At 70.5% G+C, this 46,448-nt stretch carries 42 protein-coding genes; 15 read left to right on the forward strand and 27 right to left on the reverse strand.

Features of this window, described 5'->3' with window-relative positions:
- A partial coding sequence (locus tag ACWKZU_RS17980) for an S-layer homology domain-containing protein (RefSeq protein ID WP_449283711.1) occupies positions 1–272 on the reverse strand: 272 nt, incomplete at its 3' end.
- Between the two features lie 262 nt (positions 273–534).
- Positions 535–2,286 (reverse strand): amidase, encoded by a 1,752-nt coding sequence (locus tag ACWKZU_RS17985; RefSeq protein ID WP_449283712.1) that lies wholly within the window; start codon positions 2,284–2,286, stop codon positions 535–537.
- A gap of 154 nt (positions 2,287–2,440) precedes the next feature.
- Here ACWKZU_RS17985 and ACWKZU_RS17990 point away from each other — a divergent pair, with 154 nt between their 5' ends.
- Positions 2,441–3,070, forward strand: coding sequence for a TetR/AcrR family transcriptional regulator (locus tag ACWKZU_RS17990; protein WP_449283713.1), 630 nt, complete (start codon positions 2,441–2,443; stop codon positions 3,068–3,070).
- Here the strand turns inward: ACWKZU_RS17990 and ACWKZU_RS17995 are convergent.
- Entirely contained in the window at positions 2,997–4,001 is a 1,005-nt protein-coding gene (locus ACWKZU_RS17995; protein WP_449283714.1) for a LysR family transcriptional regulator, read from the reverse strand. The genes ACWKZU_RS17990 and ACWKZU_RS17995 overlap by 74 nt on opposite strands.
- Positions 4,002–4,074: 73 nt before the next feature.
- Here ACWKZU_RS17995 and ACWKZU_RS18000 point away from each other — a divergent pair, with 73 nt between their 5' ends.
- Positions 4,075–5,553 carry an aminotransferase class I/II-fold pyridoxal phosphate-dependent enzyme gene (locus ACWKZU_RS18000; protein WP_449283715.1) on the forward strand — a complete coding sequence of 493 codons (1,479 nt, stop codon included), beginning with the start codon at positions 4,075–4,077 and terminating at the stop codon, positions 5,551–5,553.
- Between the two features lie 64 nt (positions 5,554–5,617).
- Here ACWKZU_RS18000 and ACWKZU_RS18005 read toward each other — a convergent pair whose 3' ends face one another.
- Entirely contained in the window at positions 5,618–7,177 is a 1,560-nt protein-coding gene (locus tag ACWKZU_RS18005) for a PucR family transcriptional regulator (RefSeq protein ID WP_449283716.1), read from the reverse strand.
- A gap of 141 nt (positions 7,178–7,318) precedes the next feature.
- On the opposite strand from ACWKZU_RS18005, the gene ACWKZU_RS18010 reads away from it, so the two are divergent.
- From ACWKZU_RS18010 to ACWKZU_RS18040, 7 genes are all read left to right on the forward strand, one after another.
- Positions 7,319–8,569 carry an ABC transporter substrate-binding protein gene (locus tag ACWKZU_RS18010; RefSeq protein WP_449283717.1) on the forward strand — a complete coding sequence of 417 codons (1,251 nt, stop codon included), beginning with the start codon at positions 7,319–7,321 and terminating at the stop codon, positions 8,567–8,569.
- Positions 8,566–9,588 (forward strand): branched-chain amino acid ABC transporter permease, encoded by a 1,023-nt coding sequence (locus ACWKZU_RS18015; protein ID WP_449283718.1) that lies wholly within the window; start codon positions 8,566–8,568, stop codon positions 9,586–9,588. The genes ACWKZU_RS18010 and ACWKZU_RS18015 overlap by 4 nt, the downstream gene beginning before the upstream one ends.
- 49 nt (positions 9,589–9,637) lie before the next feature.
- Entirely contained in the window at positions 9,638–10,636 is a 999-nt protein-coding gene (locus ACWKZU_RS18020; RefSeq protein WP_449283719.1) for a branched-chain amino acid ABC transporter permease, read from the forward strand.
- Complete coding sequence (locus tag ACWKZU_RS18025) at positions 10,633–12,219, forward strand: ATP-binding cassette domain-containing protein (RefSeq protein WP_449283720.1); 1,587 nt, start codon at positions 10,633–10,635, stop codon at positions 12,217–12,219. The genes ACWKZU_RS18020 and ACWKZU_RS18025 overlap by 4 nt, the downstream gene beginning before the upstream one ends.
- Positions 12,220–13,119 carry an arginase family protein gene (locus ACWKZU_RS18030; RefSeq protein WP_449283721.1) on the forward strand — a complete coding sequence of 300 codons (900 nt, stop codon included), beginning with the start codon at positions 12,220–12,222 and terminating at the stop codon, positions 13,117–13,119.
- Entirely contained in the window at positions 13,116–13,841 is a 726-nt protein-coding gene (locus ACWKZU_RS18035) for a hypothetical protein (protein ID WP_449283722.1), read from the forward strand. Before ACWKZU_RS18030 ends, ACWKZU_RS18035 begins: the two co-directional genes overlap by 4 nt.
- 71 nt (positions 13,842–13,912) lie before the next feature.
- The gene (locus ACWKZU_RS18040; RefSeq protein ID WP_449283723.1) at positions 13,913–14,941 is read left to right on the forward strand and encodes an NAD(P)-dependent oxidoreductase; all 1,029 of its coding nucleotides are present in this window, start codon (positions 13,913–13,915) and stop codon (positions 14,939–14,941) included.
- 18 nt (positions 14,942–14,959) lie between these two features.
- On the opposite strand, the gene ACWKZU_RS18045 is transcribed toward ACWKZU_RS18040, so the two are convergent.
- On the reverse strand, positions 14,960–16,186 hold the full coding sequence (locus tag ACWKZU_RS18045) for an acyl-CoA dehydrogenase family protein (RefSeq protein ID WP_449283724.1): 1,227 nt from the start codon (positions 16,184–16,186) through the stop codon (positions 14,960–14,962).
- Between the two features lie 173 nt (positions 16,187–16,359).
- Here ACWKZU_RS18045 and ACWKZU_RS18050 point away from each other — a divergent pair, with 173 nt between their 5' ends.
- Positions 16,360–17,046: a TetR/AcrR family transcriptional regulator gene (locus ACWKZU_RS18050; RefSeq protein ID WP_449283725.1), complete on the forward strand. Its 687-nt coding sequence runs from the start codon at positions 16,360–16,362 to the stop codon at positions 17,044–17,046.
- Between the two features lie 37 nt (positions 17,047–17,083).
- Here the strand turns inward: ACWKZU_RS18050 and ACWKZU_RS18055 are convergent, their stop codons facing one another.
- Positions 17,084–17,725, reverse strand: a complete 642-nt coding sequence (locus ACWKZU_RS18055; protein ID WP_449283751.1) for an MBL fold metallo-hydrolase — start codon at positions 17,723–17,725, stop codon at positions 17,084–17,086.
- A gap of 14 nt (positions 17,726–17,739) precedes the next feature.
- Entirely contained in the window at positions 17,740–18,825 is a 1,086-nt protein-coding gene (locus ACWKZU_RS18060; RefSeq protein WP_449283726.1) for an S-(hydroxymethyl)mycothiol dehydrogenase, read from the reverse strand.
- Between the two features lie 294 nt (positions 18,826–19,119).
- On the opposite strand from ACWKZU_RS18060, the gene ACWKZU_RS18065 reads away from it, so the two are divergent.
- The gene (locus ACWKZU_RS18065) at positions 19,120–20,547 is read left to right on the forward strand and encodes a pyridoxal phosphate-dependent decarboxylase family protein (RefSeq protein WP_449283727.1); all 1,428 of its coding nucleotides are present in this window, start codon (positions 19,120–19,122) and stop codon (positions 20,545–20,547) included.
- Positions 20,548–20,620: 73 nt separating this feature from the next.
- On the opposite strand, the gene ACWKZU_RS18070 is transcribed toward ACWKZU_RS18065, so the two are convergent.
- From ACWKZU_RS18070 to ACWKZU_RS18110, 9 genes are all read right to left on the reverse strand, one after another.
- A complete protein-coding gene (locus ACWKZU_RS18070; RefSeq protein ID WP_449283728.1) occupies positions 20,621–21,931 on the reverse strand; it encodes an amidohydrolase in 1,311 nt (436 codons plus the stop codon).
- A 10-nt stretch (positions 21,932–21,941) separates the two neighbouring features.
- Positions 21,942–22,586, reverse strand: a complete 645-nt coding sequence (locus ACWKZU_RS18075) for a VOC family protein (RefSeq protein ID WP_449283729.1) — start codon at positions 22,584–22,586, stop codon at positions 21,942–21,944.
- Between the two features lie 229 nt (positions 22,587–22,815).
- A complete protein-coding gene (locus ACWKZU_RS18080) occupies positions 22,816–23,574 on the reverse strand; it encodes an SDR family NAD(P)-dependent oxidoreductase (protein ID WP_449283730.1) in 759 nt (252 codons plus the stop codon).
- A gap of 51 nt (positions 23,575–23,625) precedes the next feature.
- Positions 23,626–24,909 (reverse strand): MFS transporter, encoded by a 1,284-nt coding sequence (locus ACWKZU_RS18085; RefSeq protein ID WP_449283731.1) that lies wholly within the window; start codon positions 24,907–24,909, stop codon positions 23,626–23,628.
- Positions 24,906–26,495 (reverse strand): ATP-binding cassette domain-containing protein, encoded by a 1,590-nt coding sequence (locus ACWKZU_RS18090; protein ID WP_449283732.1) that lies wholly within the window; start codon positions 26,493–26,495, stop codon positions 24,906–24,908. The genes ACWKZU_RS18085 and ACWKZU_RS18090 overlap by 4 nt, the downstream gene beginning before the upstream one ends.
- A complete protein-coding gene (locus ACWKZU_RS18095; RefSeq protein ID WP_449283733.1) occupies positions 26,492–27,223 on the reverse strand; it encodes an energy-coupling factor transporter transmembrane component T in 732 nt (243 codons plus the stop codon). The genes ACWKZU_RS18090 and ACWKZU_RS18095 overlap by 4 nt, the downstream gene beginning before the upstream one ends.
- 4 nt (positions 27,224–27,227) lie before the next feature.
- Positions 27,228–27,878: an MptD family putative ECF transporter S component gene (locus tag ACWKZU_RS18100; protein ID WP_449283734.1), complete on the reverse strand. Its 651-nt coding sequence runs from the start codon at positions 27,876–27,878 to the stop codon at positions 27,228–27,230.
- Between the two features lie 27 nt (positions 27,879–27,905).
- Entirely contained in the window at positions 27,906–29,639 is a 1,734-nt protein-coding gene (locus ACWKZU_RS18105) for an ABC transporter ATP-binding protein (protein WP_449283735.1), read from the reverse strand.
- Positions 29,636–31,408 (reverse strand): ABC transporter ATP-binding protein, encoded by a 1,773-nt coding sequence (locus ACWKZU_RS18110; RefSeq protein WP_449283736.1) that lies wholly within the window; start codon positions 31,406–31,408, stop codon positions 29,636–29,638. The genes ACWKZU_RS18105 and ACWKZU_RS18110 overlap by 4 nt, the downstream gene beginning before the upstream one ends.
- A 147-nt stretch (positions 31,409–31,555) precedes the next feature.
- Between ACWKZU_RS18110 and ACWKZU_RS18115 the strand changes: the two genes are divergently transcribed.
- Entirely contained in the window at positions 31,556–32,242 is a 687-nt protein-coding gene (locus tag ACWKZU_RS18115) for a TetR/AcrR family transcriptional regulator (RefSeq protein WP_449283737.1), read from the forward strand.
- A gap of 9 nt (positions 32,243–32,251) precedes the next feature.
- On the opposite strand, the gene ACWKZU_RS18120 is transcribed toward ACWKZU_RS18115, so the two are convergent.
- The 4 genes from ACWKZU_RS18120 to ACWKZU_RS18135 all read right to left on the reverse strand — a co-directional run bounded on the left by ACWKZU_RS18120 (position 32,252) and on the right by ACWKZU_RS18135 (position 36,320).
- Entirely contained in the window at positions 32,252–33,157 is a 906-nt protein-coding gene (locus ACWKZU_RS18120) for an HAD family hydrolase (protein ID WP_449283738.1), read from the reverse strand.
- Entirely contained in the window at positions 33,154–34,089 is a 936-nt protein-coding gene (locus ACWKZU_RS18125; RefSeq protein WP_449283739.1) for a formylglycine-generating enzyme family protein, read from the reverse strand. Before ACWKZU_RS18125 ends, ACWKZU_RS18120 begins: the two co-directional genes overlap by 4 nt.
- On the reverse strand, positions 34,086–35,585 hold the full coding sequence (locus tag ACWKZU_RS18130; RefSeq protein WP_449283740.1) for an arylsulfatase: 1,500 nt from the start codon (positions 35,583–35,585) through the stop codon (positions 34,086–34,088). Before ACWKZU_RS18130 ends, ACWKZU_RS18125 begins: the two co-directional genes overlap by 4 nt.
- Before the next feature lie 162 nt (positions 35,586–35,747).
- Entirely contained in the window at positions 35,748–36,320 is a 573-nt protein-coding gene (locus ACWKZU_RS18135; RefSeq protein ID WP_449283741.1) for a hypothetical protein, read from the reverse strand.
- 34 nt (positions 36,321–36,354) lie between these two features.
- Between ACWKZU_RS18135 and ACWKZU_RS18140 the strand changes: the two genes are divergently transcribed.
- Positions 36,355–37,851: a recombinase family protein gene (locus tag ACWKZU_RS18140; RefSeq protein WP_449283742.1), complete on the forward strand. Its 1,497-nt coding sequence runs from the start codon at positions 36,355–36,357 to the stop codon at positions 37,849–37,851.
- A gap of 114 nt (positions 37,852–37,965) precedes the next feature.
- Here the strand turns inward: ACWKZU_RS18140 and ACWKZU_RS18145 are convergent, their stop codons facing one another.
- From ACWKZU_RS18145 to ACWKZU_RS18160, 4 genes are all read right to left on the reverse strand, one after another.
- Positions 37,966–38,538 carry a hypothetical protein gene (locus tag ACWKZU_RS18145; protein WP_449283743.1) on the reverse strand — a complete coding sequence of 191 codons (573 nt, stop codon included), beginning with the start codon at positions 38,536–38,538 and terminating at the stop codon, positions 37,966–37,968.
- Positions 38,539–38,550: 12 nt separating this feature from the next.
- A complete protein-coding gene (locus ACWKZU_RS18150; RefSeq protein ID WP_449283744.1) occupies positions 38,551–39,012 on the reverse strand; it encodes a single-stranded DNA-binding protein in 462 nt (153 codons plus the stop codon).
- Between the two features lie 87 nt (positions 39,013–39,099).
- Positions 39,100–40,887 (reverse strand): type IV secretory system conjugative DNA transfer family protein, encoded by a 1,788-nt coding sequence (locus ACWKZU_RS18155; protein WP_449283745.1) that lies wholly within the window; start codon positions 40,885–40,887, stop codon positions 39,100–39,102.
- Positions 40,884–41,456 (reverse strand): hypothetical protein, encoded by a 573-nt coding sequence (locus ACWKZU_RS18160; protein ID WP_449283746.1) that lies wholly within the window; start codon positions 41,454–41,456, stop codon positions 40,884–40,886. The genes ACWKZU_RS18155 and ACWKZU_RS18160 overlap by 4 nt, the downstream gene beginning before the upstream one ends.
- Positions 41,457–41,566: 110 nt before the next feature.
- On the opposite strand from ACWKZU_RS18160, the gene ACWKZU_RS18165 reads away from it, so the two are divergent.
- Together ACWKZU_RS18165 and ACWKZU_RS18170 are read left to right on the forward strand one after the other, a co-directional pair.
- Positions 41,567–41,929: an ArsR/SmtB family transcription factor gene (locus tag ACWKZU_RS18165; RefSeq protein WP_197464291.1), complete on the forward strand. Its 363-nt coding sequence runs from the start codon at positions 41,567–41,569 to the stop codon at positions 41,927–41,929.
- A 45-nt stretch (positions 41,930–41,974) separates the two neighbouring features.
- Positions 41,975–43,228: an MFS transporter gene (locus tag ACWKZU_RS18170; RefSeq protein ID WP_449283747.1), complete on the forward strand. Its 1,254-nt coding sequence runs from the start codon at positions 41,975–41,977 to the stop codon at positions 43,226–43,228.
- 81 nt (positions 43,229–43,309) lie between these two features.
- Here the strand turns inward: ACWKZU_RS18170 and ACWKZU_RS18175 are convergent, their stop codons facing one another.
- The 3 genes from ACWKZU_RS18175 to ACWKZU_RS18185 all read right to left on the reverse strand — a co-directional run.
- On the reverse strand, positions 43,310–44,821 hold the full coding sequence (locus tag ACWKZU_RS18175) for an ATP-binding protein (protein ID WP_449283748.1): 1,512 nt from the start codon (positions 44,819–44,821) through the stop codon (positions 43,310–43,312).
- Positions 44,818–46,053, reverse strand: coding sequence for a hypothetical protein (locus ACWKZU_RS18180; protein ID WP_449283749.1), 1,236 nt, complete (start codon positions 46,051–46,053; stop codon positions 44,818–44,820). Before ACWKZU_RS18180 ends, ACWKZU_RS18175 begins: the two co-directional genes overlap by 4 nt.
- Before the next feature lie 119 nt (positions 46,054–46,172).
- Positions 46,173–46,448, reverse strand: a 276-nt coding sequence (locus ACWKZU_RS18185; protein WP_449283750.1) for an SCO6880 family protein, incomplete at its 5' end; no start/stop codon positions are given.

The following is a 46,448-nucleotide window of genomic DNA, read 5'->3' on the forward strand; positions in this document are numbered from 1 at the left end:
AGGAACGCCGCCATCGCCTCACGCGTCACCGCACGCTTCGGCGCGAACGACCCATCCGCATTCCCCGTCGTGATCCCCTCACCCGCAAGCCACGAGATATCCCCGTAGAACCGATGCGAACGCGGCACATCCGAGAACGAGCGGGTCGAGAGACCGTCCACGACGCCGACGCGCGCGCCCGCGGGCGCCTCGGCGGAGGCGACGACCGGGGCCGTGGCGACGACACCCGTCGCGATGAGGACCGCGCCGAGCAGCGCGCCCAGCGCCCGCATCCGTGGGCGTCTCCGGTCCGGGGCCGTTCCGCTGCTCGTACCGCGCATGACTCTCGCTCTCGCTCTCGCTCAACGGCTCCCGCCGGCTCCGGATCCGACCAGAACTTCAACATCATATCTAGATAAGGTTCCCCTTAGAAAGATCTGATGTTAAGGTGATCCCGTCGGTTCCTCATTCGCCGGCAGCAGTAGATGACTCAAAGCACGAATGGCCGCTGTCCCGAGGGACAGCGGCCATTCGTGTGCGCTCGCGAATCTGCGCTCAGGCTCCGGAGCGGTCCTCCGGCAGGGCGGGGGTGGAGGCGGGCGGGCGGCGCAGGCTGCCGGATCCGCCGGCCTCGAATGCGGCGGCGTACCCGAGCAGCTGCGGATCCGAGTAGCCGGCGCCCGCGAAGGTGAGTCCGACCGGCATGCCGATATCGCTCATGACCCCCATGGCCACCGTGACCGTCGGGATCCCCAGGTGCCGCAGCGCGTAGTTGCCATTCGAGAAGAACACGCCGTTCGACCACGCGTGGTCGGCGGCGGCGGGATCCCGCTCGGCATCCTCGCGCCCCGCATCGGCGTTCGCCGGGAACACGACGCCGTCGAAGCCCTGCTCGGCGAGCCAGTCCTCGAAGAGCCGCTCGCGCAGCTGCACGAGCGCGCGCAGGCCGTCGGCGAAGTCGGCGCGCTCGCGCGGATCGGGGATCCCCGCCTTCGCGTACGCCACCGTCGCACGGTAGCGGTTGGGGTAGTCGTCGACCTCCTCGTAGCGATCGGGCAGGGTGCCGGGGGGCTGGGGGAAGATCCGGTCCGGATCAACCTCTGCGAGCGACGAGTAGATCGGAGCGGGGATGTCCTCCGGGCTTCGCCCCGAGCGGCCGGCCGCATTGGCCTTCAGGAAGTCGTCCCAGCCGAACGCGAGGAAGTCGGTGAACTCGGTGTCCATCCACCCGTCGGGCAGCACGCCCAGCGCGCCCACGTTCTCCTGCCCCGGGCGGTCGCCCTCGTACTGCTCGATGAGCGGGAAGCCGGTCACCACGACCTCCGCGCCCAGCTCTTCCAGGCGCGTCCTCGCCTCTTCCCAGAGGGCGAGCACCGACGGCCGCACGGCGATCGGGAAGGCCGGATCCTCGCCGAGATACATGCGTGGGGCCGCAAACCGCTTGCCCCGCAGGGGCAGGGGATCCTCGGCGCCGGAACCGAGCACCTCGAGGTAGGAGGCGGGTCGATGCTCGCTCGGCTTCGGCAGTTCCACCGCCGCTTGGTTGCGCCAGAAGTCTCCGCGGGTGATCGGATCGTCCTGCACGAGCACGTCGAGCAGGCGCAGCATGTCGGGCATGGAGCGGGTGTGCGGCACGACGACGTCGCGGGCGGGGAACAGCGGCCAGTTGCCGCGGATGCTCAGGATCCCCCAGCTCGGCGTGTAGGCGCAGAGACCGTTGTTGGAAGCGGGGCTGCGGCCGGACGACACCGTCTCCTCCCCCATGCCGAACACCGCGAGGTTCGCCGCGGTCGAGACGCCGGATCCGTTGGACGATCCGGAGGCGTAGGCCGCGGCGAGGTAGTCGCGGTTGTACGGGCTCTCGGCGCGTCCGTACACGCCGCGCTGCATCCCGCCGTCGGCCATGGGCGGCATGTTGGTCTTGCCCACGAGCACCGCGCCGGCCTCGCGCAGCTTCGCGACGGAGAAGGCGTCCCACTGCGCCACGAGATCCTTGAACGCCGGCGACCCTGACGCGACGGTGAGTCCCTCGACCATGTACGAGTCCTTCACCGTGAACGGCACGCCCTCCAGCGCCCGCGGGCTGCCCTCGCGCCAGCGCCGATCAGACTCCGCCGCCTCCTCGAGCGCCGCGGGGTTCGGTACGATCACCGCGTTCAGCCCGTCCGGGCCGCGGTCGTAGGCCTCGATGCGCGCCAGATAGCGGCCGGTGAGCCAGGTGCTCGTGATCTCGCCGCGTCGGAACGCCTCGAGCACCTCCTCGATGCTCGCCTCGATCAGTTCGAACGCTCCGGTGCGATCGCCCATGGATTCCTCGTCTCTCTGCTCCGGTCGCCCGGCGATCGATCTCCGCCCATTGCCTCGATCGACGCCCACGACGTATCCTGAAAATAGTTTCAGTTGCGAACGCCCGGGTGTCAAGTGCCCGGACGGATCATCGGCTGCGAAAGGGGCTGCGGTCATGGCGAACGACACGAGGGAGCGCATCCTCGAGGCCTGCGAACGCGTCATCGCGCGCGCCGGGCTGCGGGGGTTCCGCATGGGCGACGTGGCGCGCGAGGCGGGGGTGTCGATCGGGCTGCTCGCCTATCACTTCGGCGACCGCGACGGGCTGCTGCAATCGGCGCTCGACCACGTCAACGAGAGCGCGGCCCGGCGCGCGGCCGTGCTCCCGGCTGGAGCCGCGGCGCCGGAGGCCCCGGGTGCATCCGACGCATCGGCGGGGGCCGGGGATCCCGGCGCGCCCCCGGTGGGCGAGCGCCTCGCCGCGCTGCTGTGCTCGGAGTTCGGCGACGACCCGCAGGTGCGCGCCGGGTCCACCGCGTGGAACGAGCTGCGCGCGGCCGCCGTCTTCGACGCCGACCGGGCCGCCGCGGTCGCGCGCTCGACCGCGGACTGGCAGCGCGCCGTGCGGGAGCTGCTCGGAGAGGCCGCTCCCCGCACCGAACCGGACACCGCCGCGCTGATCCTCACCGCCCTCGTCGAGGGGCTCTCCGGACGCTGGCTCACCGGCCAGCTCACCGCGCGCGAGGCGCAGGAGGCGGTGCGGGCGGCGCTGCGCGCCCAGGGCCTGCTCCCGACGGCCCGCTGAGCCGCGGCTCGATCCCGACCGCCCGCGCCCGGCGCGCCCGGTCCTCGACCACCCTCTGCAGGATCTCCCCCAGCCACTGGACCACCGGGGGGATCCTGCTGCGCTGCGTCACGAACATCACGCGCCGCTCACCGAGGTCCTGCACCGTGGGGCGCAGCACCACGTCGAAGTCCGTGTCGACGGCCGCCGCAGTCGTGAGAGCGCACCCCAGGCCCTCGGCGACCAGCCCGTGGATCATGGTGAGGTCGTCCGTGCGCATGAGCGCGCGCACGGGATGACCCATCGCGCGGCAGACCCGGCGCAGCACTCGGTCCGAGGCCTCGTCGTCGCTGCGGCTGCACAGCCACGCGACGTTCGCCAGCTGCGCGAAGTCGAGCGCCTCGCTCCGCGCCCACTCGCTCTCGCGGGCCACCATCACGCGGTACGGCTCCGACAGCAGCGTCTCGAGGGCGAGATCCGGCACCTCGAACGCCGGCTCGGCAGAGGCGTCGTAGATCAGACCGGCGTGCACCTCGCCGGCCCGCAGCAATCGCACCACCTCGGTCGGCTCGGCCTCGACCACCTCGACGCGCACCGAGGTGCGCTGCTGGAGCGCTGAGATCGCAGCGGGCAGCAGCCGCGATCCGATCGAGGCGAAGGCGCCCACCCTCAGCGTCGCGAGTCCGGCGTCGCGCTGATCCGCCACCGCCTGCTCGGCCCGGTCGAGGCGCTCGAGGATCCCCTCGACCTCCACCGCGAACTGGGCGCCGATCGGCGTCAGCCGCGTGCCCGAGCGGCCGCTCTCCACGAGCTTGGCGCAGAGATGCGTTTCGAGTCCGCGCAGGTGATGGGTCACTGTCGGCACCCCGTAGTGCAGCGCCTCGGCCGCGCGAGTCAGGCTGCCGTGCTCCCGGACCGCGAGCAGCACCCGGAACTGCTGCAGATTCATCATGGAATAGAGACTATGTCACAAATGATGAAAACCTGATATACCGCAGGGGTCCGAGGCTCCCTACGCTGAACCCATGTTCGCCCCCCGCCAATTCGAGAGCCCCTACGCCGACGCACTGCGTTCACTCGCCGAGCACGACTGGCAGCGCCTGCACGTCCCCGCCCATCAGGGCCGGGCCGACCACGCCCCGGGAGTCGCGCGGCTGGTGGGTGGAGAAGCACTGGGCATCGACTTCCCGATGCTGTTCAGCGGGGTCGATCAGGTCACCTGGCAGCTCTTCTCCCCGGGCCGCGCCACTCCGCTCATGCGAGCTCAGGAACTCGCGGCGGAGGCGTGGGGGGCGAGCCGGGTCTGGTTCCTGACCAACGGCTCATCGGGGGGCAACCACATCGCCACGACGGTCGCACGAGGCCTCGGCCCGGAACTCGTCGTGCAGCGCAGCGTGCACTCCAGCGTGATCGACGGCCTCACTCGCGTCGGGCTCTCCCCGCACTTCGTGCACGGCGCCATCGATGCCGGACTCGGCTCGTCGCACGGCGTCACCGCCGCTCAAGTGGAGGCGGCCCTCGCCGAGCACCCGGCGAGCACGGCCGTCTACATCGTCTCCCCGAGCTACTTCGGCGCCATCGCGGACATCGAGGCCATCGCCGGGGTGGCGCACGCCCACGGCGTTCCGCTCATCGTCGACGAGGCATGGGGCTCCCACCTCGGACTGCACGCGGACCTCCCGGCGAATGCCGTGCGCCTCGGCGCCGACCTCGTGGTTTCAAGCCCGCACAAGGGCACGGGATCCCTCACCCAGTCGGCCGTCCTGCAGCTCGGACACGGCGAGCACGCCGCCCGCATCGAGACGCTCGTGGATCGGGTGGTGCGCTCGTATCAGTCGACCAGCAGCAGCGCCCTGCTGCTCGCCTCGATCGACGAGGCCCGGCGCTTCATCGTGACCCGCCCCGACGTCGTGGAACGCGCGCTCCTGAGCGCGCAGGAGATCCGCGGACTGCTGGACGAGGATCACCGTTTCCGCGATGCGACCCCCGACCTCCTCGCCTCCCCCGACGTGGTGGCCGTCGACCCGTTCAAGATCGCGATCGATACCCGCGGCGCCGGCATCACGGGCGATGCGGCGCAGCACCTGCTGATTCGCGACCACCGCATCTACTGCGAGCTATCGACGCCATCGGCGCTCCTCCTGCTCGTCGGCGCGACCTCCCCGGTCGACGTCGAGAGGTTCTGGGAGGCGCTGACATCCCTGCCCCGGATCGACGGGGAACCCGGGCGGCCCACCGCCCTCCCCGCTGCGTGCTCGCGGGCCATGGGACTCGACGAGGCGTTCTTCGCGCCGGTCGAGGCGGTGCCCTACGACCGCGCGGCGGGGCGCGTATCGGCGGATTCCCTCGCCGCCTACCCACCCGGGGTGCCGAACGTGCTGCCGGGCGAGATCCTGAGCGAAGAGGTCGTATCGTTCCTCCGCGGCATCGCCGCGTCGCCCACCGGCTACGTGCGAGGAGCGATGGACGCGGCACTCCGGACATTCCGGGTCGTCGCCCGGTGAGGCGGGCCGCCGGGGCGCCGATGCGAGCCTCGGCATGCCGCACCTGCGGGGGCGGTGCGGACCGCTAACCCGAGGATCGTGCCGCGTCCCGGGCGGCCAATGCGAACCACAGACCCATCCTGATGTCCGGCGAGTCGAGGTCGGCGCCGAGGCGGCTCTCGATGCGGGCCACGCGTTTCACGAGGGTCTGCCGGTGGATGCCGAGCTGTCGCGCTGCCGGATCCCAGCGGCCGTGATGCGCGAGGAAGGCCCGGAGAGTGTCGATGAGCGCATCGTGCTGCCCGCTCGACTCGAGTTTCTCCAGAGGCGCGAGTGCGGTGGCGGTGAAGGTGGAGAGCGCCGCCGGCGGCGCGAGCCCGATGATCCGGTCGTAGTAGCGCAACTCGCGGAAGTGCACGATGTGCGTCTCGTTCCGGCGCCTGGCGTGCGAGAGGGCGAGAGCGGCCTGGTTGTAGGCGAGGTGCAGCTGCGAGAGCCGGGCCGGCTCGCCGATGCCGATCCGAATGGCGGTGCTCTCGAAGCGTTCCGACAGGCGCTCGAACTCCTGCTCGGTCTCAGCGCTGCTCACCGTGATCAGGGAGTAGACGCCCGGGAACGTCCGGTCCTGTACCGCGATGCTCGTGCCGCTGCGCGGCGAGAACACGTCGTGCAGTCTGCCGATCACGCTCTCCGGAGGCGTATTGGGGATCCAGACTCTGGCCAGCGTCAGCAGAATGCTCGGGCTCAGGCCGAGGCCGGCGGCCGCGTGCGAGAAGCGCTCCGGGGACGTATCGGGGTCGAGGAGCGTGTCTCCGAGGAGGTTGGCCGCCGCCATGCGCTGGGGGGACAGGCTGAGGCGCTGCTCGAGGACGAACGAGAGCAGCGACGCCGCGCTCGCGACGATCATCCGCTCGGAGGCGTCGGGCGGGGCGTGCTGGCCCAGGAGCAGCATGCCCCGCACTCGCCCGGGCGCGCCCAGCGGGTGGATCGAGATGTGCTTTCCGGTCCGATCCGAGACCGAGACGGCAGTGCCCGTCTCCCGCACCCGTTCCAGGTCGGGCAGCAGCGACGCATCCGTCAGCGCTGCGGCGGCCGGATAGGCCTCGAGCACCTGGCCGCTCGGGGCCACGACGCTCGCCCACCCGCCGGTGAGTTCGGCGAGGCGCGACACGAGTCCTCCGATCGCGTCCCCGGACAGCGCGATATGCGTGAGCTGCTGCTGCGCGCGGTAGGCGAGCTGGGTCACCCTGAACCGCTCCGCGGCCTGCTGAGCTGCGACGTACTCGGCGATCACGATGAAGGGGGTGTCGAACGGTATCTCGATGAGCGGCATGCCGAGCCGGTCGGCCCGCTCCCGCATCCGCTCCGGCACCGCGGAATGCATCCACGACTCCTCGCCGACGCCGAAGCCGATCCCCGCGATGCCGTGCTCGTGCAGCTTCTCGACGTACTCGACCATCGACTCGACCGAGCCGAGCCGTACCGCGGTGGTCAGCAGGAATTCGCCCCCCTGCACCCAGGGAGTCGGGTCCTGCACATCGCTCACGTGCACCCAGCGCACCTCGGAGTCCAGGCCCGCGGCTCCGGCGAGCAGAGAGAGGCCCGTATCGGGGATCTCCAGAATCGATCGGACGGTCACCTGCACGGCAACATCTTATACAGAAAAGTGTTTTCAATTCCTTCAGGTGTCGTGAATGTATATATCTCTGCATCATTGCGTCCCCTACGGTGGGGATCGAGGGCCCATCCCGGCCCGTCACGGCCACAGACCTGGAGGCAGATTTCAATGTCGAAAAACACACGCCGCTTCGCGCTGCTGGCAACAGCCGCCGCGCTCCTGCTCTCAGGTTGCGCCGTCGACGACTCGCAGAGCGGCGGTGCGAGTTCGAGCGAGGAGAGCGTCACGTTCGGCTGGCTCCTCCCTCAGACCGGTCCGATCGCCAGCCTCGGCGCACCGCAGATCGCGGCTCTCGAGCTCGCCGCTTCCGACATCAACGAGGCGGGCGGCGTCCTGGGCGCCGAGTTGAGCCTCAGCGGCGGCGACGAGGCCGGCGATCCCGCCGTCGCAGGTCAGGCCGTGGACCGCCTGCTCTCAGAGGGGGTGCCGGTGGTCATCGGCGCCGGATCCTCGTCCATCTCGCTCTCCGTCATCGACAAGATCACCGGGAGCGGCACGCTGCAGTGCTCGGGCATGAACACCACACCCGAGCTCAGCGAGTACCCCGACAACGGCCTCTACTTCCGCACCGTGCCCTCCGACGTCCTCCAGGGCGCGGTCCTGGCTCAGCGGATCGCCGACGACGGCGGCCAGAACGTCGCCATCATCTCGCGCAGCGACTCGTATGCGACGGGCATCGCCAACTCGACGGAGACGGCCATCACCGAGGCCGGCATGACCGTGGCGAAGCGCGTCGACTACGATCCGAACGCCACGAACCTCGACGCGGAGGTGCGCTCGATCGTCGCGGCGCAGCCCGATTCCATCGTCGTCTTCGCCTTCGACGAGGGCGCGAAGATCCTGCAGGGCCTCATCCAGGCCGGCGCGGGGCCGGCGGACGTCAAGCTCTACGGCACCGACGCGATGCCGATCTCCTCCCTCGCCGAGTCCGTCGACCCCTCCGACCCGGCGGTCCTCGAGGGCATGACCTTCACGCAGGCGTCCTCCGGCGAAGGCGGATCGTTCTCGGAGCGCCTGCTGCAGGAGAACCCCGATCTCGAGACCACGGCCTTCACCCCGTACTTCTACGACTGCGCCGTGCTGAGCGCCCTGGCCATGGAGCAGGCCGGGTCATCCGACCCCGCCGACTTCTCCCAGGAGCTGATCGCGCTCACCAACGACGGCGAGGAGTGCACGAACTACGCCGACTGCAAGGCCAGGATCGCCGAGGGCGCGGACGTGCAGTACGTCGGCGCGGCCGGGCCGCTGCTGTTCAGCGATGCCGGGGAGCCCACGACCGGTCTCTACGACGTGCTCGTGATGCAGGCCGATGGCGCCACCGAGACGGTCGACACCGTGCGCGAGCCGCAGAACCGATGAGCGCATCGAGTCCGACGAGGACCCTGGTACTCGGTGCGGGCCCGGAGTCGCCGAAGCGCCGCAGTCGGGCGACGGCTCGGATCCTCGCGGTCGGCGGCATCGTCCTGCTGCTCCTGGTCCTCGGCGCCATCACGCAGGGAGTCGGTCCCACACTGCAGAGCGCGATCGACGGGCTCCGTCTCGGTCTGGTGCTCTCGCTGATCGGCGTGGGCCTCTCGCTGATCTTCTCCACCACCGGCATCTTCAACTTCGCGCAGGGAGAATTCGCCACCCTCGGCGCCGGCGCGGCTCTGTTCCTCAACGCGGGACTCGGCCTGCCGCTCATCCCCGCCGCACTTGTCGCAGTGGCACTCGGAGCGGTCTTCGGCATCGCGAGCGAGAAACTGCTGTGGCGGCCGTTGAGAGCGCGAAAGGTCGGCACCATCAGCACCCTGGTCGTGGCCATCGGCCTGGGCATCGCGCTGCGCAACCTCTTCCTGGCGCTCATGGGAGGCAGCGGCCGGTCCTACACCGAATTCGCGGTGCAGAACCCCATCAGATTCGGCGGGGTGGACATCACCCCGAAGGCGCTCTGGTCCATCGTCATCTGCCTCGCCGCGCTCGGCCTCCTCGCGCTGTTCCTCAAACGCACCCGCTCTGGCCAGGCGATCCGGGCCGTCGCCGACGACCCCACCCTCGCCTCCGCGACGGGCATCGCGACCGGCAGGCAGCTGACCCTCGTCTGGGCGATCGGCTCGGCCCTCGCCGCACTCGGGGGTGTCCTGCTCGGCCTCGTCGAACAGGTGCGATGGGACATGGGCAATCAGCTGCTGCTGCTCGTCATCGCAGGTGTCACCCTCGGCGGGCTCGGCACCGTGCTCGGCGCGGTGATCGGCAGCGCACTCATCGGTATCGCGACGCAGGCCAGCACCCTCTGGATCCCAGCCGAACTGAAGTACGTCACCGCTCTCGCGCTGCTCGTGCTGATCCTGCTCATCCGTCCCCAGGGACTCTTCGGGCGGAAGGAGCGCGTCGGATGACCCTCTCATCCAGCCCGGTCATCGCGCCCATCGGAACGGAGGGCCCGTCATGGACGGCGTGAGCATCCTCATCGACGGCCTGCGGGCCGTCCTCGCCCCCACGTGCGCCGCATACGCGATCGCCGCGCTCGGGCTGAACCCGCAGTTCGGTTTCGCGGGTCTCATCAATCTCGGCTTCGCCGGCAGCATGGCAGCCGGGGCCTACGGGCTCGCGGTGACCGTGAGCCTCGGCGGCGGATTCTGGCTCGGGATCCTGATGGCGCTCTTCGCGGCAGGCGCGTTCTCACTGCTGGTGGCGCTGCCGACCGTTCGCCTGCGGGCCGACTATCTGGCGATGACCACCATCGCAGCGGCCGAGATCCTGCGTCTCGTACTCCGTTCCAGCTGGGCGCAGCCGCTCACCGGCGGCGTCTACGGCATCCAGCGCTTCGCGGATGAGTTCTACGCGCTCAGCCCCTTCCCCGCCAATCAGTATGCGCTCGGTCCCGTCATCGTCAGCGGTCGCACTCTCTGGCTGCTCGCCTTCGCGTGGGCGCTCGTCGCACTGATCGCGCTGGGGCTGTGGCTCCTGCTGCGCGGGCCCTGGGGGCGTCAGCTCGCAGGTGTGCGCGAGGACGAGTCCCTCGTGACGAGCTTCGGCAAGAACACGTTCCTGGTCAAGGTGCAGGTGATGCTGATCGGCGGGCTGCTGGGCGCCGTCGCAGGGGTCATCCTCGCCGTCGACCAGCAGAACGTCAACCCGGACAACTTCGCCGCGACCACCACCTTCCTGCTGTTCGCCATCGTGATCCTCGGCGGCAGGGCGAGGGTGTTCACCCCGATCCTGGGGGCCGCGGTGTTCTGGCTGATCATCTCGATGACCGACGGAGTGCTGCGTGGGATCGCGAATCTCTCGAGCGCGAGCGGGGGCTGGTTCGGACAGGAGCAGGCCGGTGCCATGCGCTACGTGCTCGTCGGAATCGTGCTCATCCTCGCGATCGTCTTCCGCCCGAACGGGCTGTTCGTCAGGAGCGGTGCTCCCCGGATGAAAGCGAGGGTGGCAGCGTGACGACGACGTTTCCCGACCCGATACTGACCGCGACCGCCGTGAGCCGCTCCTTCGGCGGCGTCACAGCCGTGGATGTCGCGGAGTTCGCGGTGCCGGCCGGCCGGCTCACGGGCCTCATCGGCCCGAACGGCGCCGGCAAGTCCACGCTCTTCAACATCCTCACCGGCTTCGAGCGAGCCGACTCCGGCTCCTGGAGCTTCATGGGAACGGACATTACCGGCGCGCCCGGCTACCGGATCGCCCGGTCAGGGCTGGTTCGCAGCTTCCAGCTCACGCGCCTCGTACCCGGCATGAGCGTGCTCGAGAACCTCCTGCTCGCCGCACCCGAGCAGCGCGGCGAGCGCCTCGCGCTCGCCGCGCTGTCGCCCGCGTGGCGCCCCCAGGAGCATGCCAACATCGCGCGCGCCGAGGCGCTGCTCGCTCGAGTCAGGCTGTTCGAGAAGCGCCACGAGGATGCGGCGGGCCTCTCCGGAGGTCAGCGCCGCCTCCTCGAGATCGCCCGGTCCCTGATGCTGGAGCCGAAGCTGCTGATGCTGGACGAGCCTCTGGCCGGCGTCAACCCGGCGCTGCGGGAGACCGTCATGCAGCACCTCGTGGAGCTGCGGGACGAGGGTCTCAGCATCCTGTTCATCGAGCATGACATGGATGCGATCATGAATCTCAGCGACTACGTGGTCTGCATGGGCGGCGGCGCGGTCATCGCCGACGGCACCCCGGCCGAGGTCGCCTCATCCGCCGCCGTCGTGGAGGCCTACCTGGGCAGGGGCGGCGCGGGGACGCCGCTCACCGTGCCGGGCGCTTCGATCTCGACCAGCACGGAACCGCCGAAGCTGGTCGTCGACGGCATCGTCGCCGGCTATCAGCCGGGGAACCCCATCATCAACGGCGTCTCGGCCGAGGTGCGTCCCGGCGAGATCGTCGCGATCATCGGGGCGAACGGGGCCGGCAAGTCGACGCTGCTGAAGGCCGTCGCAGGAGAGGTGCGGGTGAGCGAGGGCGAGATCGCTCTCGACGGCGAACCGATCGAGCGGCTCGCCATGCACCAGCGGGTCGATCGGGGGATCGGCTACGTCCCGCAGTCGAGCAACGTGTTCCCCAGCCTCACCGTGCTGGAGAACCTGCGCATGGGGGGCTACGCCCGGCCGAAGGAGACCGACGCCCGGATCGCGGAGGTGCTCGAGAGCTTCGAGGTGCTGGAACCCCTGCTCGGCCGTCTCGCCGGGTCGCTCTCGGGCGGTCAACGCCAGTCGGTCGCGATGGCTCGCGCGCTCATCGGCGGACCGAGGATCCTTCTGCTCGACGAGCCGTCGGCGGGTCTCTCCCCCTCTGCGCAGGAGCTCGCGTTCGAGCAGGTGCAGCGGATCGCCGAGTCCGGTGTCGGCGTCCTCATCGTCGAGCAGAACGCCCGCGAGTGCCTCGCCATCAGCGATCGCGCCTACGTGCTCGAGCAGGGACGCGTCGCACTCACCGGCACCGGCCCCGCACTGCTGCACGACGAGCGCGTCATCGAGCTCTACCTCGGGTCGTTGCGCGCCGGCAGCGGGACGGCACCGAACACGACCACCGATTCAGAAGGAGACTAGATGAACCACGCAGCAGGCAGCCCCCGATCCTTCGACCTCGTCGCCGTGCCCTACGACGGAGCGGCGACCCTCGGCTGGCCGGGGTCCCGCTACGCCCCGGGCAAGATCCGGGAGGCGCTCGGCTGGATGACGATGCGGGCCGAGAGCGGCCAGGTCTACTCGGTGGAGACGGAGGAACTCCGCCCTGCACCCGATCTCCGGATCGATCTCCCCGACGTGGATGTGGTGCCGCACGACCTGATGGCCACCCTCGACGCCGCGTCGACGGCGGTGTCCGACACGGTCAGGCACGGCCGAGTCCCGATCCTGCTCGGGGGAGACGACTGTCTGCTGTACGCCGGGGTCAAGGGACTGCACGATGCCGTCGCGGGATCGGTCGCCGTCGTGCACTTCGACGCCCACCTCGACCTCATGGATCACAATCGCAGGCAGGGCAGCTACAGCCAGTCGAGCGGCATGCGCCGCTCGCTGGAGCTCGACCGCGTCGACCACCGCCACACCATCCAGCTGGGCCTCAGGCACTTCAACTTCCCCTCCTCGCTCGAGTTCATCAGGCAGGCGGGGCCGGCCCAGATACCCGCCCTGGAGTTCTCGCGGATCGGGATCGAGGCGGCGGTGGAACGCATCCTCGATCGAGTGCGCCCGGCCGACCATCTGTTCTTCAGCTTCGACATCGACACGATCGACCCCGCCTACGCCCCGGGTGCGGGCGCGCACGAACCGGGTGGGCTCACCTCGCGCGAAGGCATCGAGCTCGTGAAGGCGCTCGCACCCTACGCCGACGGCTTCGCGGTGACCGAGGTCAATCCGATGACCGACCACAACGACCAGACCTCCAACCTCGCGGCCTACCTCTGCTACTACTTCGCGATGTTCGGCGGGGAGCGTCGGCGGGCATGAACGGCGTGTTCCGGCGACGGGAGGGCGCCCGCACCTACGGCTACGAGGTCGGGGTCGTCAGTCTCGACTTCGCCTCGCCGTTCATACCGGGGGACGTCGGGCATGCGGCGACCTTCGACGCACCGACCCTGTACCGGCACGTGCCCGGGCTCAGCGTGCCCGCGATCCTCGCCGATGCCGACCGCGGATTCGAAGGGGCCGTCGTCGCCGCGGCGGCGGCCCTCCGGGATGAGGGCACGGGGATCGTGACCAGCAACTGCGGCTTCATGATCCGCTACCAGTCGGCGGTCGCGGGGGCGCTTCCGGGAACGCAGGTGCTCCTGTCGAGTCTGCTGCAGCTGCCCATGATCGCGGCGATGCTGGGCGACACCGCGCCGATCGGCATCGTGACCGCGGATTCACGCGCCCTGACCGAGCCGTTCCTGCGCCGGGAGTTCCCGGGCGTACGGAGTCCCCTGCTGATCGCGGGCCTCGAGGAAGCGCCGAGCTTCCACTACACGATGTTCGGCCCGGGTGACGTACTCGATCGCCCCGCCATCGCCGAGGAGGTAGTGTCGGCCGCCGAGGCGCTGCGGCGGAGCGGAGCCGGCGCGATCCTGTTCGAGTGCGCCGCTCTGCCGGCCTACGCCGCCGAGACGCAGCAGCGCACCGGACTCCCCGTCTACGACTTCACGACGATGGTGGCCCTCGCGATGAGCGCCGGGCATCGCCGCCCGTTCTGAGGGGCGCTCCGCGTCCCACCGGGCATCGGCGACCGACAGGAAGACAAGAACGAGAAGCAAGGAGCAGTGCGATGACGTGGAAGGTGCTCGCGGGCTGGCACGCGGACGAGCGGGAGCTGACGAGGGTGCGCGAGGGACTCGGTCCCGGCGCGGAGGTGCGCGGCCTGTCCTTCTCCCCCGAACTCGATGTGCCCTACGGCGCGGAGCGGAGCGAATACCTGGCGAAGGCCGCCGACGCCGACGCGATCCTCACGTGGACGCTTCCCGACGAGGTGGTCGAGGCCGCCGCGCACCTGCGCTTCGTGGCGTGGATGCACTCCGGATGCGACCGTCTGCCTCTGAAGTCGATGGCGGAGCGCGGAATCCGCCTGGCAAATGTCCCGAACGCGCACCAGCCCGCCATCGCCGAGCACGCGTGGGCGCTCGTGCTCGCCTGCGTGAAGCAGACGGTGCGGAAGCACGCCGATCACGTCGCCGGCCGGTTCGTGCCCTACTGGAGGGACGGCGGTGTCGGAGGCGTGCTTCACGGCCGCACCATCACGGTCGTCGGTGCCGGGCAGATCGGGGCGCGTATCGCGGCGGTCGCCCGGGCGTTCGAGATGGAGGTGCGCGTCGTCCGCCGGAACCCTGCGACGACGACGCCGACCGCCGACCAGGTGTACGGCCAGGACGCTCTGCACGAGGCCCTGCGCGGAGCTGCCGTCGTGGTGCTGGCGGCGCCCTCGACCGACCTCACCCGGGGAATGATGGATCGCGCGGCGTTCGCGGCCATGGATCCGGGAGCCTGCCTCGTCAACATCGCGCGCGGCGACCTGGTCGTCGAGCGCGCGGTGTACGACGCTCTGACCTCCGGCGACCTCGGCGCGTTCGCCTCCGATGTCTGGTGGGACTACGAGGATGCGATGCCCCCCGGCCGGCATTTCAGCACCCCCTCTCGCCTCGGCGTGCACCGGCTGCCCGATGTGGTCGTGTCGGGCGACCAGGCCTCGAACGCCTATTTCGTCAGGGACGTCATGCTCGAGAGCGGTATCTCAGACCTGCGCGCCATGCTCGACGGCGGCCGTACCGACCATGAGGTCGACCTTCTGGCCGGATACTGACCGCCGCGCCGACCCGGCTCAGGCGAAGGCCGAGAGTCCCGTGATCTCGCGGCCGATGATGAGCGCCTGCACCGTCTCCGTGCCCTCGTAGGTGTGCAGCGCCTCGATGTCGGCGAAGTGCCGGGCGACGCGGTTCTCGAGCAGGATCCCGTTGCCTCCGAGGAGGTCGCGCGCGTTCGCGGCCATCGACCGTGCCGTGCGCGTCGCCGTGTACTTGCCGAGGGACGCGCCGGGGCCCGTCAGCTCCCCCGCCTCCTCGGCCCGGGTGAGCTGCATGAGCAGGGTCTGCAGCGAGGTCAGGCCGCTCAGCATCTCGGAGAGGCGCGCCTGCACGATCTGCGACGCCGCGAGCGGACGACCGAACTGCACGCGCTGCTTCGCGTAGTGCACCGCCGTCTCGTAGACCGCGAGGGCGTGTCCGAGGGCTGACCAGGCCACCCCGAGCCGCGTCGCCTGCAGCACCCTGGCGGTGTCCTTGAAGCTGTTGGCCCCGGGCATCCGCGCATCGGCGGGGAGTCGCACGCCGTCGAACTCGATGCTGGCCTGCCAGATGGCGCGCAGCGACACCTTGCCCTCGATCGTGGTGGCGAGGTAGCCCGGGGCGTCCTGCGGCACGAGGAATCCCTGCACCTGGCCGTCGTCGCCGCGCGCCCAGACGACGGCGATCTGCCCGACGCTGCCCGAACCGATCCACTTCTTGTGGCCGGTGAGCACGTAGCCGTCGCCGTCCGACTCGGCGCGGGTCTCGAGGCTCACCGAGTCGGAGCCGTGGGTGGGCTCGGTGAGCGCGAACGCACCGAGCTCGGTTCCGCGCGCCAGCGGCTCCAGCCAGCGCTCGCGCTGCTCGTCTGAGCCGCAGAGTGCGATCGAGCGCAGTGCGAGGCCGCCCTGCACGCCGGCGATCGTCGCGACGGAGCCGTCCCCGCGCGCCAGCTCCATCATGGTGAGGCTGGCTGCGAGCAGGCTCTGCCGCGGGAACCCGGGCACGTCGATGCCGTCGCGCAGCAGATCGAGCTCGCCGAGGCGACGGGCCAGATCGAGCGGGTAGTCGGCGCGGTCCCAGATGCCGGCGATGACGGGCCGCACCTCGTTCTGCACGAAGTCGCGGGCGCGATCTCGGTACGCGAGATCCTCCGCCGAGATCCCGCGGAACACCCCCGCGACGTCGGGGTCGAGCGGTTGCCACAGCTCGTACTCCGGCTCCTCGGTTCCCTGGCTGACGGCGGCGGGCCTGATGTGCGACATCGGAGATCCTCTCTGCGCCGTTCACGCACCGGCGCCTGTGGTTCGAGCATGCCTGAGACCCGGTCTCACGTCAAGTCCGACAATCCGGGAGCATCCGCACAGTTCGGCTTTCTAGAGCCGTTCTCGACCATGAAACCTAGTGTCAGAGCGTTCTCCTGTGCTAACTTCTGCGTATGGCCACCAAATCTCCCCGCGCCGCGGCGGCACCGGACAGCTCGACGGCCGCCATCCGCCGCCTCGCCGAGCGCGGCTACGACGCGACGACCGCGGAGGATCTCGCCGACGCCGTGGGCATGAGCCGCAGCACCTTCTTCCGCCGCTTCGGCAGCAAGGACGACGTCGTCTTCGCCGATCACGATCACGCGCTCGCGCAGCTCGAGTCCTTCCTCGCCACGACCGAGCTGCCCGCGGAGGAGGCGCTCGTGGAGGGCACCGCCGACGTGCTGCGGCTGCTGGTGCGCGACCCCGAGGCGGCTCGCCTGCGCTTCGATCTCATGCGGCACACCCCGTCCCTGCGCGACCGCGAGCTCATCATCACCCACCGGTACGAGCGCGTCTTCGCGCGCTACATCCGCGGAGCGCTGCAGCCGGGCAGCCCGGAATGGGCCTCCTCCGCGCTCGCGGCCTCGCTCGTGGCGGTGCACAACGCGGCCCTGCGCGACTGGCTGCGCGGACGGGTCGCCGATGCCCCGCGCACCGTGACGCGTGATCTGCGGCAGCTCGTCTCGCTCTACGAGCGCTGGCTCTCACCCGGTGCGGCGGAGGGACGGCCGCGCGTGCTCGTGGCCGTCTACGACGCCGCGGGATCGCCGGACGCCGTGCTCGGCGCGGTCGCGGCGCAGCTCGGCCGCGAGCAGTAGGCGACGTCCGGACCCTGCGATTCCGGCGCTGCGCGCCTCAGTGGCCGCGGTCGATCCACTCCTGCAGGTGCGGCTTCTCGGCGGCGACGGTGGTGGTGTCGCCGTGGCCGGTGTACACGACCGTCTGCTCGGGCAGCGTCAGCAGGTGCTCGCGGATCGAGTCGATGATCGTCGGGAAGTCGCTGTACGAGCGCCCCGTCGCTCCCGGCCCGCCCTGGAACAGGGTGTCGCCCGTGAACACCGCGCCGAGAGCGGGCGCGACGAAGCAGGTCGAGCCCGGCGAGTGCCCCGGCGTGTGCCGGGCCGTGAGCTGCACGCCCGCAACGGCGTAGACGTCGCCGTCGGCGATCTGGGCGTCGGGCTCCTCGTCGTGGACCGCATCCCAGAGCACGCGGTCGTGGGGGTTGAGGAACAGCGGCGCCCCCAGCAGATCGGCCGTCTCGCGCGCCGCGCGGATGTGGTCGTCGTGCCCGTGGGTGAGCAGGATCGCGTGCGTCTTGCGCGCCCCCACCGCCGCAGCGACCGCCGCAGCGTCGTGGGCGGGATCGATCACGATCACCTCGGCGTCATCCCCCACGATCCAGACGTTGTTGTCGACCTCCCACGTGCCGCCGTCGAGCGAGAAGGTGCCGCTCGTCACGAGCCGCTCGATGCGCGCCCCGGACCCGCCCTCCGCCATTGCCTCGACCCCGCTCACAGCTCCACCACCGATCGCAGCACGGTGCCGCCGGCCATCTTGCCGAACGCGGCCTCGACGTCGCCGAGCCCGATGCGCTCGCTCACGAATCCGTCGAGGTCGAGCCGGCCCAGCTTGTACTGATCGATGAGCATCGTGAAGTCGCGGCTGGGCAGGCAGTCCCCGTACCACGAGGACTTCAGCGAGCCCCCGCGGCCGAACACGTCGAGCAGCGGCAGCTGCAGCTGCATCTCGGGCGTCGGCACGCCCACGAGCACCACGCGGCCGGCGAGATCCCGCGCGTAGAACGCCTGCGCGTACGTCTCCGGGCGCCCGACGGCGTCGATGACCACGTCGGCCCCGAAACCGCCCGTCAGCGCGCGGATCGCCTCGACCGCGTCCTCCGAGCGCGAGTTGACGGTGTGCGTCGCGCCGAAGCGCTTCGCCTGCTCGAGCTTCGCGTCGTCGATGTCGACCGCGACGATGGTGGTCGCGCCCGCGAGCTGCGCACCCGCGATCGCCGCGGTGCCGACGCCGCCGCAGCCGATCACGGCCACCGACTCGCCCCGCTGCACCTCGCCCGTGTTGATCGCGGCGCCGATGCCCGCCATGATCCCGCAGCCCAGCAGGCCGACCGCGGCGGCGTCCGACTCCTCGTCGATCTTCGTGCACTGACCGGCCGCCACGAGCGTCTTCTCCGCGAACGATCCGATCCCCAGCGCCGGCGAGAGCTCCGTGCCGTCCTCGAGCGTCATCTTCTGCGTCGCGTTGTGCGTCGCGAAGCAGTACTGCGGCTGCCCCTTCCGGCACGCCCGGCACTGCCCGCACACGGCGCGCCAGTTGAGGATCACCCGATCCCCCACCGCCACCTCGGTGACGCCCTCGCCCACCACGGCCACGCGCGCCGTCGACTCGTGACCGAGCAGGAACGGGAAGTCGTCGCTGATGCCGCCCTGCTGGTAGTGGTAGTCGGTGTGGCACACCCCGCAGCTCAGCACGTCGACCACCACCTCGCCCGGCCCCGGATCCGGAACGATGATCGTCTCGATCGCCGCCGGGGCGTTCTTCTCGCGCACCACCACGCCCTGCACCCGATAGACCATGTGGGATTCCTTTCGAGAGAGTCTCCGCGTCGAGCCCGAACCTGAGAGGGCCCGCTCTCCTCCAGGGTATCGGTGGATCGCCGCGGCGGAGCCCGGGCGAACCACGGAAATCCCGAGGTTCGACCGCGGTATTTCCGAGGATCGAGCAGAGAGCGGCGGGAGCGGGCCGGAGACGGCGGGAGGGGTCCGGGTGCGGGCGGAGCGGATGCGTGGTGCCGCGCGGAGTGCCCGGCCGCCGCTCCCCCGTAGCATGGAGCGGTGGGCGGCACGCCGCCGATCGTCGAAAGGACCGTCATGACCCCCGAAGAGTTCCGCGCGCACGGGCATCAGCTCATCGACTGGATCGCCGACTACCGCGCGGGCCTCGGCGAGCTGCCGGTGCTGGCGCGGGTGCAGCCGGGCGAGGTGGCCGCGAGACTGCCGGAGTCCGCGCCCGAGACCGGCGACGGCGGGCGATCCCTCATCGAGGATCTCGACGGGATCGTGGTGCCGGGACTGTCGCTCTGGCAGCACCCCGGCTTCTTCAACTTCTTCCCCGCGAACAGCGAGCTCTCGTCGGTGCTGGGCGACATCGCCAGCGCCGGCCTCGGTGTCATCGGGCTCTCGTGGGAGTCGAGCCCGGCGCTCTCCGAGATCGAGCTGCGGGTGACCGACTGGGCGCGGCAGCTCTTCGGGCTCTCGGAGGACTGGCGCGGGGTGATCCAGGACACCGCCTCAACCTCCACGCTGCTCGCGCTGCTCGAGGCGCGCGAGCACGCGTCGCGGTTCTCGATGGCCGGCGGCGGCCTCGCGGCGCTCGACCGCCCCCTCGTCGCCTACATGTCCCGTTACGCGCACTCCTCGGTGCCGAAGGCCGCGCTGCTGGCGGGCTTCGGCACCGACCACATCCGCTGGATCGACACCGACGAGGCCTTCGCGATGCGTCCCGACGCACTCGCCGCGGCGATCGCCGAGGATCGCGCGGCCGGCCGCGTTCCGGCCGTGGTGGTGGCCACGTGCGGCACCACGACCACCACCGCGGTGGATCCGCTGGCCGAGATCGGCGGGATCGCCCGGGCGGAGAGGCTCTGGTTCCACGTCGACGCCGCGATGGCCGGCTCGGCGATGATCCTGCCGGAGTGCCGCCCGCTGTGGGAGGGCGTGGAACTCGCCGACTCGCTCGTGATCAACGCGCACAAGTGGCTCGGCGTCGCGTTCGACTGCTCGCTGTACTACGTGAAGGATCCCGCCCATCTGGAGCGCGTGATGTCGACGAACCCGTCGTACCTGCGCTCGGCCCACGACGACGACGTGACGAACCTGCGCGACTGGGGCATTCCGCTCGGCCGGCGCTTCCGGGCGCTCAAGCTCTGGTTCATGCTCAAGGCCGAGGGCGCCGAGGCGCTGCGGGTCCGCCTGCGCCGCGACCTCGCGAACGCGCGGTGGCTCGCCGAGCAGCTCGAGGCGGCGCCGGGCTGGCACGTGCTCGCGCCGGTGCACCTCCAGACCGTGTGCGTGCGACACGAGCCGGTCGGGCCCGACGGCGTCGCGCTGAGCGGCGAGGCGCTGGATCGGCACACGCGGGAGTGGGCGGAGCGGGTGAACGCGTCGGGACGCGCCTGGGTGTCGCTCTCGACGCTCGAGGATCGCTGGATGGTGCGCGTCTCGATCGGCTCGCTCGAGACCGAGCGTCAACACGTCGAGGCGCTGTGGCGCGAGATGCGGGCCGCGGTCGCGGGATAGCTCCGGGATCGGCGCGCCGTGCGCCGATACCGCCGCGAGCCGGCGCCCCGTGCCGGAACCGGCACCCGGGCGCTCAGTCCGACCAGCGATAGCGGCCCCCGCGCGCCGCGAATTCGGCGGCGACCGCCGCGCGCAGCTCGGCATCGGCGAGGTAGTCGACCGCGGCGGATGCCAGCGCGACCGCGGCGTCGGCCATCGCGTCGAACGCGTCGGGCTGCACCGTCCACTCGGCGAAGGCGGCGTTGTGCGGCTGCACGTCGCCCGGCCCGCCGAGGCCGATCAGCGGGTGCATGGCCGGGATGAACTGGGTGACGTTGCCCATGTCGGTGGATGCCCCGCCCGGTGGGGGAACCGGCGGCGACGGCGGAATCGTGCGTCCCCGTGCGGCGAGCGCGCCGGCCCAGCGCTTCGTGAGCTCGACGTTCGGTTCCAGCGGCAGATACGGCGGCACCGGATCGACCTCGATCTCGGCGCGGGTGCCGGTCGAGAGGGCCGCGCCCTCGAGCGCGGCGACGACACGATCGGTGAGCGCGCGCAGCGCGTCGATCTCGCCGGAGCGCACATAGAAGAGCGCCGAGGCCCGCTCGGGCACGACGTTGGGGGCCGCGCCGCCCTCGGTGATGATGCCGTGCACGCGGTCGATGGGCAGGATGTGCTGCCGCAGCTGGGCCACGGACTGATAGGCGGTGACGACGGCGTCGAGCGCGTTCAGGCCGAGCCACGGCGCCGCCGCGGCGTGGGCGGCCCGGCCGTGGTAGGTCACGGCGACCCGCCTCACCCCGGTGCTGCGCTGCCCGGACACCGGCGAGACGGTCGAACCGCTGCCCGGATGCACCATGCCCGCCGCGTCGACGTCGTCGAAGCCGCCCGCGCGGATGACGTGCTCCTTGCCGCCGCCGTTCTCCTCGGCGGGGGTGCCGATGAGCGACAGCCGTGCTCCGAGCCGATGGGCGATCGGGGCGGCGGCGAGGAACGCGCCGACTCCGATGCCCGCGATGATGTTGTGTCCGCACGCCTGCCCTACTCCGGGCAGCGCGTCGTACTCGGCGATGACCGCGAAGTGCGGGCCGTCCCCGGCGCCCACCGTGGCCCGCAGCGCCGTGTCGAGCCCGTAGGCCCCGATCTCGGGCTCCACGCCGTGGGCCGCCAGCAGCTCGGCCAGCTTCCGCACCGAGAGATGCTCCTCGAAGCCGATCTCGGGCTCCTCGTAGAGCGAGACCGCCAGCGCCTCGAGTTCGGGCCGCAGCGCGTCGACCGCGCGCCCGATCTCGTCGGCGGCCTCCTCCCCCGCGCCCGCGAAGCGAGACGGCGCGTCATCGGGCGGAGCCGGGGTCTCCTCGGCGCGCTGCCGGTAGGCGAGATAGACATCCCGTGGATCGCTCACGCGGGACCCCTCAGAGGCTCACGAGCTCGCCGCCGGGGCGGCGCAGCTCGAGTCGGTAACCGGGCGCGTCTCCCGCGACGACCTCCGCGGTGCCGTCGCCGAGGCCGAGGGCCTCGAGCACCTCGCGCAGCGGAGCGGGATCGGGTTCGACCCGCACGAACGAGACGAGCTCGAGCGTCGGGATGTCGCCGAGACCCGGCTGCTCGGTCGCGCCCCAGTCGATGAGGAAGGGCACGTCGAGCCGGGCGGCGCCCCCGGTGAGCCGCCACTCCAGCAGGTCGCCGGAGGGGGTGCGCCGCGACAGATCCCAGACGTCTCCCGGGTCGTAGCCGCGCTCGCGCGCGCCGGCGACGGTCGCGTCGATGTCGTCGGGGTGCACGGAGTAGGCCCGCACGCTCGGGCCCGCGAGGGCGTCGATCCCGAACGTCGACGGCGGCGCCTCGCCCGCGCGTGCGGGATCCGGCCCGATGAGCTCGATGTACTGCGGGCCCCGCTCGCCGCCGACGGTCAGCGCGACGAGCGCGTTGGCCGTGCCGGTGGGGTGCGCCCCGCCCAGAGCGGCGGTGACCCGGGTGCGCTCGGCGAACCACGCCACGAGCGCGTCGAGGTCGGGACCCGCGATGACGATGTGATCCAGGAGTCGTGGGATGCTCATGCTGAGAGTCCACCACAGACCCCCGACACGGCGCCGCCCGCCCGTCACACGCCGTAAAGCCCCGCGCGGCCACCGCCGGGGATCCCACCTCTTCTCTTCGCGCGTCAGTAGTTGCTGCCAAACCGAGGTTTTGCCGACAACTACTGACGCGCGAAGTTTTCCCCGGGGGATGCGTCTCGCGGGGCGGGGAGGGGCGGCGTCTCGCGGGGCGGGGCGTCGGCGCCCGGGCTCAGATCGCGGTGGTGAGATAGCCGCCGTCGACCGGCAGCACGGCCCCGGTGATGAACGAGGCCGCGTCCGAGGCGAGGAAGGCGATCGCGTGCGCGACCTCCTCCGCCGCTCCGAAGCGCGCCAGCGGGGTGCGCGACAGGATCCGCTCCTTCGCCTCGTCCTCGAGACCCGACGCGAGCGGCGTCTCGATCCATCCGGGCGCCACGGCGTTGACCCGGATCCCGTCGCCCGCCCAGGCCTCGGCCAGCGACTTGGTGAGCTGCACGACGCCGCCCTTCGCCGCCGAGTAGGCGACGCGGTTGCCGCCCCCGAAGTAGGCGAACATCGACGCGATCGTGATGAGCGATCCGCCGGAGGCGCGCAGCAGGGGTCGCGTCAGCTCGGCGACCCGGTAGACGGCCCCGAGCTGCACCGAGAGCACGCGGTTGAAGGGCTCCCACTCGAGCTCGCGGTCGCCCAGACTGAATCCGGCGGCGGGCACGAGCACGTCGAGGCGGTCGAGGCGATCGGTCACCGCCCGCAGCGCGGCGTCGTCGGTGACGTCCACCCCGTGCAGCTCGATCTCCGCGTCGGGTGCGACCTCGGCCTGGTCCGCCCCGAGGCCGATCGCGATCACCCGCGCGCCGAGCCGGGCGAAGACCTCGGCCGTCGCGAGGCCGATGCCCGAGGTGCCTCCGGTGATGAGCACCGTCCTGCCGGAGAAGAGGCCGGGTGCGAGAGCGGGGACGGGCTGCGCGCTGGACGCCTCTGCTGACACGAGCGGATCCTCTCTGACACTGCTGCGATCCGTGGACCGGTTACGCCAATGCTACTCGCGGGAGCCCGGGTCGGGCAGCCGTTCCGCATCGGAGGCCCGCGCCGCCCGGTCCGCGGCCCGCTCGAACCCGCGGAACCTCGGGTGCAGCAGTACGAACAGGGCCACCAGCCCCATCAGCAGCGCCCCGATGATGACCGGGAGGGGCGGCCAGAGCCCGTAGAGAGCGGCGCTCGCGGTCGGCGCGATCACGAAGGTGAGTCCGTTCGTGGCGCCGATCAGACCGGCGAGGCCGCCCTGCTCGTCGCGGTCCACGAGCATGGTCGGCCCGGCCGTGTACCCGGGCATCGCGATCCCGAGACCGAGGCCGATGACGAGCATGGAGGCGATCAGCAGCCAGGGCCCGGCGTCCACGATCAGCAGGATGAAGCCGAGCAGCGCGGTCGCGGACCCCGCCCGCAGGAGGGCGGGCGGGCGCCACCCGGACCGCGGCACGATGACGCTCTGCGCCACCACCATGCCGATACCGGCCGCGAGCAGCGTGCCTCCCGTGACGAGCCCGGTCGTCTCCGGGTAGAGGCCGAGGCGATCCTGCACGATGAATCCCGCGATGACCTGGATGAAGCCGAGCGAGGTGAACATGCCGAACCCCGCGAACAGGAACGGCCAGACGCGGGGGTCGGTCGGCCTGATCCGCACGGGATCGCGGACGAGCTCGTGACGCGGTTCCCGGCGCAGCCGCAGCGCGATGAGCACGAGCGCCGCGGCGAGCAGCAGCGGGACGACGAGGATCGGCACCAGCAGCCCGAAACCGGCGAGCGCGCCGCCGAGCACCGCTCCCCCGATCATCGCCACGCCCTGCACCGCCCCGATCCCGGCCATGCCGCGGGTGCGCGCGGCCTCGTCCCGCGTGACATCGGCGATGTAGGCCTGCGCGGTCGGCGGGATCGCCGCGAGCGCCGATCCGAACCCGATCCCGCGCAGCAGTACGAACAGCGCGAACACGGTGGTGCCGGCGAGGGCCGCCCGCATGCCCGCGGCGGCCACGATCGCGAACCCGGTCATCACCGCGGCCCCCAGGGCGAGGGCGACGACGAGCACGGGTTTGCGCCCCCACGACTGGGAGCGCCGCCCCCAGAACTGGCTGCTGACCACCACCATCACCGCCGCTGTGCTGATCGTCACTCCGATCTGCCACTCGGCGAGTCCGACCTCCCGCGCCAGCGGCGCGATGATCGGGTTGAGCGTCATCTGGCCGAGGTAGGCGAGGAAGACGGTCGCCAGCAGCAGCGGGATCTGCGGCGCGGCCGGGCTCTCGGCAGGGGTTGCACGGGTCATGTGTTCCTTCGCAATCGGGGCTGGTCGGCGGGATCGGCCGGCACGACAGGAGCGGCCGTCTCCGCGGGATCGGGCAGGTGCGCGGAAGAACCCGGCTCCGCAGGACCGGCCGGCGCGACGGAACCGGCCGGCGCGACGGAACCGGCCGGCGCGACGGGTACGAGCTCCAGCTCCCGGTCGGCGGCGAGCGCGAGCAGATCCTCGTCGTGGCTGATGAGCAGCACGACGGCGCCGTCTGCCGCCAGGCCCCGGATCTGATCCGCGATCGAGCGCAGGTGCCGCCGATCCACGCCCGAGCTGGGCTCATCGAATACCACGATGCGCCGCCCGGCGAGGCGCATCGCCGCGACGACGAGGCGCTGCTGCTGCCCGCCGGAGAGGGCGAGCGGGTGCCGCTCGGCGAGGTGGCCGAGGTCGAGCGCGTCCAGCACGGCGGGGGCTGCGGCCGCAGCACCGGCTCCCCTCCCCGAGCCGACCGCCGCGAGATCGATCTCCGCGGCGACGCTGTCGGTGAAGAGCTGACGCTGCACGTCCTGCATCACGATCGCGCCGGCCCGCAGCCGGGCGCGCCGGCTGAGCTCCCGTCCGTCGAGCCGCACCCTGCCGGCCGAGCGCTGCAGCCCGGTGACGATGCGGGCGAGCGTCGATTTTCCGGCGCCGTTGACGCCGCGGATCGCGGTGACCTCGCCGGCGCCGAATGCGACTCGCTCGAGATCGAGCACCGTGCGCCCGCCGATCGTGCAGCGGATGCCGTGGAGCTCCAGTTCCCCGGAAGGCACCCGTTCGACGGCCGCCGAGCGCGCGGCGCTGCCGCCCGCGGCGGCGAGGGCGGGCACCTCCGGCGATCGGATCTCCCCGCGGAGCCCCTCTGCCGCGAGCCTCTCGTCCGGGATGCCGCGGAACTGCTCCGCGGTCCACTCGATGTCGATCGTGCCGCCGCGCATGACGATCACCCGGTCGACGAGTTCCCGCAGGTAGCGCAGCCGGTGCTCGTCCACGACGATCGTCGTCCCGGCTGCTTTGAGCCCGGCGAGGGTGGCGGTGAGGCGGTGCACGGCGTCGGCCGAGAGGTTCGAGCTGGGCTCGTCGAGCAGCAGGATGCGCGGGTCGTGGGCGGTCGCGGCGGCGATGGCGACCTGCTGCTGCTGTCCGCCGGACAGGTGCTGGAGGCGCTCGTGCACCGGAAGCCACCGGGCGAGAGCGGCGACCTCGTCCTCGACGCGCGCGCGGATCCGCTCGCGCGGGAAGCCGAAGTTCTCCATCGCGAACGCCGTCTCCTCCCGCGCGGAATCGGTGAAGAACTGCCGTCGCGGATGCTGGAGCACCGTTCCGGTGAGGAGTCCGAGCGCGTCGAGTTCGACGCCCGCCGTGACGAGGCCGCCCACGGAGACGGCGCCGGTGAGCACACCGTCGTCGTGGAAGTGCGGGATGAGGCCGTTCAGCAGCCGGAGCGCGGTGGACTTGCCCGACCCGGATGCGCCGCACAGCACGACGAACTGGCCGGGCTCGATCCGCAGGTCGAGGTCGTGCAGCGCCGGGGCCTCGGCGTGCGGGTAGGTCCACCCGACTCCCGACAGCTCGATCATGCGATCACCGTCGTCAGGGGGTTCGGCAGGAGGAGGCCGGCCGTCGCGAGGACGATCACGGCGAGCACCAGCACGAGGTCGGGGCGGCCGAAGCGGGGCGGGTCGAGGGAGACGGGCCTGCGGCGCGATCCGAGGCCGCGCAGGATCGCCGAGGCCGACAGGTCCTCGCTGGCGCGCAGGCTCGCGGCGATCATGGGCACGGTGAACCGCTCCATGCCGAGGATCGGGTGCCGTGCCAGGCCGGTCGTGCCCGCGAGGCCGCGCAGGCGCATCGCGTCCAGCACTGCCGCCGACTCGGCCGCGACGACCGGGAAGAAGCGCAGCATCACGGCGAGGGTGACCGAGAGGGCGCGCGGCAGTCGCCAGGCGCGCAGCGCCGCGCTCAGCTGCGTCGGCGAGGTCGTCGCGATGAGGTGGGCGCCGACTCCGAACGCCGCGACGAAGCGGATGAGATAGCCGCAGCCGATCGCGACGACCGTGACCGCCGGGTTCGTCCAGACGAGCGGGAGCACCCAGCCGAGCAGGTACATGACGACCGCGGTCACCGGGAGGAGCACGGCTCTGGACCAGGCCCGCTCGGTCGCCGCGAGCCCCGTCGCCAGCAGGATCCCGGCCGGCACGAGGACCAGCCCGCCCGGGCTCATCACGGTGAGGCTGACGAGCAGCACGAGCAGGATCTTGCTGCGCGGGTCGAGCCCCCGCCGTGCGAGCGCGCCGACGGGCGCCATGCGCTCAGGCAAGGCCGGCGCGCTCGAAGTGCTTGCGCAGCACCGCGGAGCCGAGGATCCCGCCGAGGAACCCGAAGACGATTCCGGCGAGCCACACCCCGATGACGACCGGCACCGCCAGGACGGCGTCCATCTGGGAGGCGTACTCGCTGCCCATCGACTGCGCGGCCTGCTGCGCGATGTAGCCAGCGGGGTCGAGGAAGAACGGGATCCAGGGGCCGATCATCCAGGCCGAGAAGACGGTGTAGGCCCAGATCGCGGCCCACTTGGAGCGGTAGCGGCCGGCGAGCAGCACGACCTCCGCGATGAGGGAGACCCCGACGATCACCAGCGCGCTCTGCCACGGGTGCCCCCACCCCATCGAGGCGAGGCCGAAGACGACGCCGAAGAGCGCGACCATGCCGGCGTGGCGGACGCGGCTGAGGAACAGCATGTAGGGGATGCCTGCGACGAGCGGCGCGAGGGGCAGGGTGATCACCATCACGAGGGGGCTGATGATGCCGAGCATCGCGACGGCGAAGATCACCACGATGTAGATCACGGCGAAGATCGCGACGGTCAGGAAGTCCCGGGCGCGGAACTGCAGCGAGAATCGGGGACGGTCCGCCGCGGACGCGGCGGCCGCGGGTGGTGCGGCGATGGTGTCGTCGGTCATTTCGGGTCCTTTCGGGGCCGGATCGGTTCAGTCGTGGTGGGAGATCTGCCAGCCGGCGGCGCCGACCCGCTCCCGCCAGTAGCGCGCGTAGGGCCCGCCGGTCTCGAGCAGCTCGGCGTGCGTGCCCTGCTCGGCGATGCCGCCCTCGCCGTCGAGCATGATGATCCGGTCGGCCGTCATGATCGTCTGCAGCCGGTGCGCGACCACCACGAGCGTGCGCTCGGCGCGGATCGCGTCGACGGCCTCGCCGATCGCGATCTCGTTGCCGATGTCCAGCGCCGCGGTCGCCTCGTCGAGCAGCACGATCGGCGCGTCCTTCAGCAGTGCGCGGGCGATCGAGACGCGCTGGCGCTCGCCGCCCGACAGGTTGGAGCCGCCCTCGCCCACGCGGGCGTCCCAGCCGCCGGGCAGCCGCCCGGCGATCTCGTCGACCCGGGCGCTGCTCGCGGCCGCGATGACCGCCTCCCGGTCGAGCTCGGGGTTGCCGATCCAGACGTTGTTCAGGATCGTGTCGTCGAAGAGGTAGACGTCCTGGAACACGGGGGCGACCGCGGCCTCGACCGCCGCGGTGCCGAGCTCCGGGAGCGGCACTCCCCCGATCGAGACCGTGCCGTCCTCGGGGTCGTAGAAGCGCGCCATGAGCTTGGTGATCGTGGTCTTCCCGGATCCGGACGGCCCGACGATCGCCGTCATGCGCCCCGAGGGGGCCTCGAACGACAGGCGGTCGAGCACCGAGGCGCCGCCGTAGCCGAAGGTCACCGCGTCGAACGCGATGCCGTGGTCGGCGGGGACGCCCGGCTCGGCCGGCTCGGGCAGCGCCTCCATCGCCTCGAGCTCGTCGAGCTGGTCGAGCGTGGTCCTGGCGACGGCGATGCCGCCGCCGAGATCCCCCGCGCCGACGATCGGCTCGTTGAAGCGCACGCCGAGGACGAGCAGGGCGATCAGGGTCGCGGGATCGATCGAACCGCCGATGGCGAGGGAGGCCCCGACGACGAGCACCACGGTGAGCGAGAGCTGGACGATCCCGGCGAAGGCGGCGATGCCCATGCCGCCGGTGATCAGCAGGCCCCGGTAGACGCGGTGCTGATTCTGCAGGGCGTCCTCGATGAGCCGGTCGGCGATCGACCCCTCGCCCGCGGTGCGCAGCGCCGGCTGCGCCCGGGCGAACTCGATCACCCGGTTCGAGGCGTCGGCGACGGCCTCGGAGTGCACGGCCTCGCCCTCGCCGATCCTGCGGGCCAGCCAGCGGTAGCCGACGACGATGACCGGCACCATGACGGTCATCGAGAGCGCGAGCCGCCAGTCGAAGAACCACATGCCCGCGAGCACGGTGGCGGGTGTGACGAAGCCGCTGATGATGAGCCGCAGGATCGCGTAGGGCGCCGAGGAGACGAACATGGCGCCCTGAGTCGCGATGCCGGCGATCTTGCCCGATCGCTCGGCGGCGAACCAGGCGACGGGCAGCTCCACGAGGCGGTCGCCGAGCCGGGCCAGCAGCGAGTCGAGCACCGCCGTGCTCGCCCGCATGCCGATCTGGCTCGCGGCCCAGTGCGTCGCCGCGCACAGCGCGCCGACGGCGGCGAGCGCGATGAGCCACGAGCGGACCGCCTCTCCCTCCCCCGCGAACAGCGCGCGCAGCAGCGGCACGAGCAGCAGGAACACGACGCCCTGCAGCACCGCGGTCGCGACGATGCAGGCGAGTTCCGCGAGCAGCAGGCGCCTGGCCTGCGGCGTCGAGTAGTGCAGAATGCGGCGGATCATCGTCGGCCTCCCGTGGACAGCGAGCGGGTGTGGTTCGCCTCGTAGTCGGCCCACATCCGCGCGAAGCGGCCGCCGTTCGCGACGAGTTCGGCGTGGGTGCCGCGCTCGACGACGCGACCAGCGTCGAGCACGAGGATCTGGTCGGCCCCGATGATGGTGTGCAGGCGGTGCGCGACCACGAGCACCGTGCGCTCGGCGGCCAGGGCGCTCAGTGCCCGCTGGATGGCTGCCTCGGAGTCGGGGTCGGCGAAGGCGGTCGCCTCGTCGAGCACGAGGATCGGGGCGTCCGTGAGCAGCGCCCGCGCGATCGTCACGCGCTGCGCCTCGCCGCCGGAGAGGTTGGCGTCCTCGCCGACGACCGAGCCGTAACCCCGTTCGAAGCGCAGGATCCGGTCGTGGATCTGCGCGGCGCGCGCCGCGGCCTCGACCTCCTGGTCGGAGGCCGCCGGTCTCGTCAGCCGGATGTTGTCGCGCAGGCTCGCGCGCAGCAGCTGCACGTCCTGGAACACGAACCCGACCTCGCGATACAGCTCGCGCGAGGCGATGTCCCGCACGTCGGCGCCGCCGATCGAGACCCTTCCGTCCTGGACGTCGTAGAACCGCGGCACGAGCTTCGCGAGGGTGGACTTGCCGGATCCCGATGCCCCGACCAGTGCGGTGACGGTGCCGGGGGCGCAGCTCGCCGCGATCTCGTGCAGCACGCGGTGCTCGCCGTCGTAGCTGAACGACGCTCCTGCGAACGCGACATCGCTGCGCTCCGGGGAGACGGCCGTGCTCGGCTGCGGCACGAGGGGCAGCGCGAAGAACTCGCCGAGCGACTCCCTGGCCTTCACCGCGTTCCGCAGGAACTGTCCGGACGCGCCGAGTTTCATGAGCGGACTCGTGAGCCCCAGACCGAGCAGCAGCCCGGGCAGCACGTCGATCGCCTCGGCCGCTCCGGTGCTCATGAGCCAGGATCCCGCGGCCACCAGCCACACCAGCACCACCACCGGCGAGGTGATGATCTCGACGACGGTGAAGAGCAGCGCGGTCTCGCGGGTCCACTCCCCGACGAACTCCACGTACCGCTTCGTGGCGTCCCGGTAGCGGCGATGGCTGCGTCCCAGCTGCCCGAAGCGCTTCACCACGGTGATCCCCTGCACGAACTCGACGGTGGCGCCGGACAGCGCACCGGTCGACTCGTCGTACTGACGGTACTTCTCGCCGCTGCCCCGCATCAGCAGGGGGTAGAGGATCATCGTCAGCACGAGCGGCACGAGCGCCGCGAGCGCCATCTGCCACTGCACGATGAACAAGTAGATCAGGCTGGTCACCGGCACGGCGATGGCGGTGAGCACGTCCTGGATGGCGTGGGCGACGAGCTGGTGCAGTGCGACGACGTCGTTCTCGACGAGTTTGCGGACGGTGCCCGAGTTGCGCCGGTCGAACCAGCCGAGCGGCAGCCGCTGGAGGTGTCCGATGATCCTCCGCCGCAGCGAGAGCTGCAGCTCCGCGTCGGCGAAGTGCCCCACCGCGCCCGAGGCGAAGGCCGCACCGAAGCTCACGAACAGCGCCACGACGGCGACGATCACGATCGCCCAGACGCGTGCCGCATCGACCCGGCCGCCGTCGAGCGCCGGGAGCAGCGCGCGGGAGAGCTCGACGATCGCGACGAACGGCACGACGCCGCTCACCGCCCCGAGCAGCCCCAGACCGATGATCGCCGCCAGGCTTCCCCGCACCGGGGCGAAGAAGCGCTCACCGGATTCCCCCGCCGCTCTCTCGGCCATCCCGTCTCCCATCACTTAGTGAGAATGATTATCGCATACATATTAGAACACTGTTAACATCGGATGATACACAAGTAAGGTAAGGCATGCCTCACTTCTTCACCCGATCGATGTCCGCGATACTTGATCGAGAAGAGGGGGAACTCCGTGGCGCAGAAACCTACCGCTCCGTTCCATCACGGGATGACTCCCGAGCGGATCATCGACGCGGCGCTCGAACTGACCCGCGACTCCCACCTGTCGGGCTGGTCGATCCGGGACCTCGCGCGGCGCCTCGACGTCACCCCCTCCGTCATCTACCACCACGTCGGCGGCAAGGATCTCCTCGCTCGACGCGTCACGGAGCGGGTGCTCTCCGAACTGCCCCTCCCCTCGGAGCGGCTGGACTGGCAGGCCTGGTTCGGCGAGCTGCTCGAGGCCGTCTACCCGCTGCTGACCGCGTACCCCGGGGTCGCGAAGTGGCTGCTCATGCACGGCGTGCCCTTCCCGTCGCTCGCGCCGACCTTCGATGTCGGCGTGGGCAAGCTCCAGGCGGCCGGCTTCGGCGACGACGCGCTGTTCGCCTACTCCACGCTCATGAACAACGCGACGCTCACGATCTCCATGGGCGATGACCGGCTCCTGCACGAGGACGACGGCCCGCGCGACCACGCCGCCATGATGGCGGAGTATCGCGCGCTGGCCGTCGAGAGCCCCGGGTTCGCCTCCCTCGGCACCGATTTCATCGAGCCGTTCGCGAGCGGCGGGGAGGCGGCTGCGCGCATGCGGGAGCGCTACTTCCGCTACGTCGTCGAGGCGACGATCGCCGGCGTCGAGGCGATCAGCGCCCGCTGACCCCCTTTCTCAACGCGCCCCTCCTCCTCCAGACGATCGGAAGACCCGGTCCCAGTCGTCGCGCATGCTGACGACCGTCCATCCCTCGCGACGGGCCGTCTCGGCCAGGGTCTCGGCCTGGGCGAAGCTCTCGGCGCGCCCCTCGTAGGCGAACTCCCGGTCGGGGTCGTCGTGGTCGAGCACGAGCGCGAGCCCCCCGCCGGCGGCCGTCCAGGCGAGCATGTCGGTGTCTCCCCCGGAGTTGCCCGCGGCGAACCGCGGACGGCGCCCGAGCGCACCCTGCAGGTTCATGACCTTCGTGGGGCCCTCGTTGACGGCGCCCAGGATCGTCGCCGTGCGCCTGAGCTCTCCCGCGGGTGTCAGCTCGTGCTCGACCACGCTGCCGACCACCAGCTCCTGCGGCACGCCGTAGAGCCGCCGCGAGACGGCCCGCACGAACTCCACGCCGCCGCCCGAGACGATCCCGATCGTCCATCCGCGTTCGCGGAACTCCTCGAGCAGCTCCAGCATCGGCTGGTACACCAGCCCGTCGCAGCCCACGCCGAGCTCCGGGTGCACCCAGCGCTCCGCGAACTCGCGCGCCTCCCGGGTGTAGTCCCGCGGATCCTGCCCCGCGAACAGCTCCATGAGCGCCATCACGATCCGCAGCATGCCGATGCGCGCGATCGCCTCGGCGTCGCCGTCCAGCAGCGCACGGTACTCCTCGCGCGCGTGCAGGCCGGGATCGCGGGCGGCGCGCTGCGCCAGCGCGTCGATGAGGAACATCTCCTGCACGTAGTGCGGCCGCTCGCACCACAGGGTCCCGTCGTTGTCGAAGACCGCGAGCCGCTCCTCCTCCGGAATCCCCGGGGAGGCGTCGAGCAGCGCCACGAGCCGGTCGCGCGCGGCACCCGGCCGCCAGGACGGAAGCGTCATCGTGTCCCCTCCCCGTTCGCCGGCCACGCGCAGCGGAAGCCGACGTGGCTCATGCCGGTGTCGATCATCTGCGGTCTGCGCGCCGCGGGCCGATAGCGCCGGCAGTAGCTGTCCGCGCAGAGGTGGGATCCCCCCTTGATCACCTTGCGGGGCACGCGGAACTGCGGCTGCCGCGGGTCGAGGCTGCCCTCGGCGGCGCCGCCGCGCGGATCGACCGGCACGCAGCAGTCGGAGGCGGCCTCCGCGGGGTGCTCCGACCACCAGTCGGCGGTCCACTCCCAGACGTTTCCGGCCGTGTCGAAGAGACCGAAGCCGTTGGCGGGGAAGGATCCGACCGGCGCCGTGCGCGCGTACCCCGACTCGCCGCTGGAGCGCCAGGGGAAGTCGGGGCCGTCCCAGGTGTTCGCCATGATCCGCCCGCCCGGGTGCTTCTCGTCGCCCCACGCGAACTCGGCGCGGTCCAGGCCCCCTCTCGCGGCGAACTCCCACTGCGCCTCGCTCGGCAGCACCGCGTCGGCCCACGCGCAGAACGCCTCGGCGTCCTCGTGGGCGATGTGGACCACCGGGTGGTCGCCGCGGTCGTCGATCCCCGACCCCGGGCCCTCCGGGTGCCGCCACGACGCGCCAGGCGTCCAGGCCCACCACTGGCTGAGATGGCGCAGGTCGACCGGACCTGGCGTCGGGGTGAACACCATGGAGCCCGCCACGAGGTTCTCCGCCGGGGCGCCGGGGAACTCACTCGGATCCAGCGGCCGCTCGGCCACCGTCGTGTAACCGGTCGCGTCGACGAACTCGGCGAAGCGGGCGTTCGTGACCTGGTGGGCGTCGATTCCGAAGGCGCCGACCCGCACGCGATGGGCCGGCGCCTCCTCCGGATAGTGCCGGTCCGACCCCATCCAGAACTCGCCGCCCGCGAGTTCGATCCGCGTCATGCGCTCGAGACCCCCTCCTGCAGCTTCGCCAGCACCTGGTCGATGCTGAACGACGCCGACTTCTGCCTCGGCGGGAAGTCCGCCAGCGTGGAGATCATGCGTGCGACGTACGCCTGGGCGGGCACCAGCAGGAACACCCGGTCCATGAGCCAGTCGTAGTACGTGTTCGACGTGACGTCGGCGCGCTCGAACGGGTCGGTGCGCAGATTGAACAGCTTCGGCACCCGCAGCTCCGTGAACGGCTCCGCCCACAGTCGCAGCGTTCCCGGTGCGCGCTGCTCGAGGAAGACGAGCTTCCAGTTGTCGAAGCGCATCGCCGTCAGGTCTCCGTCGTCGTTCACGTAGAAGAAGTGGCGGCGGGGGCTCTCGGCGACGGCGCCGGTGATGTAGTCGAGCTGGTTGTGGCCGTCCAGGTGCACGCGGTACTCGTCGCCCGCGAGGGTGGTCCCCTCCTTGAGCTTCTCGGCGATCGCCGGCTCGCCCGCGGCGGCCAGCAGGGTCACGAACCAGTCGTTGTGGCTGACGATGCCGTTGAGCACCGTCCCGGGCTCGATGCGGCCCGGCCAGCGCACCATCGCCGGTACCCGGTAGGCCCCCTCCCAGTTCGAGTTCTTCTCGCTGCGGAACGGCGTCATCCCGGCGTCCGGCCAGCTGTTCATGTGCGGGCCGTTGTCGGTCGAGTACATGACGATCGTGTTCTCCGCGATGCCGAGCTCGTCGAGGGCGTCGAGGAGTGTGCCGACCAGCTCGTCGTGGCCGACCATCCCGTCGTGGTACTCGGACTGCCAGCGCCCCGCGCGGCCCCGGTCCTCCTCCTTCACGTGCGTGCGCAGGTGCATCCGGGTGGCGTTGAACCAGAGGAAGAAGGGCTGATCCTCCTCCGCCTTGCGCTCCATGAAGTCGATCGCCGCGTCGCGGAACTCCTCGTCGCAGGTCTCCATGCGCTTCTTCGTCAGCGGCCCGGTGTCCTCGATCCGCTGGGTGCCGTCGCCATTGGCCCAGGAGCGGATGACGCCGCGCGGCCGGAAGCGCTCCGTGAAGCCCGGGAACTCCTCGTCCGTGGGATAGTCCGGGTGCTCGGGCTCCTCCTCGGCGTTGAGGTGGTAGAGGTTGCCGAAGAACTCGTCGAAGCCGTGGGCGGTCGGCAGGAACTCGTCCCGGTCTCCGAGGTGGTTCTTGCCGAACTGGCCCGTCGCGTAACCCTGCTCCTGCAGCGCCGTGGCGATCGTGGGGTCCTCGGCTCGCAGTCCGATGTCGGCGCCCGGCATCCCCACCTTGGTGAGGCCGGTGCGGTAGGGGTTCTGGCCGGTGATGAAGGCCGCGCGGCCCGCCGTGCAGCTCTGCTCGCCGTAGTAGTCGGTGAAGCGCACGCCCTCCTCGGCGATCCGGTCGATGTTCTCGGTGCGATAGCCCATCAACCCGTCGCTGTAGCAGCTGAGGTTGGTCTGTCCGATGTCGTCGCCCCAGATGATCAGGATGTTCGGCTGCTCTGCCATGGTGTCGCCCTTCTTCGAGCCAGATACGGATCCGTGGCCGCGCCGGGAGGGGCGCTGGGCCAGGGCTTCAGTATCGGCCGCGCGGTCGGGGCGCCGCGCCGCGCTTCACCCGCATCGGGTGACGCGAGCGGATCCGGGTCGTGAGGCGGCTCGCGAAGAGGGTCAGTCGAGCTGCTCCGAGAGTTCGAGCCAGCGCTCCTCGAGCGCCGCGACCTCGTCCTCGAGCGCGGTGATCTTCGTCATCTCCGCGTTCAGCAGGGTGTAGTCGCTCTGATCGAGGGTGGCGAGCCCGTCGCGAGCCCTCGCCGCGTCGGACTGCAGGCGCTCCATCTTGCGCTCGACCGCCGCGAGCTCCTTCTCCGCGGTGCGGCGCTCGGCTCCGGTGAGGGCCGGGGCACCGGGCGTCCCGCCATCCGTCGTCCTGCGTGCAGTCGCGGGATCCGCACCGGCGCTGGATCCTGCGACCCGCTCCGCTCGCGCAGGATGACGGGAGGAGCCCGCCCCGCCAGAAGCACGATCCCGGTCCTCCGCCGCCCGCAGCTTCAGATACTCGTCCACTCCGCCCGGCAGGTGCCGCAGGCGTCTGTCGAGGATCGCGTACTGCTGATCCGTGACCCGCTCCAGGAAGTAGCGGTCGTGCGACACCACGATCAACGTGCCCGGCCACGAGTCGAGCAGGTCCTCCATCGCGGCGAGCATGTCGGTGTCGAGGTCGTTGGTGGGCTCACCAAGCACTCCGATAGCAGATACAGGAAGAGCACCTACTGCTATGGAGACCACAGCACTTATCTACACCCGAGCCTCGATGGACCGCCATTATCTGATGCGCGCCACCGATGACCAGGAGACTGACTGCCGCGCCTGGTGTGACCAGCAGGGTTGGACGGTCGGGAAGGTCATCACCGACGCGAACCGCTCTGCCTCGCAGTGGCGCACTCGTGAGCGGGAGGGCTTCGAGGAGGCACTACAGCTCATCGCGTCGAAGAAGTACGACGCGTTCGTGACGTGGGAGCCGTCCCGAGCGGGTCGTGAACTCCTTGCCTATGTCCAGCTCCGTGCGGCGTGCCAGGAGGCTGGCGTGCTGTACCTCACCCGTGGTCGGGTCTATGACTTCGAGCGCAGTGATGATGCGTTCATGATGGGGTTGGAGTTCTTGACCGCGGAGAAGGATGCCGCGGTCATCCGCGAGCGGCAGCTTCGCACGGTCCGTCTGAACGCGAAGAAGGGGAGGCCGCACGGGCGTCTGCCGTATGGGTATCGCCGGGTCTACGACGAGCGCACGGGTGCCTTGCTCCGTCAGGAGATCGACCCGGAGAAGTCCGCGATCATCGTCAACGCGGTGGACGAGATTCTCAGCGGCGTGCCCATGAACGCGATCGTTACTCGATTGAACAAGCAAGGCGTCCCGACGCCGATGAAGCCGACGAGTGATCACTCCCGCGGCTGGATGAACTCCTCTTTGCGGCAACTGCTGAAGAGCCCGACGATCGCAGGACTGCGCAAGTACCGCGGTGAGGTGATCGGCGAAGCCGATTGGCCTGCCATCATCCCGCGCGAGCGGTGGGAGGAGGTCAACCGCGTGCTGTCGGATCGCGCGGTCCGCACGCGCTATGTCGAGGAGGACAATCACAGCCATCCGAAGTGGTTGCTGTCGTTCATCGCGAAGTGCGGCTACTGCTCACGACCGTTGGTGCGCCTCAACGGTGTGATTCCGCGCAAGGATGGAAGCTCCCGGAACAACTACGTCTGCCCGATTGCGGGATGCCGCAAGGTCAGCATCGATGTCGGTCGAACCGATGCCTTCGTTGTCGGCGCGCTCCTGGGATGGCTTTCCGAGCCCGAGAGCATGGCGGTCATTGCCGCGTCGGACGAGGGCTGGAGCGAGCGTGTCGGCGAGGCCGAGGAGCGCCTGGCGGCACTGCGGCAGCGTCTGGACGAGGCTGCCGAACAGTATGCCGAGGGCGCGATCAGCTTGACAATGCTGTCGAGTATCGAGCGGCGCCTGAACCCGCAGATCGAGCAGGCGGCGCAGGCCGCGGTTCCTCCTGTGTCCGACGCGGGGCTGCTCGAGCTGGTCCGAACTCAGGACCTCGACGCGGCTTGGGAGGGTCTGGTGCTGCTGGAGAAGCGGCGACTGGTGAAGATGCTGTTCGACATCCGTATCGTGAAGGCTCGCCAGCTTGGGGGCATCTTTGATCCCGAGCGGATCAAGATCACGCCTCGGTTTGCTGTTCCTGACTCTTACCGGTGGAGCCGAGCAGGATAGTGCGAACCGCGGCGGCCTGCCGCTTGGTCAGCGGCATGAAGGACGCACCGAGTTCCCGACCAGCCTGACGGAGCCGGTCAAGTTCGGTGCGTTCCTTCGTGCTCCGCGCGGTACTCATCGCGCTTCCCCGGTGCGTTCATCAAGGGTTCGGTAGAACTCTTCCTCTTGCGCCTCGCGTTCAGCGACCTGCGCGTAGACGAACTCGACAAACTCAGCGTCGCGGTCCTCAATGAGAACGTCTTCGACCGGCGGCGCGGATGGTTCACCGGGCCAGGTCGTCTGCCTGGTGGGCCGGTCGCGATCGATGCGGGTGCCAGAGGCTGAGACCCAATCGCGTAGGCGCTGCCGGGCGTCGGCGAAGTCACGATGCCAGCCGATCGCCGCAGAAGCGTTCTGCTCGGGGTCGTATGCACCCAGCCAGTGCAAGTGCAGAGCAGACAGCTCCCAGAGGAGTTCAGCGTGGTGGTGCCAGAACGGGGGGACCACCGAGGCCGGCAGTCCGTAGGTGTGCCGCAGCCAGTCCACCCAGCGGTTCAGCGCTAACCATTCCTGTTCCAGGTCATGCGCGGAGAGCAGATTCCAGTTGACCGGATGCGGCGGCTCAGAAGTGGGCTCTTCGCCCACGAAGTCGTCGTCCAGCTCGTCGTCGAGATCGGCCGAGTCGGGCTCGGGTACGTAGTCGCTCATCACCGTGTCGCCTCACATTCCGAGGCTCGGTGCCTGGCTGGCCCGCGTTGGCTGCGCGTTGGTCTCGAAGGTGGGTGCTTCACGTGCGGGTGCCTCAGGTCTGGGAGCCTGCCGGCGGGGTGTTCGGTCGACGTCGTAGCGGGTGCGGGCCAGGTCGTGTCCGAAACGCCTGACGATGAACTCCTCAGCTTCGACGCTCTGGCCGTCCTTGTCATAGGTGTACTCGCGGACACGGCCGGTCGCGATGAACTTGTCGCCCTTGCTGAACCGGGCGACGCCTTCCTCGGCGGCCTTGCGGAAGGCTGTCATGTCGTGGAACGTCGGGTCGAGTTGTGTGAATGATCCATCCGGCTCCTGACGCGAGTGCTCGATACCGATTCGTGCGTAGAACCGTGGAACCCCGTCATCGGAGTACGTCAGCCGCGGCTCAGTCGCAATGAACCCCGAGACGGCCTGCTGGGTGTCGATCGCCATGAGAGTGCTCCTTGTCTGTGCATTACGCCACCGGGCTGGCGGCCCGTGTGACAGACAGGTGCGCTCTCTTGCTCACGTCTCGCCGACTCAAGAATCAGGGCGGCGCAGTATGGTCTCGATCTCGGCCCGGTCGGTCTTAAGCTGGTCGGCGTCGGAACGGGACGGCCAGGCACGAAGGTCGGTGATGATCGGTGGCGCGGCGCGCAGGAGGGTGACACCGGTGCCGAACGGGAGCATCCGGATGCGATCCGGCGGCAGGATCGGCACTCGGCGCACCGAACGCTGATTCGACCGCGTCCCGTGATCGCCAAGCGTCACGCTGTCGGTGTACTCGTCGCGTTCCCCAATCAGGGTGGCGAGGTCTTGGAGGTCGCGGGAGTTGGAGGCGCCACCGAGAATCACCTTGACGATGGAGGCGTCCCAGATCGCCCCGGCGGCATTGTCAGACCACTTCTCCCGCGCCTGAGCGAGCGACTGCAACACGGGCAGCGTCGTGATGCCGGTGCCACCGCCCTCGGCCATCAGCGTCGGGAGGCTCGGCAATGGGGCGAGGTTGCCGATCTCATCGAGTGCCAGCAGCAGTGGTGGGTCGAGACGGGCGCCGGGTGAGCGGGCCGCGATCCGGCGCGCGGTTTCGATGAGGTCTTCCACGAACGCCGCCACCAGAGCGGCGGATGCGCCGGCCCCCGCCCCGGTGGCGAGCAGATAGAGGGTGCCGCGGGCTTGGATGAAGGTCTCGGGGTCGAAGTCCTCACCCGGCCCCGGCGACACCGCGTCCAGCACCCGCGGGTCAGCCAGGGCACCGAGGGCCAGCGCCACGCCCTGCCAGATGGAGTCGCGGGTCTTGGGGTCCGAATCGATCATCGCCCCAAGCGAGTCCGCCCACCCCGTCGCCGCCTGGGTGCTGTTGGTGAGGATGGCGACGGCTTCGGCGGCGGCCGTGGGGTCGAGGGTCCAGCGGAACAACTCTGAGGGTGGCCGTCCGTCGAGGGCGGCGGCGTGCAGCAAGGCTTGGAGGGCGGTGCGGGTCTTGCCTTCCCAGAACCCGCCGGACTCCACTCCGCCCGCAGACAGGCCGGTGGCGGAGGCGAGGCCGGTGGCGCGGATCATCGCCGTGAGTGGGTCGTGGCAGCCGCGAATCGGTGACCAGCGCATCCCGGCAGGGATGCGTTCGGCCAGGGGCTGGGGGTCGAACACCGCCACCGGCCGTCCCTCGCGTTGGCGGGCGCGGAGGGTCGCGGTGAGGTTGTCCGGACGCGTGGAGGTGGTGACGACGGCTCCGGGTGCGTCGAGGATGGCGTTGATGACCACATGCAGGCCTTTGCCGGAGCGGGGTGGACCGATGAGCAGGATCGAGTCCTCCACCGAGGCCCACACCTGCTTCCCTCGTGAACGGCCCAGCAGGTATCCCACATCGGAGGGCGTCGGCTCATCGAGTGACGGGCGCAGTGTCGTGGCTCGGCGTAGCAATGCCTTCGAAGAGGCGGTCTGGGTGACCTCATGTGCCGTGGCCGTGCCGGCCAGGCGTCGCGGGTCGGTCTCGACCCTGCGCGAGTGGCGACGCAGCCTCACCCACACCCACCCGCCAGCCGTCACGAGGCCACCGAGCAAGATCGCGGTGACGATCCAGTAGGCGACCGGGCTCAGCCCTTCGGCATCGAGCGCGGTGGCGGGGTCGGTGGGGTTGAACAGCACCCCGAGCCCGGATGCAGGTCCGGCGGCGGGTTGGGGTGTGCCGGTCAGGAACGCCGCCGCACTGCCGGCGGCGCGTAGGACGAGTGCGACACCGAACGCGCCGATCAGGGCGATGATGGCGGCGTTGGTCAGCTCGTCGCCCAGGCTCCCGGTCTGCCGCCCCGGCGCCGGGCCGGTCATGGCAGCCGCCGCACCTGGACCGTGCCCGAGACCCGGCCCAGCAGCACGACCTCTCCGACGCCATCGTCGAGCAGCCCAGCGAGGCGACTGGCATCGAGCAGGGCGCGGGCGTGACCGGTGCCAGTGGCATCGGTGCGCGCGACAATCAGGGCGACAGCGATGTCCTCGCCGGGCACAAACCCCTCACCGGTGACCTCCACCAGCTCCGGTGCCGGCTTGGTCTTGGTGTGCTTGCCGCGCGGTTGACTCGGCTCGGCCTCTGCGGGTCGTGGCGGTGTGGGTTTGCGGGCGTGGATGAGGTCGGTGAACACGGTCCCGTCGCTCTCGCGGACCTCGATCCGCACCGCGACCGTGCGGTCTGCGGTGATCGCATCGAGGAGGGCGCCAAAGGTACCCCGCGTCCACGCCGGCCCCTCAGCCGGTGGCGGGAAGACGTCGCCGTCGACGGTGACCTCCAGGGCACCGGTCTCGGTGACCGTGATGATCACGTGCGGCAACACCACCGGCGGCCCATCGGGCGGCGTGTTGCGGCGGCTACGGCGAGAAGGAAGATCGGCGTTGGAACCCATACCGGCCAGGTGCACCAGTACGCCCGCAGAGAGGACCGGGAACGGTCTGCGGTCAGGGCGCAACACACTTCACCGGTGCTCGGCCTTCACAGGAGTGTTAGTATATGCGTATGAACGCAGATAAGCAGTTATGCGGGATGGACCCGGCATCGGAATACGTCGACCTGGCTGCGGAGGTGCTGGGCATCCTGTCCGATCCGACTCGGATCAGGATCGTGCTCGCACTGCGGCGCGCCGAAGAACTGCCGGTCAAGGCACTGGCAGAGATCGTCGACAAGAAACCTCCCGGGGTCTCCCAGCATCTCGCCCGACTGCGGATGGCGCGGATGGTCACAACGAGGCAGGAGGGCACGAGCGTGCTCTACAAGCTCACTGACGAACACGCCCTCGCTGTCGTCGTCGAGGCGATCAAGCAGGCAGAGCACGCAATCGCCAACGGGCAGACACCACCGCACCACCACACACCTCAGTAGCGCCTGCCGCCCCCCTTTTGTTCTCGATCTGATCGGCCCGACCTCATGCTCACCGTCCTTCGGAATCCGACCTACGCGAAGCTGTTCACCGCGCAGGCCATCGCACTGCTGGGTACCGGACTGCTCACGGTCGCACTCGGCCTGCTCGCCTTCGACATCGCTGGCGGAAATGCCGGGATCGTCATGGGCGTGGCGATGAGCATCAAGATGGTCGCCTACGTCGCCGTCGCTCCGGTGACCACCGCCCTACTCGCACGTCTGCCCCGCAAGCCGGTACTCATCGTCGCCGATCTGATCCGCGCTGGAGTCGCCGTCTCGCTGCCGTTTGTGACCGAGGAGTGGCAGATCTACCTTCTGATCTTCCTGCTCCAGTCCGCCTCGGCGACCTTCACCCCCACATTCCAAGCCGTCATCCCCTCGGTCTTGCCTGACGAGAACGACTACACCCGGGCATTGTCACTGTCACGGCTGGCCTACGACCTCGAATCGCTGCTGAGCCCGACGCTCGCCGCCGCCTTGCTGACCGTGATCAGCTACCACAACCTCTTTGTCGGCACTGTGATCGGATTCCTCATCTCCGCAGCGCTCGTCATCGCTTCTCGTTTTCCGCGAATCGAGACGCCGCCACCGACACCGTTCCTCAACCGCCTTACCCGCGGCGCACAGGCCTTCTGGGCCGATAGAGAGCTGCGCGGGCTGATGGGCCTGAACCTCGTCGTCGCGACCACCACCGCTATGGTCATCGTCAACTCCACCGTGCTCGTTCTCGGCGAGCTAGGGCGACCTCAATCAGACGCCGCTCTCTTACTCGCTGCCTACGGAGGCGGCTCGATGGTCGTCGCTCTCCTCATGCCGAAACTGTTGGAGACACTGCCAGACAGACCGGTCATGCTCACCGGAGGGATCGCGCTCCCCACCCTGCTCCTCGCCACGGCCGGGAGTATCGCCTGGATGGAGGGCCCATCCCAGTGGATCGCGCTGCTGGCCATCTGGGCGCTGCTGGGATCTGCGACCTCCACGATCCTCACCCCATCGGCCAGGCTTCTGCGTCGAGGCAGCACTGAGCAGACCCGACCCGCCGTCTTCGCCGCCCAGTTCTCCCTCTCCCACGCCTGTTTCCTCATCACCTACCCTCTTGCCGGTGTTCTCGGTGCCACGATCGGTCTCGACGCCATCGCGCTTGTGCTCGTCGCAATCGGTATCCTCGGTGCGCTCTTCACCGCTCTCACCTGGCGTAGAGTTCCGCGCCCGTCGACGCCGTCTAACCACAGCGGCCGTCAGCAGCCTGCGGCCCAATGATGAGGGCGCATGTTCCACGAACACGCACCCTCACAACCCTGAAAAGCGGCCCTCCATCCGCCGGTTCCCACGAATCAGGCTTCAGGATTTCTGAACCTGTGAGGCGGTGTAGCGCTGGTCGGTCCGGAAGAGTTCCAGCTCGGCCGGGTGCAACTGGTGCTGGGTCACGAAGCTCCTGGCCTTGATCCGCCACAACCCCTGACCCACGCCCAGCGACGGGAGGAGTTTCTGCTCGGTGCCGGTCAGCCCGAGCGCGGTGGCGGTGGGGCCGAGCTGGTCGGACTCCTGCCGGTACACGATCCTGGTCTCAGCGTTGGCCAGGAGGGAGTTGGCGAGGGAGCGCATGGCTGAGCCGGCGTCGCCGACGTTGTCGAGGTCGGAGAGCTTGTGGAAGATCAGCATGTTCGCGATCCCGTAATGCCTGGCCAGCCGCCAGTGCGCATCCATCCGCTTCAACAACGCCGGGTGGGACATGAGCCGCCAGGCCTCGTCGTAGATCACCCACCGCTGCCCGCCGTTCGGGTCGAGCAGGGCTGACTCCATCCACGCCGACGAGCACGTCATCAGCACCGAGATGAGCGTGGAGTTCTCGGTCACTCGGGACAGGTCGAGGCTGATCATCGGCAGTGACGGATCGAAGGCGACGGTGGAGGGTCCGTCGAAGAGTCCTTGGAGGTCCCCGGCGACCAGCCTGCGCAGGGCGTGTCCGACGAGCCGGCCGTCCTCTGCCAGCCGGCCGTCGGTGTCCGTCTCTGAGCTGCTCGGGTTGAGGATGTGGTCGACGACGGTGGGCAGGATCGGCACGTCGTTCTCCCGCACCGTGGCAGTCAACGCGAGGTCGATGGCGGTGTGTTCCAACGGCGTCAACCCTCGCGCCAGGACGGTCTCGGCCAGAGCGCCGATCAGATCACGACGCCGCGAAGCCACGGTCGTCTTCCACTGCTCATCGGTGAGCCCGCCGGGGCGGTGGCCTTCGTCGAGGGGGTTGAGGCGAGTGTTCAGTCCGTGGCCCAGGACGATCGCGCGTCCGCCGACCGCGTTCGCGACGGCGGTGTGTTCGCCTTTGGGGTCGCCGGGGACGTAGACGCGGCGCCCGAACGGCAGGGACCGGGTGTAGAGGGACTTGGCGAGGGAGGACTTTCCGGAGCCGACGATCCCGGCGAGCACCACGTTGGGTGCGGTGATGATGCCGCGGGCGTAGAGCACCCAGGGGTCGTAGACGAAGCTGCCGCCGGAGTAGAGGTCTTGGCCGACGAACACCCCGTCGGAGCCGAGTCCGCCTTCGGCGACGAACGGATACGCCCCGGCGAGGGTCGCTGAGGTGTCCTGGTGGCGCGGGAGGCGGAACCGGCCCGGTGTGCGTAGCGCGGCGGGGCCGGGTTCACCGGCGGCGGGCAGGTAGGTGGTGGCGCGGCGTTCGGCGCGCTCAGTCTCGGCCTTCGCGCGGGCGGCGGTCTTCTCGGCGGCGTGCTGTTCGGCTTGGAGCCTCGCCGCGGCCTGTCGGCGCTGCTTGCGCAGCCGGCGGCGCTCCTTGGCGGGGGCGACGAGGACCGAGGTGTGCAGCCGCTCCCGCTCGCCTCCCTCGCCGCTCACAGTGACAGCCCCCGCCCGGACTGGCCGGCGGTGCCAGCAGGGTGGGCGTACCAGTCGCGGTCCGCGCCGAGGGCAGCGCGCCGGGCAGCCGACGCCTCCCGAGCCGGTGCGGGCGCGTGGTGTGGCTGCTCGTTGACGACCGCCGAGGGCGGCTGCTCGGCCTCGTGCAGTGCGGGGTCGGGTGGGGTGTCGAACTCCCGGTACAGGCCCACATGCCCGAGCGCGTGGTTGTAGGTCAGCGCGTACCCGCCGTCCTGGACGGTTCGGTCGGTGCTGCCGGTGGGTGGCTGGTCGTCGTAGACGTACCCGTTCTCCAAGGCCGCCTGGGTGGTCTCCTCGCCATAGTCGTACCCGCTCAAGTGTCCGATGGCGGCGTCGGTGCCGTCGCGGTCGATCAGATCGAGTACCGCATCGGCCTCCTCGCCCTGGAGGAAGGCCACGTTGAGCCACCGCCGCCCCACCTGCGCGGGTCCGGCGACGCGCTCGGTGGAGTCGCGCTCGCTCAGCGCGGCCAGGGCGTCGGTGTTGGTGCGGGCGGCCTCGGCCACCCACGCCGGGAACAGGCCCTCGTGCTCCAGGCTGCTGCCGGGCTGGTCGAGCGCGTACTGGCGAGCCTCGCCCGCGGCGCTCAGGTAGGTCGCGAGGTCGCGGAGGGCGCGGTCGGGGTCGACGAGTGTGCCGGCGCCGGTGAACAGGTCCCGGCCGTCCACCGTCTGGTCGGTGGTGGTGTGGGTGATTCGGTAGGCGTAGCGCTGATGCTCACCCACCGGGGCATCGGGCCACACCGCCAACGCGAGCGAACCGGCCCGCACGGTCCTACTGGCGGGGTCGCCGTCGAGCCGTGCGGCCAGGCGTTCCCGCTGGGCGTCTCGGTCGACGACCGGTTCGGAGTGCCAGGCGATCCGCCCGGAGTGCGAGAACGCGGCGTCGAGCCGGTCGTAGGCCTGATCCAGCAGCGTGCCGGCCTGGTGCAGCTCATCGGCGGCTGCCAGCGCGGACGCCGCACCCGCGGCGGCGCTGCCGTCATCGTCGAACGCGCGATCCCGCGCGTCCAGGTGGGTGGTGGCGAGCTGGTCGAGGACTTGGCGCAGCGACCGAACCCCCGCGACGAGGTCACCGAACACTCGGTAGGTATCGGCCGGGTCATCGAACACGCGGGAGGCGTGGGCCAGGCCGCGCAGTGCCTCGGAGGCTTCGGCCGCATCGGCGAGCGGGTCGTGGAACGTGGGCATCACAGCCTCCAAGACGGTGGGCGAACAGAGAGGGGCGAGCCCGTGGTTCGGGCTCACCCCTCAGGTGCACGCACCACGCCACCGCCATCACTGGGCCGGGGGCCGGCGACTGTGCGCGATCAGACGCGGCGGCACAGTGGCAGCGCGGCGGCGGTGAACGCCGCAGCCTGCTGGCCCACCAGGAGCCGGGTCTCGCAGGAGGCTTGGATGGCAGCCTGTTCGATTGCCGCCACCCCCGCGTCCAACTCTTCCACTGTCGGGGCGGAGACGCTGATGAGGCCGGTGTAGCGCAGGATTCCGTGGCCTGCGGTGAGGTCGGCTTCCTGCTGGAGCACGTCCTGGTATTCGGCGGTCTGGGAGGCGTCTTCGATCTGCCCGATCTTCGCCCGCTGAGC

The sequence above is a fragment of the Leucobacter sp. genome, assembly GCF_053528595.1.

Coding starts and splice junctions, on each gene's coding strand:
- ACWKZU_RS18165 (WP_197464291.1), top strand. CDS start 41,567: ATGAACGCAGATAAGCAGTTATGCGGGATGGACCCGGCATCGGAATAC.
- ACWKZU_RS18100 (WP_449283734.1), bottom strand. CDS start 27,878: ATGACCGACGACACCATCGCCGCACCACCCGCGGCCGCCGCGTCCGCG.
- ACWKZU_RS17985 (WP_449283712.1), bottom strand. CDS start 2,286: ATGGGCGATCGCACCGGAGCGTTCGAACTGATCGAGGCGAGCATCGAG.
- ACWKZU_RS18045 (WP_449283724.1), bottom strand. CDS start 16,186: ATGTCGCACATCAGGCCCGCCGCCGTCAGCCAGGGAACCGAGGAGCCG.
- ACWKZU_RS18170 (WP_449283747.1), top strand. CDS start 41,975: ATGCTCACCGTCCTTCGGAATCCGACCTACGCGAAGCTGTTCACCGCG.
- ACWKZU_RS18095 (WP_449283733.1), bottom strand. CDS start 27,223: ATGGCGCCCGTCGGCGCGCTCGCACGGCGGGGGCTCGACCCGCGCAGC.
- ACWKZU_RS18125 (WP_449283739.1), bottom strand. CDS start 34,089: ATGACGCGGATCGAACTCGCGGGCGGCGAGTTCTGGATGGGGTCGGAC.
- ACWKZU_RS18060 (WP_449283726.1), bottom strand. CDS start 18,825: ATGGTCTATCGGGTGCAGGGCGTGGTGGTGCGCGAGAAGAACGCCCCG.
- ACWKZU_RS18105 (WP_449283735.1), bottom strand. CDS start 29,639: ATGATCCGCCGCATTCTGCACTACTCGACGCCGCAGGCCAGGCGCCTG.
- ACWKZU_RS18040 (WP_449283723.1), top strand. CDS start 13,913: ATGACGTGGAAGGTGCTCGCGGGCTGGCACGCGGACGAGCGGGAGCTG.
- ACWKZU_RS18065 (WP_449283727.1), top strand. CDS start 19,120: ATGACCCCCGAAGAGTTCCGCGCGCACGGGCATCAGCTCATCGACTGG.
- ACWKZU_RS18150 (WP_449283744.1), bottom strand. CDS start 39,012: ATGGCGATCGACACCCAGCAGGCCGTCTCGGGGTTCATTGCGACTGAG.
- ACWKZU_RS18055 (WP_449283751.1), bottom strand. CDS start 17,725: ATGGCGGAGGGCGGGTCCGGGGCGCGCATCGAGCGGCTCGTGACGAGC.
- ACWKZU_RS18015 (WP_449283718.1), top strand. CDS start 8,566: ATGAGCGCATCGAGTCCGACGAGGACCCTGGTACTCGGTGCGGGCCCG.
- ACWKZU_RS18145 (WP_449283743.1), bottom strand. CDS start 38,538: ATGAGCGACTACGTACCCGAGCCCGACTCGGCCGATCTCGACGACGAG.
- ACWKZU_RS18120 (WP_449283738.1), bottom strand. CDS start 33,157: ATGACGCTTCCGTCCTGGCGGCCGGGTGCCGCGCGCGACCGGCTCGTG.
- ACWKZU_RS18035 (WP_449283722.1), top strand. CDS start 13,116: ATGAACGGCGTGTTCCGGCGACGGGAGGGCGCCCGCACCTACGGCTAC.
- ACWKZU_RS18140 (WP_449283742.1), top strand. CDS start 36,355: ATGGAGACCACAGCACTTATCTACACCCGAGCCTCGATGGACCGCCAT.
- ACWKZU_RS18010 (WP_449283717.1), top strand. CDS start 7,319: ATGTCGAAAAACACACGCCGCTTCGCGCTGCTGGCAACAGCCGCCGCG.
- ACWKZU_RS18000 (WP_449283715.1), top strand. CDS start 4,075: ATGTTCGCCCCCCGCCAATTCGAGAGCCCCTACGCCGACGCACTGCGT.
- ACWKZU_RS18155 (WP_449283745.1), bottom strand. CDS start 40,887: ATGACCGGCCCGGCGCCGGGGCGGCAGACCGGGAGCCTGGGCGACGAG.
- ACWKZU_RS18130 (WP_449283740.1), bottom strand. CDS start 35,585: ATGGCAGAGCAGCCGAACATCCTGATCATCTGGGGCGACGACATCGGA.
- ACWKZU_RS18030 (WP_449283721.1), top strand. CDS start 12,220: ATGAACCACGCAGCAGGCAGCCCCCGATCCTTCGACCTCGTCGCCGTG.
- ACWKZU_RS18110 (WP_449283736.1), bottom strand. CDS start 31,408: ATGGCCGAGAGAGCGGCGGGGGAATCCGGTGAGCGCTTCTTCGCCCCG.
- ACWKZU_RS18090 (WP_449283732.1), bottom strand. CDS start 26,495: ATGATCGAGCTGTCGGGAGTCGGGTGGACCTACCCGCACGCCGAGGCC.
- ACWKZU_RS18180 (WP_449283749.1), bottom strand. CDS start 46,053: ATGCCCACGTTCCACGACCCGCTCGCCGATGCGGCCGAAGCCTCCGAG.
- ACWKZU_RS17990 (WP_449283713.1), top strand. CDS start 2,441: ATGGCGAACGACACGAGGGAGCGCATCCTCGAGGCCTGCGAACGCGTC.
- ACWKZU_RS18085 (WP_449283731.1), bottom strand. CDS start 24,909: ATGACCCGTGCAACCCCTGCCGAGAGCCCGGCCGCGCCGCAGATCCCG.
- ACWKZU_RS18075 (WP_449283729.1), bottom strand. CDS start 22,586: ATGAGCATCCCACGACTCCTGGATCACATCGTCATCGCGGGTCCCGAC.
- ACWKZU_RS17995 (WP_449283714.1), bottom strand. CDS start 4,001: ATGATGAATCTGCAGCAGTTCCGGGTGCTGCTCGCGGTCCGGGAGCAC.
- ACWKZU_RS18050 (WP_449283725.1), top strand. CDS start 16,360: ATGGCCACCAAATCTCCCCGCGCCGCGGCGGCACCGGACAGCTCGACG.
- ACWKZU_RS18020 (WP_449283719.1), top strand. CDS start 9,638: ATGGACGGCGTGAGCATCCTCATCGACGGCCTGCGGGCCGTCCTCGCC.
- ACWKZU_RS18160 (WP_449283746.1), bottom strand. CDS start 41,456: ATGGGTTCCAACGCCGATCTTCCTTCTCGCCGTAGCCGCCGCAACACG.